The sequence below is a fragment of the Pseudomonas sp. Pse35 genome, assembly GCF_024519715.1.
Classification (GTDB): domain Bacteria; phylum Pseudomonadota; class Gammaproteobacteria; order Pseudomonadales; family Pseudomonadaceae; genus Aquipseudomonas; species Aquipseudomonas paracarnis.
The window spans coordinates 1-54,772 of sequence record NZ_JALJRP010000038.1; the positions used below are offsets into that span (position 1 = coordinate 1).

Annotated in this window: 56 protein-coding genes; 14 read left to right on the forward strand and 42 right to left on the reverse strand. The window is 60.2% G+C overall.

Going from position 1 to position 54,772, the window contains the following annotated elements; genetic code table 11:
* The 4 genes from OC445_RS23470 to OC445_RS23485 all read right to left on the reverse strand — a co-directional run.
* A partial coding sequence (locus OC445_RS23470) for an ATP-binding cassette domain-containing protein (protein WP_262020382.1) occupies nucleotides 1-439 on the reverse strand: 439 nt, incomplete at its 3' end.
* Nucleotides 436-1,416, reverse strand: coding sequence for a substrate-binding domain-containing protein (locus OC445_RS23475; RefSeq protein WP_014719544.1), 981 nt, complete (start codon nucleotides 1,414-1,416; stop codon nucleotides 436-438). The genes OC445_RS23475 and OC445_RS23470, both read right to left, overlap by 4 nt.
* Before the next feature lie 32 nt (nucleotides 1,417-1,448).
* Nucleotides 1,449-2,270: an SDR family oxidoreductase gene (locus tag OC445_RS23480; protein WP_096144588.1), complete on the reverse strand. Its 822-nt coding sequence runs from the start codon at nucleotides 2,268-2,270 to the stop codon at nucleotides 1,449-1,451.
* Between the two features lie 267 nt (nucleotides 2,271-2,537).
* A complete protein-coding gene (locus OC445_RS23485; RefSeq protein WP_262020383.1) occupies nucleotides 2,538-3,017 on the reverse strand; it encodes a GNAT family N-acetyltransferase in 480 nt (159 codons plus the stop codon).
* Nucleotides 3,018-3,205: 188 nt separating this feature from the next.
* Here OC445_RS23485 and OC445_RS23490 point away from each other — a divergent pair, with 188 nt between their 5' ends.
* From OC445_RS23490 to OC445_RS23505, 4 genes are all read left to right on the forward strand, one after another.
* Nucleotides 3,206-4,402 (forward strand): MFS transporter, encoded by a 1,197-nt coding sequence (locus OC445_RS23490; protein WP_072448769.1) that lies wholly within the window; start codon nucleotides 3,206-3,208, stop codon nucleotides 4,400-4,402.
* A gap of 85 nt (nucleotides 4,403-4,487) precedes the next feature.
* Entirely contained in the window at nucleotides 4,488-4,826 is a 339-nt protein-coding gene (locus OC445_RS23495) for a hypothetical protein (RefSeq protein ID WP_034128424.1), read from the forward strand.
* Nucleotides 4,827-4,877: 51 nt separating this feature from the next.
* Nucleotides 4,878-5,144: a hypothetical protein gene (locus OC445_RS23500; protein ID WP_032895690.1), complete on the forward strand. Its 267-nt coding sequence runs from the start codon at nucleotides 4,878-4,880 to the stop codon at nucleotides 5,142-5,144.
* A 48-nt stretch (nucleotides 5,145-5,192) separates the two neighbouring features.
* Entirely contained in the window at nucleotides 5,193-5,573 is a 381-nt protein-coding gene (locus tag OC445_RS23505; protein ID WP_054897938.1) for a hypothetical protein, read from the forward strand.
* A 116-nt stretch (nucleotides 5,574-5,689) separates the two neighbouring features.
* Here OC445_RS23505 and OC445_RS23510 read toward each other — a convergent pair whose 3' ends face one another.
* The 20 genes from OC445_RS23510 to OC445_RS23605 all read right to left on the reverse strand — a co-directional run bounded on the left by OC445_RS23510 (nucleotide 5,690) and on the right by OC445_RS23605 (nucleotide 23,272).
* Nucleotides 5,690-6,601 carry a PfkB family carbohydrate kinase gene (locus OC445_RS23510; RefSeq protein WP_034128426.1) on the reverse strand — a complete coding sequence of 304 codons (912 nt, stop codon included), beginning with the start codon at nucleotides 6,599-6,601 and terminating at the stop codon, nucleotides 5,690-5,692.
* Nucleotides 6,594-8,060, reverse strand: coding sequence for a purine-cytosine permease family protein (locus tag OC445_RS23515; protein WP_198791660.1), 1,467 nt, complete (start codon nucleotides 8,058-8,060; stop codon nucleotides 6,594-6,596). The genes OC445_RS23510 and OC445_RS23515 overlap by 8 nt, the downstream gene beginning before the upstream one ends.
* A 124-nt stretch (nucleotides 8,061-8,184) precedes the next feature.
* Complete coding sequence (locus OC445_RS23520) at nucleotides 8,185-9,186, reverse strand: ADP-ribosylglycohydrolase family protein (RefSeq protein ID WP_198791661.1); 1,002 nt, start codon at nucleotides 9,184-9,186, stop codon at nucleotides 8,185-8,187.
* Entirely contained in the window at nucleotides 9,183-9,896 is a 714-nt protein-coding gene (locus OC445_RS23525; protein ID WP_057976379.1) for a GntR family transcriptional regulator, read from the reverse strand. The genes OC445_RS23520 and OC445_RS23525 overlap by 4 nt, the downstream gene beginning before the upstream one ends.
* Before the next feature lie 70 nt (nucleotides 9,897-9,966).
* Nucleotides 9,967-10,527: a DUF1285 domain-containing protein gene (locus OC445_RS23530; protein ID WP_034128430.1), complete on the reverse strand. Its 561-nt coding sequence runs from the start codon at nucleotides 10,525-10,527 to the stop codon at nucleotides 9,967-9,969.
* Nucleotides 10,528-10,543: 16 nt separating this feature from the next.
* Nucleotides 10,544-11,149 (reverse strand): DUF4823 domain-containing protein, encoded by a 606-nt coding sequence (locus tag OC445_RS23535; RefSeq protein ID WP_034128431.1) that lies wholly within the window; start codon nucleotides 11,147-11,149, stop codon nucleotides 10,544-10,546.
* A 111-nt stretch (nucleotides 11,150-11,260) separates the two neighbouring features.
* A complete protein-coding gene (locus tag OC445_RS23540) occupies nucleotides 11,261-12,229 on the reverse strand; it encodes a GTP 3',8-cyclase MoaA (protein WP_019817203.1) in 969 nt (322 codons plus the stop codon).
* 139 nt (nucleotides 12,230-12,368) lie between these two features.
* Nucleotides 12,369-13,034 (reverse strand): TetR/AcrR family transcriptional regulator, encoded by a 666-nt coding sequence (locus tag OC445_RS23545; protein WP_034128432.1) that lies wholly within the window; start codon nucleotides 13,032-13,034, stop codon nucleotides 12,369-12,371.
* A 445-nt stretch (nucleotides 13,035-13,479) separates the two neighbouring features.
* Nucleotides 13,480-14,265, reverse strand: coding sequence for a TatD family hydrolase (locus tag OC445_RS23550; protein ID WP_198791662.1), 786 nt, complete (start codon nucleotides 14,263-14,265; stop codon nucleotides 13,480-13,482).
* 62 nt (nucleotides 14,266-14,327) lie between these two features.
* The gene (locus OC445_RS23555) at nucleotides 14,328-15,317 is read right to left on the reverse strand and encodes a DNA polymerase III subunit delta' (protein ID WP_034128434.1); all 990 of its coding nucleotides are present in this window, start codon (nucleotides 15,315-15,317) and stop codon (nucleotides 14,328-14,330) included.
* Nucleotides 15,310-15,942: a dTMP kinase gene (tmk, locus tag OC445_RS23560; protein WP_105227934.1), complete on the reverse strand. Its 633-nt coding sequence runs from the start codon at nucleotides 15,940-15,942 to the stop codon at nucleotides 15,310-15,312. Before tmk ends, OC445_RS23555 begins: the two co-directional genes overlap by 8 nt.
* Nucleotides 15,943-15,961: 19 nt before the next feature.
* On the reverse strand, nucleotides 15,962-17,098 hold the full coding sequence (gene mltG / locus OC445_RS23565; RefSeq protein WP_054922136.1) for an endolytic transglycosylase MltG: 1,137 nt from the start codon (nucleotides 17,096-17,098) through the stop codon (nucleotides 15,962-15,964).
* A 1-nt stretch (nucleotide 17,099) separates the two neighbouring features.
* Complete coding sequence (gene pabC, locus OC445_RS23570; RefSeq protein ID WP_106118586.1) at nucleotides 17,100-17,915, reverse strand: aminodeoxychorismate lyase; 816 nt, start codon at nucleotides 17,913-17,915, stop codon at nucleotides 17,100-17,102.
* On the reverse strand, nucleotides 17,915-19,159 hold the full coding sequence (gene fabF / locus OC445_RS23575) for a beta-ketoacyl-ACP synthase II (protein WP_034128438.1): 1,245 nt from the start codon (nucleotides 19,157-19,159) through the stop codon (nucleotides 17,915-17,917). The genes pabC and fabF overlap by 1 nt, the downstream gene beginning before the upstream one ends.
* 110 nt (nucleotides 19,160-19,269) lie before the next feature.
* Nucleotides 19,270-19,506, reverse strand: a complete 237-nt coding sequence (acpP, locus tag OC445_RS23580; protein ID WP_003175607.1) for an acyl carrier protein — start codon at nucleotides 19,504-19,506, stop codon at nucleotides 19,270-19,272.
* A gap of 191 nt (nucleotides 19,507-19,697) precedes the next feature.
* Complete coding sequence (gene fabG / locus OC445_RS23585) at nucleotides 19,698-20,441, reverse strand: 3-oxoacyl-ACP reductase FabG (protein WP_003189275.1); 744 nt, start codon at nucleotides 20,439-20,441, stop codon at nucleotides 19,698-19,700.
* A gap of 24 nt (nucleotides 20,442-20,465) precedes the next feature.
* Nucleotides 20,466-21,404 carry an ACP S-malonyltransferase gene (fabD, locus tag OC445_RS23590; RefSeq protein WP_198791663.1) on the reverse strand — a complete coding sequence of 313 codons (939 nt, stop codon included), beginning with the start codon at nucleotides 21,402-21,404 and terminating at the stop codon, nucleotides 20,466-20,468.
* 126 nt (nucleotides 21,405-21,530) lie between these two features.
* Entirely contained in the window at nucleotides 21,531-22,541 is a 1,011-nt protein-coding gene (gene plsX / locus OC445_RS23595; protein ID WP_082629720.1) for a phosphate acyltransferase PlsX, read from the reverse strand.
* A gap of 4 nt (nucleotides 22,542-22,545) precedes the next feature.
* Entirely contained in the window at nucleotides 22,546-22,728 is a 183-nt protein-coding gene (gene rpmF / locus OC445_RS23600) for a 50S ribosomal protein L32 (protein WP_003179396.1), read from the reverse strand.
* Nucleotides 22,729-22,741: 13 nt separating this feature from the next.
* On the reverse strand, nucleotides 22,742-23,272 hold the full coding sequence (locus tag OC445_RS23605; protein ID WP_005790551.1) for a YceD family protein: 531 nt from the start codon (nucleotides 23,270-23,272) through the stop codon (nucleotides 22,742-22,744).
* Nucleotides 23,273-23,377: 105 nt separating this feature from the next.
* On the opposite strand from OC445_RS23605, the gene OC445_RS23610 reads away from it, so the two are divergent.
* Nucleotides 23,378-23,956, forward strand: coding sequence for a Maf family protein (locus OC445_RS23610; RefSeq protein WP_262020384.1), 579 nt, complete (start codon nucleotides 23,378-23,380; stop codon nucleotides 23,954-23,956).
* A 131-nt stretch (nucleotides 23,957-24,087) separates the two neighbouring features.
* On the opposite strand, the gene OC445_RS23615 is transcribed toward OC445_RS23610, so the two are convergent.
* Genes OC445_RS23615 through rluC form a run of 3 tightly spaced genes read right to left on the reverse strand, consistent with a single transcriptional unit; the run spans nucleotide 24,088 to nucleotide 26,701 of the window.
* Nucleotides 24,088-25,071, reverse strand: coding sequence for a S49 family peptidase (locus OC445_RS23615; protein WP_198791665.1), 984 nt, complete (start codon nucleotides 25,069-25,071; stop codon nucleotides 24,088-24,090).
* A 21-nt stretch (nucleotides 25,072-25,092) separates the two neighbouring features.
* Nucleotides 25,093-25,755, reverse strand: coding sequence for an HAD-IA family hydrolase (locus OC445_RS23620; protein WP_072448782.1), 663 nt, complete (start codon nucleotides 25,753-25,755; stop codon nucleotides 25,093-25,095).
* Entirely contained in the window at nucleotides 25,742-26,701 is a 960-nt protein-coding gene (gene rluC / locus OC445_RS23625) for a 23S rRNA pseudouridine(955/2504/2580) synthase RluC (protein WP_034128444.1), read from the reverse strand. The genes OC445_RS23620 and rluC overlap by 14 nt, the downstream gene beginning before the upstream one ends.
* 757 nt (nucleotides 26,702-27,458) lie before the next feature.
* Here rluC and rne point away from each other — a divergent pair.
* Nucleotides 27,459-30,641, forward strand: a complete 3,183-nt coding sequence (rne, locus tag OC445_RS23630) for a ribonuclease E (RefSeq protein WP_198791666.1) — start codon at nucleotides 27,459-27,461, stop codon at nucleotides 30,639-30,641.
* Between the two features lie 559 nt (nucleotides 30,642-31,200).
* Here rne and OC445_RS23635 read toward each other — a convergent pair.
* The 3 genes from OC445_RS23635 to OC445_RS23645 form a co-directional block, all read right to left on the reverse strand.
* Nucleotides 31,201-31,785 carry an NTP transferase domain-containing protein gene (locus tag OC445_RS23635; RefSeq protein WP_198791667.1) on the reverse strand — a complete coding sequence of 195 codons (585 nt, stop codon included), beginning with the start codon at nucleotides 31,783-31,785 and terminating at the stop codon, nucleotides 31,201-31,203.
* Nucleotides 31,782-32,768: an XdhC family protein gene (locus OC445_RS23640; RefSeq protein ID WP_198791668.1), complete on the reverse strand. Its 987-nt coding sequence runs from the start codon at nucleotides 32,766-32,768 to the stop codon at nucleotides 31,782-31,784. The genes OC445_RS23635 and OC445_RS23640 overlap by 4 nt, the downstream gene beginning before the upstream one ends.
* 133 nt (nucleotides 32,769-32,901) lie before the next feature.
* A complete protein-coding gene (locus OC445_RS23645; RefSeq protein ID WP_003189258.1) occupies nucleotides 32,902-34,233 on the reverse strand; it encodes a dicarboxylate/amino acid:cation symporter in 1,332 nt (443 codons plus the stop codon).
* Nucleotides 34,234-34,571: 338 nt separating this feature from the next.
* Between OC445_RS23645 and OC445_RS23650 the strand changes: the two genes are divergently transcribed.
* Nucleotides 34,572-35,570, forward strand: coding sequence for an AraC family transcriptional regulator (locus OC445_RS23650; RefSeq protein WP_198791669.1), 999 nt, complete (start codon nucleotides 34,572-34,574; stop codon nucleotides 35,568-35,570).
* A gap of 32 nt (nucleotides 35,571-35,602) precedes the next feature.
* Here OC445_RS23650 and OC445_RS23655 read toward each other — a convergent pair whose 3' ends face one another.
* Genes OC445_RS23655 through OC445_RS23665 form a run of 3 tightly spaced genes read right to left on the reverse strand, consistent with a single transcriptional unit; the run spans nucleotide 35,603 to nucleotide 37,950 of the window.
* Nucleotides 35,603-36,949: an ATP-binding protein gene (locus tag OC445_RS23655; protein WP_019817208.1), complete on the reverse strand. Its 1,347-nt coding sequence runs from the start codon at nucleotides 36,947-36,949 to the stop codon at nucleotides 35,603-35,605.
* Nucleotides 36,946-37,623: a response regulator gene (locus tag OC445_RS23660; protein WP_003193559.1), complete on the reverse strand. Its 678-nt coding sequence runs from the start codon at nucleotides 37,621-37,623 to the stop codon at nucleotides 36,946-36,948. The genes OC445_RS23655 and OC445_RS23660 overlap by 4 nt, the downstream gene beginning before the upstream one ends.
* An 18-nt stretch (nucleotides 37,624-37,641) precedes the next feature.
* Entirely contained in the window at nucleotides 37,642-37,950 is a 309-nt protein-coding gene (locus OC445_RS23665; protein ID WP_020301727.1) for a hypothetical protein, read from the reverse strand.
* A gap of 138 nt (nucleotides 37,951-38,088) precedes the next feature.
* Here OC445_RS23665 and OC445_RS23670 point away from each other — a divergent pair, with 138 nt between their 5' ends.
* Nucleotides 38,089-38,808, forward strand: coding sequence for a 4'-phosphopantetheinyl transferase (locus tag OC445_RS23670; RefSeq protein WP_262020385.1), 720 nt, complete (start codon nucleotides 38,089-38,091; stop codon nucleotides 38,806-38,808).
* A 79-nt stretch (nucleotides 38,809-38,887) separates the two neighbouring features.
* Here the strand turns inward: OC445_RS23670 and OC445_RS23675 are convergent, their stop codons facing one another.
* Both OC445_RS23675 and OC445_RS23680 read right to left on the reverse strand, forming a co-directional pair.
* Nucleotides 38,888-40,498 (reverse strand): ATP-binding protein, encoded by a 1,611-nt coding sequence (locus OC445_RS23675; protein ID WP_198791671.1) that lies wholly within the window; start codon nucleotides 40,496-40,498, stop codon nucleotides 38,888-38,890.
* Nucleotides 40,495-41,220: a response regulator gene (locus OC445_RS23680; RefSeq protein ID WP_014719576.1), complete on the reverse strand. Its 726-nt coding sequence runs from the start codon at nucleotides 41,218-41,220 to the stop codon at nucleotides 40,495-40,497. Before OC445_RS23680 ends, OC445_RS23675 begins: the two co-directional genes overlap by 4 nt.
* 861 nt (nucleotides 41,221-42,081) lie before the next feature.
* Between OC445_RS23680 and OC445_RS23685 the strand changes: the two genes are divergently transcribed.
* Entirely contained in the window at nucleotides 42,082-44,976 is a 2,895-nt protein-coding gene (locus OC445_RS23685; RefSeq protein ID WP_032879843.1) for a ribonucleoside-diphosphate reductase subunit alpha, read from the forward strand.
* A 257-nt stretch (nucleotides 44,977-45,233) separates the two neighbouring features.
* Here the strand turns inward: OC445_RS23685 and flgE are convergent, their stop codons facing one another.
* From flgE to OC445_RS23715, 6 genes are all read right to left on the reverse strand, one after another.
* Complete coding sequence (flgE, locus tag OC445_RS23690; protein WP_054922158.1) at nucleotides 45,234-46,550, reverse strand: flagellar hook protein FlgE; 1,317 nt, start codon at nucleotides 46,548-46,550, stop codon at nucleotides 45,234-45,236.
* 30 nt (nucleotides 46,551-46,580) lie between these two features.
* The gene (gene flgD / locus OC445_RS23695) at nucleotides 46,581-47,300 is read right to left on the reverse strand and encodes a flagellar hook assembly protein FlgD (protein ID WP_034128455.1); all 720 of its coding nucleotides are present in this window, start codon (nucleotides 47,298-47,300) and stop codon (nucleotides 46,581-46,583) included.
* 16 nt (nucleotides 47,301-47,316) lie between these two features.
* Entirely contained in the window at nucleotides 47,317-47,760 is a 444-nt protein-coding gene (flgC, locus tag OC445_RS23700; RefSeq protein WP_032895649.1) for a flagellar basal body rod protein FlgC, read from the reverse strand.
* A 3-nt stretch (nucleotides 47,761-47,763) separates the two neighbouring features.
* Entirely contained in the window at nucleotides 47,764-48,171 is a 408-nt protein-coding gene (flgB, locus tag OC445_RS23705; RefSeq protein ID WP_034120825.1) for a flagellar basal body rod protein FlgB, read from the reverse strand.
* A gap of 315 nt (nucleotides 48,172-48,486) precedes the next feature.
* Nucleotides 48,487-49,314, reverse strand: a complete 828-nt coding sequence (cheR, locus tag OC445_RS23710) for a protein-glutamate O-methyltransferase CheR (protein ID WP_014719581.1) — start codon at nucleotides 49,312-49,314, stop codon at nucleotides 48,487-48,489.
* A gap of 42 nt (nucleotides 49,315-49,356) precedes the next feature.
* Complete coding sequence (locus OC445_RS23715) at nucleotides 49,357-50,289, reverse strand: chemotaxis protein CheV (RefSeq protein WP_034128456.1); 933 nt, start codon at nucleotides 50,287-50,289, stop codon at nucleotides 49,357-49,359.
* Nucleotides 50,290-50,363: 74 nt separating this feature from the next.
* Between OC445_RS23715 and flgA the strand changes: the two genes are divergently transcribed.
* The 4 genes from flgA (at nucleotide 50,364) to OC445_RS23735 (ending at nucleotide 52,958) form a co-directional block, all read left to right on the forward strand.
* Complete coding sequence (flgA, locus tag OC445_RS23720) at nucleotides 50,364-51,128, forward strand: flagellar basal body P-ring formation chaperone FlgA (protein ID WP_054922160.1); 765 nt, start codon at nucleotides 50,364-50,366, stop codon at nucleotides 51,126-51,128.
* 141 nt (nucleotides 51,129-51,269) lie between these two features.
* Nucleotides 51,270-51,593, forward strand: a complete 324-nt coding sequence (flgM, locus tag OC445_RS23725) for a flagellar biosynthesis anti-sigma factor FlgM (RefSeq protein WP_054897918.1) — start codon at nucleotides 51,270-51,272, stop codon at nucleotides 51,591-51,593.
* Between the two features lie 48 nt (nucleotides 51,594-51,641).
* Complete coding sequence (locus OC445_RS23730) at nucleotides 51,642-52,112, forward strand: flagella synthesis protein FlgN (protein WP_034128459.1); 471 nt, start codon at nucleotides 51,642-51,644, stop codon at nucleotides 52,110-52,112.
* A gap of 96 nt (nucleotides 52,113-52,208) precedes the next feature.
* Complete coding sequence (locus OC445_RS23735; RefSeq protein WP_198791673.1) at nucleotides 52,209-52,958, forward strand: flagellar brake protein; 750 nt, start codon at nucleotides 52,209-52,211, stop codon at nucleotides 52,956-52,958.
* A gap of 60 nt (nucleotides 52,959-53,018) precedes the next feature.
* Here OC445_RS23735 and OC445_RS23740 read toward each other — a convergent pair whose 3' ends face one another.
* Nucleotides 53,019-54,392, reverse strand: coding sequence for an MFS transporter (locus tag OC445_RS23740; RefSeq protein ID WP_054922167.1), 1,374 nt, complete (start codon nucleotides 54,390-54,392; stop codon nucleotides 53,019-53,021).
* 180 nt (nucleotides 54,393-54,572) lie between these two features.
* Here OC445_RS23740 and OC445_RS23745 point away from each other — a divergent pair.
* The coding region (locus tag OC445_RS23745; RefSeq protein ID WP_262020386.1) for a hypothetical protein at nucleotides 54,573-54,772 on the forward strand (200 nt) is incomplete at its 3' end.

Consider the following 54,772-nt stretch of genomic DNA (forward strand, 5'->3'; position numbering starts at 1 on the left):
GCTGGCCCAGGGACAGGCGCCCGAGTTTCTCGTCGGGGTCGATTTCATCGGCCAGCCCCTTGAGGCAGGCCAGGGCCTGCTTGCGCAGCAGGCGCCGGTTGACCACGCCAAAGCGCGTGGGTAAATGCCCGAGGAACAGGTTCTCGGCCACGCTCATTTCCGGCACCAGGTGCAGCTCCTGGTGAATCACCGCCACACCGCTGGCGATGCTGTCGGCGGCGCATTTGAAGGCCATGGTCTGCGCGCCGATCTGCACCGTACCGCTGGACGGAATGTAGGCGCCGCCGAGGATTTTCAGCAGGGTCGACTTGCCTGCGCCGTTCTCGCCCATCAGCGCGTGCACCGAATGCGGCCGCGCTTCAAAGCTGATCTGCGCCAGGGCTTTCACACCGGGAAACTCCTTGCCGATGCCATTGAAACGCAGGGCTGCACCGCTCATTTCCACAGGCCGATCTTGGTCAGTTCTTCCTGGAAATTGGCGCGGGTGATCAAGGTCACTTCGTCCATGGCGGTGTATTTGGCCGGTTCCTTGCCGGTGGTGACCCACTCGTACATCGCCAGCGCGGTGTTATAGCCCTCGATATGCGGGCTGGGCAGCATGGAGCCGAAGAAACCGCTGTCGGCTTTCTTCAATTCGCCAATGGCGTCGGTGCCATTGATGCCGATGCCGATGACGTTGGCGGCCTTGAAGCCGGCACTTTCGGTGGCGCGCACGCCGCCGAGCACGGTGTTGTCGTTCATGCCGCCGATGATCAGGTTCTTCGCCCCGCTCGGCAGCTTGACCAAGGCCGAGTTGGTGGCGTCCATGCTGCCAGGTACGTCGAGGGTTTTCAGCGCAGCGGTGAGGATGTGGTCCTTGGGAATACCGGCCTCCTCGAGGGATTTGATCGAGCCGTCTGTACGCTTCTTACCGGTGTCGAGTTCGTTGAAGGTATTGATCACCGCATAGGTGTCCTTCCAGTCCCAACCGCGTTTTTTCGCTTCGGCGGCCATGGCGGCGCCCTGCTTCTGGCCCACTTCAAAAGCGGCCATTCCCAGGTATGGCACGTCTTCCATGAAGTTGCCCTTGGCATCGACAAAGCGATCATCCACGGCCATCACTTTCAAACCGTTGACCTTGGCTTTGGCAACGATGGCCGGGCCCAGGGACACGTCCGGCGGGCAGATCACAAAACCCTTGGCGCCATTGGCGGCCAGGCTGTCGATGGCCGACAAGGTTTTTTCGCCATCGGGCACGGCGATCTTGATCACGGTGAAACCATGCTCCTTGCCGGCTTTTTCCGCGAATGCCCACTCCGTTTGAAACCAGGGTTCCTCGGCCTGCTTGACCAGGAAACCGATCTTCACTTCTTCAGCCGATACCCAGCCGCAGAACGCCATTGCCAGTGCCACGGCACCGAGTGTTTGCTTGAACATGGACCACCTCCCTCTTGTTATTGGAAAACGCTTTAGTCGTGGTACATCACAGACCGCCCGCCATCGATCATCAGGCAAGTGGCGTTGATAAAGGGCGCCTCGTCGGTCGCCAGGAACAGTGCTGTCATGGCCACTTCGATGGGCTGGCCAATGCGTTTGGGCGGGTGCAGGTCGAACGCACGCTGGCGTTCGGAGTGGGGGTCTGGGAAACCGTTCCAGTAATCGACGTTGAGCTGGGTTTCGATATAGCCGGGGGCGATGGCATTCACGCGGATGCCCTTGGGCGCGTACTCGATGCCCAGTGCACGGGTGAGGCCGAGCAGGCCGTGCTTGGCCACAGGGTAAGGAAAGCAACCGGGAATGATGTGGCTGGAATGGGTGGACGCGATATTGATGATGTTGCCGATGCCCTGCTCGATCATGTGCGGCAATACCGAACGGCAGCCGTACCAGGCGCCGTCGAGGTCGATGGCGAAACAGCGGCGCCAGTCCTCTTCGCTCATCTCCAGCGGGTCACGGAACACGTTGACCCCGGCACAGTTGACCAGCACATCCACGCGGCCAAAGCGCTCGATGGCCAGGTTGACCAGTGCCTGCCATTGATCCTTGGAAGTAATATCAACCGGTTGGGCGTAAACCTGCGCACCGTGTTCGCGCCAATGAGCGGCGATTTTCTCGACTTTGTCGCCCTGGATATCCGCAATGATCAACCGCGCCTGCTGGGCCTGGAAACAGGCAACGATGGCTTCGCCAATGCCTTGGGCGGCGCCGGTGACGATCACCACCTTGTTCTTCAGCCGCTCGCCATAAGTCGGCTCGGGCACGGCGGGTAGGGACAACGGTTGCGCCTGCATCGCTTCACCTTTTTATTTTTTGTAGTGAGTGCTGATGCTGGCGACTATAAACCCATCGCCTGAAATATCTCAATATATAAATTAAGATCCCATATATTGAGAAAAATAAAAAAATGTTCGAGCGGGTTAGCTGTGGCGAGGGAGCTTGCTCCCGCTGTCTGCGCAGCAGACTCCCGCTTTTGGGGGGCGCTTCGCACCCCAGCGCAAGCAAGCTTGCTCGCCACAGGAAAGCTCACATCTGGTTTTAGTGTTTACATAAATGAGGCGTCAGCCTTGGGCAAAGTCGCGCAGGGCATCGCCTTCCATGCGATAACGCACCCATTCTTCCTGCGGCTGGGCGCCGATGGATTTGTAGAAGGTAATCGCGGGCTCGTTCCAGTCCAGCACGCTCCATTCAAAGCGCCCGCAACCGTTGTCACAGGCGATCTTGGCCAGGTGACGCAACAACTTCTTGCCCGCCCCGCCGCCGCGTTGCTCCGGGTTGATGTACAGGTCTTCCAGGTACAGGCAGTTGCTGCCCAGCCACGTCGAGTAGCTGAAAAAAAACACCGCAAAGCCAATCGGCAAGCCGTCGCGCAAGCAAATCAGGCCATGGGCCGTGGCGCCTTCGCTGAACAGGCTGCGTTCGATATCCACCACGCTGGCGATCACTTCATGCCGGGCTTTCTCGTACTCGGCCAGCTCAGTGATAAAGGTCAGGATCTGCGCAGCATCGCTGGGCACGGCGGGGCGAATCTCGATGGTCATGGGCGAGCCTTGGGCAAATTCAAAGGCCACATACTAAGACGGTTTGATGGCCGTTTGCAGTGCAATTGATGCCAATCAGCACGTTTCACTCCGGCGCGGGGTGAAGCAAGCATCAGCAACAACAGAACAAAGCCTGCGGACGCCCATGGTAAACAATGGGCATAAATCCAACGATCAGAGACCTGCTCATGCACGCCACGCCACCAGTGGGCACGAAGACATTCGCGCTGTTCTGCCTCGCCAGTTTCCTGCTGTCACTGTCTTACGGCTCGACCTTTTTGTTGTCACTGCTGATCCATGCCCGTGGCGGTAATGAACACGACGCGGGCAGTGTCATTGCCACGGCAATGCTCAGCACCTTCGTAGCGGTGGTGCTTTCCGGGCATCTGGCCGATGCGATGGGCGCGGCGCGAGCGATTGCGAGCACCGGCCTATTGTTAGTGGTGGCCTGCCTGGGGTTTGCCCTGACGCCAGGGTTTGGCCAGGGCTTGATGCTGTTTGGATTGTCCCTTGGCTTGGGCTGGGGCGTGTTCTATACCTTGGGTCCGATCATCGTGACGCTGCTGGTGGAACCCCGCCAGCGGGCCAAATATTTCGCCTTGCTCTCGGGCAGTATGTTGAGCGGCATAGGTTCCGGCCCTTTGCTGGGACGCGCCGCCACTGCGCTGGACCTGCCCCTGACAACGGCGTTTTATATTGCCGGGCTCGCCAGCCTCGCCGGGGTGGTGATGTTCTGGCGCATGGGCTCTCGGTTGCGACAGCACGCGAATGTACCGACCTCCAGGATTTCCTGGGCTGCAAGCCGCCGCGTACTGTCTTCCAAGGCGGCGTTCGCCATCCTGATGGTTGGCCTGGGTGGCTGCGTATTCGGGGGGCTATCTTCGTTCCAGACCAGCTATGCCGTTGCCCATAAGCTGGACTATTCGCTGTTCTTCGCGGGTTTCCTGACAGCGGCAATTATCAGTCGCCTGCTGATCGCCGGTTTCGTGGTCAAGCGCGATGCGTACCAGGCTGCCTGCGTATTATCCGGGGTGATGCTCGGCGCGATCACGCTGTTCGCGTTTGGTGTCAGCGGCAACCTCAGTTATGTGCTCGCCGCCGCCACGCTAGGGATCGGGTATGGCCTGACGTATTCAGTGATCAACGGCCTGGTAGCCAACGAAGCGCCCAGCGGCACCACTTCCCAGGCGTTGTTGTTGTTCAGCCTGGCGTACTTTATCGGCGTCTTCGGGTTTCCCTGGCTCGCAGGCAAGATCATCGTTGACTTCGGCCTTGCGACAATGATGTTGAGCGTACTGGTGATCGCGGCCTTCAACTGGGCGATCACGGTGGCACGTGTGATAGCGCGCCGAGTATCGGCACACAAAGTGATACAGGTGAGCTGATACCGTTCGTCGCCCTCCCGGCACGATCGGCAAACGCGGGCAGACCAATACAGGGTAAGGACATTAATCATATGGAGACACCCTGATGAAAAACTCCAAATTTGCTGCCCTCGCCCTCACCGGCCTGTTGTCTGCCGCGTCCTTGAGCGCCTTCGCGGCTAGCTCGACCACTGGCCCCACCGATCCAACGCCGGACGCCACTACCGAGTCGCAAAAATCCATGGGCACGGGCCTGGATACCAACGGTGGCGCGATCATCGACAACAGCGCCGACCCACGCACCAAAGGCAACGACACCCAGCGCCAGGCACCGCCTGCCGTAGGCAACGGCAAGATGGGCCCTGGCACGAGCAACAACGAACCGAAGATCAACAAGGGCGACGACTCGAACATCCCCGGCGCGCAGAAACAACCAGCGCCTTGATGCACCCTTGGTACGACCAACGCCCGACCATTTCCCAGTGAAGAGGTACGCATGAACGTCGATAGAAACCTTGAAAAAGAAGTCCTCACCCGCCTGCTGCACGCCCATCCGCAAGGCTTGGGCAAGGAGGTGCTGGACAATTACCGCGGTGAAAAAGAGGTCGCCAGTGTCTTGGCGTTCCTGCAGGACCGCGGGCTGATCAAGGATGGGCATGTGACCACCGACGACGCCGGCGAATACGCGTTGAACCTGCCGATCAAGCTCACCGCTTCTGGTGTGGATGAGGCGCGCAAGCTCGACGCTCAAAGTACTCAGTAATCCATTTCTGGCCTGGCCCCGCGACTGGGGCCAGAGGGAGTTTTAGCGATGCCTCGTGGAAGCAAAGCCAAATACACCGACGAACAGAAACGCAAGGCCGCTCATATCGAAGACAGTTATGAGCATAAGGGGCTGCCCAAGGACGAAGCCGAAGCCCGCGCCTGGGCGACCGTGAACAAACAGTCCGGCGGCGGTGAAAAAGCCGGCGGATCAGGCCGACGCAAAGCACCGGCCAAGAAAACCCAGGACCGGCAGGAATCCGCCAAGCGTGCCGCTGCCAGCCGTGAAGGCCACCCGCGCAGCAGTGGGGCTTCGCTGGGTACGCAGACCAAGGAAAGTTTGATGAAAGAGGCGAGGGCCAAGGATATTCCTGGGCGCTCAACCATGCGCAAAGATGAGTTGGTTCAAGCGCTGAAAAAAGCAGGTTAAACGCAGAACCCGTTGTGGGAGCGGGCTTGCTCGCGAATGAGGTGTGTCAGTCAGCACATGCTTTAACTGATACACCTCCTTCGCGAGCAAGCCCGCTCCCCTAGGGTTGTGCGTATTTATTCAGCCAGCAATGCGTCGACTTCGGTGACGCCAGGTGAAGTGGCCGGCCCCCAACGCGTCACCGCCAACGCCGCCGCTGCGTTCGCTCGACGCGCCGCCTCAACGGGTTTCAAGCCCTGCGCCAACCCGGCGATAAATACCCCTGCATGCGCATCCCCCGCACCATTGCTGTCTACCGCCTGCACCTTGAAGCCAGGTACATGCTCAGTCTCTACCCCGCGCCCTACCCAGCAACCATTTGGTCCATCACGCACAACCAGCAGTGCCTGCAAGTGCTGATTCAGCATGGGCAGCGCCTGACTCATATCCGCCGCCCCGGTAAACGCGAGGGCTTCAGGGCCATTGCTGGTCCAGATGTCGATACGCGGCAACAAGGCACGCATCAACGCCGAGTCCGGCGCCTTGACCAGCGGGCCCGGGTCGAATACCACCACGATCTCTCGCGGAAGCGCCAGCAGCCAGTCAAGCAACGGCTGCGCCTTACCTTCAAGCAGCAAGCTGTAGCCACTGACGTACACATAATCATCGATACGCGGGACGATCTGAGCCAAGTCGTCGGCACTCAGCTCCCCCTCGGCGCCGAGATGGGAGATGAAGGTGCGTTCGGTGCTCGCTTCAGTCAGCGACACGCACAACCCGGTATCTTTGCCAGCGCTGGCCGCCAAGGCCATTTCAACACCTTCGGCCTGCATCGCGGCACGCGCCAGCTCGCCAAAGCGCCCATCGCCATGGCGGCCCAGATAAACCACCGGCAACCCATTGCGCCGTGCCGCAGCCATTACGTTGAAACCGCCACCGACTTGGAAACTGGCGGAGTTGGCCAGCACGTCACCGCCGCTTGCCGGCAGGGTGTCGAGGCCCATGACCAGGTCGACAATGACCTGGCCGGTGTGCAGCAATCTAGACATTGGCGCTCTCTGCTAAACCCGGACGACGGTCAGACGCTCCGCCCAAGACTGCATATATTCCGCCAGCCACCACGAAGGTCACGATCCAGCCGAGCCCGTTGTGGCCCAGCCAGGAGTCGGACAGCGGCCCGGCAAACCAGATGTTTTCGGCGGTGGTGCCGATGGTGGTGAAGCTGAACCCCAGCGCAATGGCCACGGCCCAGGCGCCAAATGCACGCCACTCCACGCCGCCGCGATACCAGTAGGCACTGTTGGGGCTGACGTCCAGCAGGTCGGTGGGGCTGTAGTAATGACGGTGAATCAGGTCGACCACGAAAATCCCAACCCACGCCGTGATCGGCACCGCCAGCAGCGAAATGAAGGTAATGAACGGGCCATAGAAGCTATCGGCGATCAGCATGAAATAGATGGAGCCGGCAAAAATCGCCACGATATCGACGATCACTGCATGCACGCGCTTGACCTTCAAGCCCAGGGTCAGGGTAGTGAGGCCGGCCGAGTACACCGACAGGTTGTTCGACAGCAACAGGCCGCCGAACGCGGTGATCAGGTACGGCACGGCCATCCAGGTCGGCAGCATGTCGCGGATCGCGATGATGGGGTCGGTGGCCGATGCCAGGTCATTGTTACCCACCGACAACAGGCCACCCAGGGTGATCAGTAGCACTAGCGGGATACCTGCACCAAACGCGGCGGAGGCCACCAGGCGCACGGCCTTGACGCTGCGGTGCTGGTAACGCGACATGTCTGCACCGGCGTTGGCCCAACCGATACCGGTACCGGCAGCCATGGTGCCTACGCCAATGATCATCGCGCTCAACGGCGCCGGGGTGGCGTTGAACACCGCGCTCCAGTCGATGGTGGCACACAGAAAGCCGCCCACCAGAATGTTCAGGCCGCCGAATACGTAGGTGGCCCACTTCTGGATCACCAGCAACGTGGCGTGGCCCAGGCCCGATACGGCCAGGGTCAACAGCACGAAGATGGCAATGAAGATCAGGGTGAGCACCGGCGCGCTCTTGGCCTCCACTGCCGAGCCGAACAGGATGGAGCTCAACGACAACAATACGAAGGCTGCGGTGGTGGTGTTGACGGTTTCCCAACCCAGGCGGGACATCAGCGACACCAATGTCGGGCCGATATTGCCGCGCACACCGAAAATGGCGCGGGACAAGGTCAGGCTGGGCGCACGACCACGGCGACCGGCGATGGAGATGATGCCCACTACGGCAAAGGAGCCCGCGGCGCCAAGAATCGCGACGATGATCGCCTGCCAGATGGCCAGGCCACGAAACGCCACCAGCGTTGCACCAAGGGGCAAACCGAGGATGCTGATATTGGCCGCGAACCACACCCAGAACAGTTGCAGCGGATGACCGTTGCACTCGCCTTCCGGGACCGGCTCGATGCCGCGTGTTTCCAGTTGCCCGGCGGTTTGGCCGGAAGAGGGGCTGCTCATTAAGGGGGGCTCCTGATGCCTGTATTGTTGTTGTGGCAGCGAGTCGAATCTTTATCCGGTCTTCCTGACCCAACGCTTTTGAATGTGGGAGCTGGCTTGCCAGCTCCCACATTTGGTTCCGTGTTTATCGCAAGGCCAATAACCCTTGGGCCAGCGGCTGCAAGTCCAGGCCATTGACCCGCTTGACCTGTTCAACCAACGCCTCAGGCCAGCACTGCATACCCAGGCACGCCCCCAGCATGGCGCCCAGAATCGCGGCAATGGTGTCGGTGTCGCCGCCCAGGCTGGCCGCCAGGCACAGGGCTTCGAAGGCATTCATATCACCCGACGCCACTTGCTGGGCCAAGGCAAACGAGACCACCACCGACTCCTGGGAAGCCACCGAAGTACCAATCAACTCGTAAAGCAGGTCGGCAAACAACGCTTTGTCGCCGCTGCCGACGCTCAGGGTGCGAGCCCAACTGATGCGGGTAGAAATGCGTCCGCCCGCGATCCAGTGACCATGGCTTTCGGCCTGTCGGGCAATCTGGGTCCCAATATTCAGGGCTTCCCCCAGGTCCACGCCATTGATGCCAGCCGAGACCACCGCCGCCACGGCCGCAGCGCTGGAAATACCCAGGTTGGTGTTATGGGTGACCTGGCATGCCTGGATCACCGCCTGGATAAACCGCGCCGGGTCGCTGACATCGACGGCGATGCCCACCGGGGTGATGCGCATGGCCGCACCATTGGTGGTGCCGTAGCGCCCGGATTCCTCCGGAGTATGACCGGCGAGGATCATGTCGATTGCGCGTTTGGTGGACGGCCCGAGCAAGTCCTGGGAACCCTTGGCGCGCATCCCCGCTTCCCAGTCGATCAGGCGCTGGGCAAGCACGGTGGGCTCGATCTTGCCCTGGCCTTGCACCAGTAACTCGGCAACCAGGATGGCTTGTTCGGTGTCATCGGTGATGGAACCGGCAGGCATGTTGGGCGCAATGGGCTGGTCCGCGTCGGCGTCTTCCAAGGCGGTGATGGCACCGAAGCGCTGTTGGACCTGCTCGCGGCTCAAGGATTGGGTGGGCATGCCCAAGGCATCGCCCAGGGCCAGGCCATAAAAGGCGCCAAGTGCGCGGTTTTCTCGGCTCATTTCGACGCTCCAAACTGCAGATGCAGGCGAAAGTGCAACGGGTCAAGCAGGCTTTCGACATGCTCCATGAAACGCTCGCGACGATCATAGGTGGTGCGCGACGCCTTGAGAAATACCGTACCGCTGGGGCGCCCGAGTAATTCGGCGTCTTCATCGCTCAGGGGTTCAGCACCGATCCACTGGTCACCGTCGGCCCCGACGTAGCCGTAGGCGGCCAGAGTGATGGTCAGGGAATTATCGATCAGCCCAATGTGGGGCAGGTTTTCCAGATCGCCAACGGCCGGCATCAACGAGCGTTCCAGCGACACCGCTGTACCGTCAGCCGTGCGCCGGAGGCGGTCAAGGGTAATGAACTGGTCGGTGCCGAAACGGCTGAACAGATCCGGGCGCGTCACGGCTTCGAAACGCAGGACGTCGGTGCTTACTTGGGCGCCCGTATCGGCCAGGGCCTGGGCCCAACCGCTGCGTTGGTCCAACACCATGCCGTCAAAGGTGACAATCGAACCGACGCCGCTCTGGGTGGCGATGTAGTTGCGACGCTTGAGCTCGGCCAGCGCCTCGCGCAGCGTGCCGCGGCTGACCGCAAACTCCTCGGCCAGTTGGTGCTCGCCCGGCAACAGAAAGCCGTCGGCCATGACTCCACCTTCGATACGGCGGATGAGCTCATCGACGACGCGTTTTTTCTTATCAAATCGAACATGTCTAATCATGTACAAATTGATAACCGAAAGCGCGCGTTTACCGCAAGAGGATTATTTCAGGCTGAAGACAAAAACCGCCTCAGGGCTCCAGGCCGATGGGGAAAAACTCCCCGCTGCTCCAGACGCCAAGCCAGTTCTGACCGTTGATCGGACGGCTCACCGCCAGCTCCACCAACTGGTAAAAAACGTTTCTATGCACTAGGGCTTCGAGGTTGGTGCGAACGCGCACATAGGGGGCGGGTTCCTGGGTGATAGGGTCGGTCACCACTCGCAGCGGGTGCTCGAGACCTGCCTCGACCTGTTCGTCGACGTTGGTGGTAAAGCGTAATACCTGGCTTTCGCCCTGCCCTTGCACTTCCAGTGTCACTGCAACAAAGGGTGCGTCATCGACACGGATGCCGACCTTCTCCACGGGCGTCACCAGGAAATAATCATCGCCGTCGCGGCGGATGATGTTGGAGAACAACTTGACCATCGGCTTTCGCCCGATAGGTGTGCCCTGGTAGAACCAGGTGCCATCGCGGGCGATGCGCATGTCGATGTTGCCGCAGAAATCCGGGTTCCACAAATGCACCGGTGCCGGCCCCTTGCCCTTGGGCAGTTGGGCCAATAGATCATTGGCCTTGGCGGAATCGGTCATGGCGGGCTCCTCTGTCTTACTGATCACTCATACCCAGCAAACCGCGGGCATATTGCGCCAGGGGGCGAGCGATCAAATCTTGTGGCGATGTGTCGTGGAACGTCAGTAAACCGCCACGACTGCGAATACGTGCAGTATCAATCAAATACTGGGTGCTGGTCTCGATCAACATGACTTGGATCACCCCGCTGTCCAGGCCAAGGCGGTCCAGGGCTTGCTGGTCGGTCCACTCGTCGGCGTTGCCGATACGGTCATCGGCTGCCGCAAAACGGCAATACAGCAGGTAGTGAGCACCGACGGCACGGGCTTCGGCCATGGCCTGTTCAAGACCTTCGGGCTGGCGGGCGCGACGCACCATGGGGAAATATTCAACGAAGCCATTGAATGCTTCCTCGGCCACCACATTGGGCCGCGGGTAGGCGCTGCCCGGCGGCACGAAGGCACCTTGGGCAATAAATACAAAGGAATCCGGCTGTATGCGCACCGAGGCGGTACGGCGCGTATCGCTGTGATCGAGCAGCCCGGCATCGCTCATCTGATAGCGGGTGCCTTCGGCCATATCACTGACGGTCATGCAACCGCCCAGGGCCAATGACGCCAGCAGCAAAACCAGACTACGCATCCTAATCCTCCAGAGGCCGGTGACAGGAAACCGGCGAATGGGGCGTGGGATGCAGAATCCGCGCCATTCAGCTGCGCTACAAATCAAATGTGTGAACCCGCAATATCTAGCTTAGCCACCAATGATCTTCATGATCGTGGCACCGCCGGAGAACGCCACTTCCTGCTTGTCGGCCAAGGCCTTCATCAACAAGCCCTGCAACGCCGGCAACGCCTGGTGACGCGGTTGATCGAGCAAGTCACCGACATAATGGCGATTGCTGGACGACAGGCACCCATGCAGCCAACCGGTGGAGGACAACCGCAACCGCGAACAGGTACGGCAGAACGGTACGCTCTCGTTGGCGATCACACCGAAGAAGCCTTTGCCCGGCACTTCGTAGCGTACCGCCGTCGCATCGACGGGTGCGTTGGCTTGCAGGTATTCATGTTGCTCGCCGATCAAGCTGAGCAGCTGTTGCAAGCTGACGAACTGTTGCAGGAACGCGTTGGAGTCTTTGGCCAGGTGCCCCATGCGCATCAGTTCGATAAAGCGCAGCTCGTAGCCACGCGCCAGGCAGTAATCGAGCAACGGCATCACCTGGTCCAGGTTCTGGCCGCGCAACGGCACCATGTTGACCTTGATCTTGATTCCGGCAGCACTGGCCTGGTCCATGCCATCGAGCACGGTGGCCAGGTCGCCGCCACGGGCGATACTGCGGAAAGCGTCGGCATCCAGCGTGTCGAGGGAGACATTGATGCGCCGAATACCGGCTGCCACCAGCAACGGCAGTTTACGCGCCAGCAGTTGGCCGTTGGTGGTCAGGCTGATGTCGCTCAGGCCCATCTGCCCTACCGCCCCCATGAAGGCTTCCAACTTGGGGCTGACCAACGGCTCACCGCCGGTAATGCGCAAGCGCTCGATACCCGCCGCTTCGATCAGGTAAGCCACGCCTCGGGCCATGGCCTCGGCCGACAGTTCATCCTGGGCAGCCACCAGCCGCTTGCCGTCAGGCACGCAATAGGTACACGCATAATTGCAGGCTGAAGTCAGGCTGATCCGCAAATTGCGAAAACGCCTGCCTTGACGATCAACGATCATGGATCACTCCGGCAGAGGATAATTCGGGCGCGCTAAAAGCTGACTCATAACTCAGCTTTTAGCAAGGTCCTTGCCTGAGTATATTCCTGGGTTACTGCGCCTGGCAGTAAATCGTTGCGCCATCACTGTGGCGAATGACTTACGTGGCAGGGGTGTCGCCGCTCTTCTCGGCGCCCGGCAGTTCCGGGCTGTGCTTGCGCTTGTTGCCCATGCGCACGCCGATGTCCATCAGGAATTGGAAGAAACCTTCCTGGTCTTCCAGCACATTGCTCCAGAACGGCGAGTGGTACAGCGCCACAGCGCCATGCACCAAGGCCCAGGCGGCGCAGTAGTGGAAATACGGTGGCACGTCTTCAAGCTTGCCTTCGCTGATACGGCCCTTGATCAACAGGGTCAGGCGTTCGAAGTTCGAGGCGCGGATCTTGTGCAGCTCCTCGACCATCTCCGGCACTTGGTGACCTTTGACCACCTTCTCTTCCAGGCGGTCGAACAGGCGGTAGCGCTGTGGGTCACGCATGCGGAACTCGAAGTAAGCGCGGGACAGGGCTTCCTTGTCTTTGTCGACATCCGCCGAATGCAGCAACTCGTTCAAATCACGCTCGTAGTCGAGCATCAGGCGCAGGTAGATTTCGGCCTTGGACTTGAAATGTTTGTAGATCGTGCCTTTGCCGATACCCACGGCATCCGCAATCATCTCGACGGTGACGCTGTCTTCACCTTGTTCGAGGAACAGCTTGAGCGCGGTGTCGAGAATTTCCTGCTCACGGCGGCGAAATTCACGGACCTTACGGGGTTCTTTGTGCATGAGGAAGAGTCTGCAAAGGTCGGAAATAGGGAGGGTTGCGCAGGGCCATGGATACGTGGCGATACGATTTACCCGGTGCGAGGGATTATCCCGACTGAACGGTCGTTGGGCAATGTCTATGTGAACCCGTCAGGCACATAACTTTCAATGCGCCAACGATTTCGCCGTTATCAGTCAGAAATAATACGCAACACCTGAACCTGCCCACCAGCCCACTGAGAACTCAAGCGAAGGCCGCGTATTCCAAATCTGTTTAAAAAACGATCAATCACGACTGGACTGAATAGGATAGTGGTCAATACTTCAACTGTCGGCGCGACATCTCCCCCAAGTGACGCGTCGACCTGGGTACCGACGGACTGCGTGCCCTTGTTTTACTCCTAATGGTCTTAGCCCGGATTCACCCCCCAGAACCCGGGTTTTTTTTGCCTGGAATTCGGCCGCCCTAACCGGCTACGTGGGCCAGCGGGAACAGGCGCTTGAAGTTCTCGGTAGTCTGCTCGGCAAAGCGTTCGTACGATTCGCCGCGCAGCATCGCCAGGTAATCAGCCACGTCACGTACATATTCGGGCAAGTTCGGTTTGCCGCGATGGGGGATGGGCGCCAGGTACGGCGAGTCGGTTTCCACCAGCAGGCGGTCGGCGGGCACCTGGCGGGCCACATCGCGCAGCGCGTCGGCATTGCGGAAGGTGACGATGCCCGACAGGGAAATATAGAACCCCAGGTCCAGGGCCGCCTTGGCCATGTCCCAGTCTTCGGTAAAGCAATGCAACACGCCAGCCTGCGGCAACGCGGCTTCACGCAGCAAGGCCAGGGTATCGGCACGGGCGCCTCGGGTGTGGACGATCACCGGCTTGCCCGTCTGCCGGGCGGCTTGCAGGTGCAGGCGGAACGAGGCCTGCTGCAACTCGGCAGCTTCAGGCTCGTAGTGATAGTCCAGGCCGGTTTCGCCAATGGCCACCACTCGCGGATGGTTGAGTTCGCCCAATAGCCAGTCCAGAGCAGGCGCTTCGCCAGGCTTGAGGTCCAGCGGGTGAATGCCCACCGAGCAATCGACGTCGGCGTAGCGATCAGCCAGGGCTTTGACATCGGCGGCGTTGTCGGCGCTGACGCCAATGCACAGGAAGTGCCCTACCCCACGCTGGCGGGCAGCTTCAAGGGCGGCGTCGAGGGAGCCGCCGTGCTGGGCAAGGTCGAGGCGATCAAGGTGGCAATGGGAATCTACGAGCATAGGAATCTGAGCTTAAGTCACAAAAGAGGTAGGGCCAACGATACACCCGTCAGCCACGGAATTTAACGGCGCCCGAGCAGGCCGACCCACTGCACCAGCAATGCCTCGAGCAACAGCACGCGGTTGAGGTTGGCCTTGCCGAGGACTTTCTGGCGCTGGGCGAGGATCCAGTCCTGGATGTTCAGCACTTTGTCCTGGGCACTTTTTTGCGCCAGGTATTGCACGACCTTGCGCATATCCGCCAGGCCCAGGCCGTTCTCATCCTGGGTGAGCTGGTAGCGCAGAATCAGGCTGGACCAGTCGCAGAACCAGTCGAACAACAGCAACAGCGGAATATCCTTCCAGGCGCTTTCGGCCAGTTGCGTGGCGGACAATTCCTGCTTGAGCAGTTTCTTCACGCCATCCACGACCAGTGCACGCTGTTCGCGCACGCCCTGTGCCTGCAGCTTCACTGCCGCCAAAGGCGAACCGGCCGCCAGGGTCAGCAACTCGCCTCGTTCTTCTGCGCTGCATTCCGGCAACGCCTGCGCCAGCCATTGCAGGCTCATGGCTTCGCTGGGCAACGGGCAAGCCTGCTGCACGCAACGGCTGCGAATGGTCGGCAACAAGCGGCTGGACTGGTGGCTCACCAGCAACAGCACGGTATCGCCGGACGGCTCTTCAAGGCTTTTGAGCAAGGCGTTGGCCGCGTTGATGTTCATCGCCTCGACCGGTTCGATCAGCACCACTTTGCGCCCGCCCATCTGCGCGGTCTGCACCACGAAGCTCACCAGGTCGCGCACTTGGTCGACCTTGATGGCCTTGTCCGCTTCCTCGGGCTCCAGCACATAGTTGTCCGGGTGACTGCCAGCCTTGAGCAACAGGCAGGACTTGCACTCGCCACATGCCTCCAGATTGACCGGGCGTTGGCACAACAGGCTGCCCATCAGGCGCTCGGCGAGGTGGCGTTTACCGATGCCCACCGGCCCATGCAGCAGATAGGCGTGGGCGTGCTGGGCGCGCCCCGCCAGTTGCTGCCAGAGGCCGTCCTGCCACGGGTAGGACTCAGCCACGGCTACGCTCCAACAAAGTGGGCAGCAGCGCGTCGATAGCCTGTTGCACCTGACTCAGCGGCTGGGCGGCGTCCAATAGATAATAACGTGCGGGTTCGGCCTTGGCGCGCTGCAGGAAAGCGCTGCGCACTGCATCAAAGAAGGCTTGGCCTTCCAACTCGAAACGATCCAGACGACCTCGCGCACTGGCGCGGGCCATGCCCACTTCCACCGGCAGGTCGAACAACAGGGTCAGGTCGGGGCGCAGATCGCCTTGCACGAAGGTTTCCAGGGTGGTGATGCGCTCCATGGACAACCCCCGGCCCCCACCCTGGTAGGCGTAGGTGGAATCGGTAAACCGGTCGCAGATCACCACGGCACCCCGCGCCAGGGCCGGGCGAATCACTTCGGCCAGGTGCTGGGCACGGGCGGCAAACACCAGGAGCAACTCGGTGTCCGGATTCATCGGCTCGTCACCCGGGGTCAGCAGGACGTCGCGAATGCGCTCGGCCAACGGCGTACCACCCGGCTCACGGGTCAGCACCACCTCGATGCCCTGCGCACGCAGGCGCTCGGCCAGGTAGTCACGGTTAGTGCTTTTGCCGGCGCCTTCCGGGCCTTCCAGGGTAATAAACAAGCCAGTCACAGGCAGTCCTTAGTCAGAGTCATTGCGGGCTTTGCGGCGCGGTCGTGTCCGGCGCGGGCTCGATCGGAGCGTCGGGGGTAGGCGCATCGCTGGAAGGTGCCGAATCTTCAGGCGGTTTCACCACCGGTGCCGGGCTGGAACGGTAATCGGCACGGCGCTTGAGTTGGAACTCACGCACGGCGGCATTATGCGCATCCAGGTTATCCGAGAATATATGGCTACCATCGCCGCGGGCGACGAAATACAGGCTGCTGCCCGGTACCGGGTTCAGTGCTGCATGGATCGCCTCGCGACCGACCATCGCGATGGGCGTGGGCGGCAGGCCAGCAACCATGTAGGTGTTGTAGGGGTTGGCTTCCTTGAGGTGGGCGCGGGTCAATTTACCGTTGTAGCGCTCACCCAAGCCGTAGATCACGGTGGGGTCGGTCTGCAGCAACATGCCGATCTTCAGGCGACGCACAAACACACCGGCAATCTGCCCGCGCTCCTGAGGCACCCCGGTCTCCTTTTCCACGAGCGACGCCATGATCAGTGCTTGGTAAGGGTCGGTGTAGGGCGCGTCGGCGGCACGCTTGCTCCACTCCTGGGCGAGTACATCGTCCAGGCGGTTGTAAGCTTTTTTCAGGAACTCGACATCAGTCATGCCGCGGACAAAACGGTAGGTGTCGGGGAAGAACCGCCCTTCAGGAAACACACCTGGGTGGCCAAGCTTATCCATCACTTCGCTGTCAGTCAGGCCCGCGAGGGTCTGCACGATCTTTTCATGCTTGGCCAGGGCGGTGCGCACCTGACGGAAATTCCAGCCCTCCACCAAGGTCAGGCTGTACTGCACCACTTCGCCGCGCTGCCACAGGCCGATCAAACCCTCGGCGGTAAGGCCCGGGCTCATGCGGTACTCGCCGCTGTGCAGTGGCTGGCCTTCGAGGTTGAAGCGCCAGTACAGACGCAACCAGAATGCATCGTCGAGCACGCCGTCGGCTTCCAGACGATTGAAGGTGCCCGTCGGCGTAGCGCCAGCAGGTACATCGAGCAACTGCTCCTGAGGCAGCTTCAGGGGCTGCTTGAGGGCAGAGTCGAGTTTCCAGGCAGAAAAGCCCACGAGCAAAGCCGCCGAGATCAGGCTGATCTGCAGCAGTAACACCAGTTTTCGTATCAACTCAAATATCCAATAGCGCGCGAACAATGCCCTGCAGTTTACGGGTGAGCGGCCCAACCGGCCAGCTCATCGCAGCGCAGCCTCGCACCGGCCAAATGCCATAAACGCTGTTGCAGACGAAGACTTCATCGGCCTGTTGCAACTGCTCCAAACTGATGTCGGCCACGGCCACCGGGACGCCCAGCGCTTGTGCCTGGGCCAGCACTTCGGCGCGCATCACGCCCGCAACGCCACAACGGCTCAGATCAGCGGTTAGTAACAAGCCGTTGCTCACCAGGAAAAGATTGCTGAATATGCCTTCGATCACCCGGCCAGACATATCCAGCATCAGACCTTCGGCATGTTCGGTATCTTGCCATTCGGCACGCGCGATCACCTGTTCCAGGCGATTGAGGTGCTTGATACCGGCCAGCAACGGCTGCTGCGCCAAGCGCGTGGCACACGCGAACAGGCGCACGCCTTCGACTTCATGGGTGGGCGGGTAAACAGCGGGCGCGCTGCCCTGCAAGATGCGGCGCACCGGGGCGCCAGGGTTGATGCCGTAACCGCGCAAGCTGTCGCCACGGGTGAGGATCAATTTGAGAATACCGTCGCCAAGGGCGGCGGCGAAGCTCAGCACTTCGTGGCGAATCAACCCGTGATCCACCACCAATGCCAAACGCCTGCAACCCTCTTCCAGGCGTTGCAGGTGACGGTCGAGCAGCAACGGCTGCCCGGCCTTGACGGCGATGGTCTCGAACACCCCATCGCCATAGGCCAGGCCGCGATCTTTCAGGGGCACGCTGTCCGCTGGCTGACCGTCGACCCAGCTGTGCATCACTCGGCGAACCGGCGGAACACCAGGGAACCGTTGGTGCCACCGAAACCGAACGAGTTGGAAATCGCCACGTCGATCGGCATGGGCTGCGCTTCGTGGGGCACGAAGTTCAGGTCGCAGCCTTCGTCCGGCTCATCAAGGTTGATAGTCGGCGGAGCGACCTGATCCCTGATTGCCATCACACTGAAGATCGCCTCGACCGCGCCCGCCGCACCCAACAGGTGGCCGGTCATGGACTTGGTGGAGCTGACCGCCAGCTTATAGGCGTGCTCGCCGAACACCGACTTGATGGCCTCTGCTTCCGCCAGGTCGCCGGTCGGGGTCGAAGTGCCATGGGCGTTGATGTACTGCACCTGGTTGGGGTTGACCTTCGCATCGCGCAGGGCATTGGTGATGCAACGCGCAGCACCCGCACCATCGGACGGCGGCGAGGTCATGTGGTAAGCATCGCCGCTCATGCCAAACCCGATCAATTCGGCGTAGATAGTGGCACCACGCGCCTTGGCGTGCTCCAACTCTTCGAGCACCAGCGCACCGGCACCGTCGGAGAGCACAAAGCCGTCACGGCCCTTGTCCCACGGACGGCTGGCACGGGTCGGCTCGTCGTTGCGGGTCGACAGCGCACGAGACGCGCCGAAGCCGCCCATGCCCAGGCCGCACGCGGCCATTTCGGCGCCGCCGGCGATCATCACGTCGGCTTCGTCGTAGGCAATGTTGCGTGCAGCCATGCCAATGCAGTGGGTACCTGTGGTACACGCCGTGGCGATTGCGTAGTTCGGTCCCTGTGCACCCAGATGAATGGACAGGAAGCCGGAAATCATATTGATGATCGAGCCCGGTACGAAGAACGGTGAAATTCGACGTGGGCCAGTCTCATGCAAGGTGCGGCTGGTTTCTTCGATATTGGTCAGACCGCCAATACCTGAACCCATGGCCACGCCGATGCGGTCACGGTTGGCGTCGGTGACTTCCAGGCCGGCGTTACGCACAGCCTGAAACCCGGCAGCCAGGCCGTACTGAATGAACAGGTCGAGCTTGCGGGATTCTTTGATCGAGAGATATTCCTCGACATTGAAGCCCTTTACCGAGCCGCCAAAACGGGTGGAATAGGCAGAAAGGTCCGTGTGTTCGATCAGACCAATACCACTGCGGCCAGCCAGAATGCCCTGCCAACTGCTCGGCACATCCGTACCCAGTGGCGACAACATACCCATACCGGTGACTACGACGCGTCTACGCGACACAGCACTCTCCTTTTTCTAATGACGACACTTTTCATCGCCGCTAAAGAAAAAACCGCACGCCTTTACAGCAGTGCGGTTTTTCCCTGACAGCAAGCGACGACTACAAACTATTACGCCTGGTGGCTAGTAACGTAGTCGATGGCAGCTTGAACAGTAGTGATTTTTTCAGCTTCTTCGTCCGGGATTTCGGTCTCGAATTCCTCTTCCAGAGCCATCACCAGCTCAACGGTGTCAAGGGAATCGGCACCCAGGTCTTCTACGAAGGAAGCAGTGTTGACCACTTCTTCTTCCTTAACGCCCAGTTGCTCGGCGACGATTTTCTTGACGCGCTCTTCGATGGTGCTCATACCTTGTTTAACTCCTAATGGACAAATTCAGGCAGCTGGCCAGTGGGTAAGTGTATAGAAAGCCATTTCAGCTTTTCAACTGAAAGCTTCACCCTGTACCCGGTCGGCCACCTGCCTATAAATTAAGTTGCAGCTTTATAACGGATTTTAGACAGCTCGTATGACATTTTTTTGAAGCGATCCGTCACAATTTAACTCATGTACATCCCGCCGTTAACCGGGATTGTAGCCCCAGTCACGTATGCCGCACCGTCAGATGCCAGGAAAGTGACCACATTCGCGATCTCTTGGGCCTGGCCCAGACGGCCCAGCGGAATCTGCGTCAGCAAGGCTTCGCGCTGTGCTTCCGGCAGTTCGCGGGTCATATCGGTGTCGATGAACCCAGGGGCCACCGAGTTGACCGTAATCGACCGCGAGCCGACTTCACGCGCCAGTGCGCGGCTGAAACCTTCCAGGCCGGCCTTGGCAGAGGCGTAGTTTACTTGGCCTGCGTTGCCCATGGCACCCACTACGGAGCCAATATTGATAATTCGGCCCCAACGCGCCTTGGTCATGCCGCGCAAAACGCCCTTGGACAGGCGAAACAGACTGTTCAGGTTGGTATCGACCACGTCGTACCACTCGTCGTCTTTCATGCGCATCATCAGGTTGTCACGGGTGATCCCGGCGTTGTTCACCAGGATAGCCGGTGCACCGAACTGAGCAGTGATCTGGGCCAGTACGGCAGCCACGGACTCATCGCTGGTCACATTCAGTTCAAGACCGGTACCTTGCACGCCGTTTTCCTTCAGGGTCGCGGCGATACGCTCGGCGCCCGAGGCGGAGGTGGCGGTGCCGATCACAACGGCGCCCTGACGGCCCAGCTCCAGGGCGATCGCCTGGCCAATGCCACGGCTTGCGCCGGTAACCAGTGCAACTTTACCTTGCAGACTCATGCAGGCTTCTCCTAAGTACGGGATTCAGGCCAGTGCCGCGCGAGCGGCAGCGAAGGCTTCTGGGGTATTGAGGTTGGCGGTCGACACACCGTCGGCGCAGCGCTTGTTCAAGCCGGCCAGGACTTTGCCCGGGCCGCACTCGACCAGTTCGGCGGCACCGTTGGCGGCCAGGGTCTGGACCGATTCAACCCAGCGAACTGGCTTGTACAGTTGCTCCAGCAGGTCGCGCTTGAGGGTGTCGAGGTCGGCGGCCACGGCCGCGCTGACGTTCTGCACCAGCGGGATCTGCGGCGCCTGCCAGTTGATGGCGGCGATGGACTCGGCAAAACGCTCGGCAGCCGGGCGCATCAGCTCGCAGTGGGACGGCACGCTCACCGGCAACGGTAACGCACGCTTGGCACCACGGGCCTTGCAGCCTTCGATGGCACGCTCTACCGCGGCCTTGGCGCCGGCGATCACTACCTGGCCCGGGGAGTTGAAGTTTACCGCGCTGACCACTTCGCCTTGCGCCGCTTCGGCGCAGGCCTCGATGACCACCGCGTCGTCCAGACCCAGGATCGCGGCCATGCCGCCCTGCCCGGCCGGAACGGCTTCTTGCATCAACTGACCACGACGCTCGACCAGCTTGACCGCTTCACCAAGGGTCAGGCTGCCCGCCGCTACCAGGGCGCTGTATTCGCCCAGGCTGTGCCCGGCGACAAAAGCTGGACGCGCCCCGCCTTCTGCCAACCACAAACGCCACAGGGCGATCGAAGCAGTCAGGATGGCAGGCTGGGTTTTATCGGTTTGATTGAGTTGCTCTTCCGGCCCTTGCTGGGTCAGCGCCCACAGGTCGTAACCCAGGGCCTCGGAAGCTTCCTTGAAAGTGTCCAGAATCAGCGGGTATTGCGCGCCCAGCTCGGCCAACATGCCGAGGGACTGCGAACCCTGCCCTGGAAAGACGAATGCGAGGGATGTAGACATGTAACAAGCCCCTAATGATCTGGTCGTCAAAAATGCGCACTCCAATGGTGGGAGCGCACGAAACTGACAGATTGGATGGTCAATTGAACTGGCCGGTCACATTTAAGCACTCCCGGGCCAATTCGCCTAAGGCAACAGATCCTCAAGACGGCCGTGCAAGCGTTGCGGCAGGTTTTCCTGGATCTCGATTAACGCCCGCGCAATCGCACTTTGAAAACCCTGCACACCGGCCGAGCCGTGGCTTTTAACCACAATGCCCTGCAAGCCGAGAAAGCTTGCACCGTTGTGCCGTGCCGGTGCCAGGTCGGCCTGCAAGCGGCGCATCAATGGCAGCGCCAGGGCACCGACCATGCGCGATACCAGGTTGCGCTTGAACAAGGCCTCGATACGCGCGGCAATCATGGTTGCCAAGCCTTCGCTGGACTTGAGCAGGATGTTGCCGACAAACCCGTCACACACCACCACGTCGGCTTCGCCACGGTACAAGCCGTCACCTTCGACAAAACCGATGTAGTTCAAGCCTGGCGCGCCTTGCAACAAGCTGGCGGCCAGCTTGACCTGCTGGTTGCCCTTGATCTCCTCGGTGCCGATATTCAGCAGGGCCACCCTGGGCCGGGCAACGCCCAGCGCTTCGGCGGCCACCGAGCCCATCACGGCAAACTGCAACAGGTGCTCGGCACTGCAATCGACATTGGCGCCCAGGTCCAGCAACTGGCAATAGCCCTTCTGCGTCGGAATTGCCGCCACCATCGCCGGCCGGTCAATACCCGGCAAGGTCTTGAGCACATGCCGCGACAAGGCCATCAACGCCCCCGTATTGCCGGCACTGACACAGGCTTGCACCTTGCCATCACGCAACAGCTCAAGGGCCACTCGCATTGAAGAGTCGGGCTTGCCACGCAAGGCTGCGGCCGGCTTTTCATCCATGCTGATGGTTTCGCTGGCCGGCGTTATGGTCAGGCGCGCGCGATCCACCGCCGGATGGCTGGCAATCAGTTCTTCAAGAAGGGTAGGTTGACCGACGAGGGTCAGGTGCAGCGAGGGCGTAGCAGACAGGCTGGCAATGCAGGCCTGAACAATGCTGCGGGGACCGAAGTCCCCGCCCATTGCGTCAATCGCGATGACTTGGGCAGACAAGTGATTACTCGTCAGCGCCCTTGTCGATCACTTTACGGCCACGGTATACGCCTTCTGGCGATACGTGGTGACGCAGGTGAACTTCACCAGTGGTCTTTTCCACGGACAGGGTGCTAGCCTCGAGAGCGTCGTGCGAACGGCGCATGTCACGGGCGGAGCGGGATTTTTTGTTCTGCTGAACAGCCATAATTGATTAACTCCTAAACGTTTGGGTCACGCTTTAACTGCGCCAATACACTGAACGGGTTGGACCGCGTTACCTCGTCCTCGCTCGGCTCGGCCTCGTCATCGAGACCCTCCGGCTGCTGGCATTCTTCCGGATGATGAGCAGGCACAATGGGCAAGGCGAGCAAAAGCTCCTCCTCGATCAGTGCATGCAGATCCAATGGATCTTCGCCCAGTTCCAGCACGTCATAACCTTTCGGCAACGACTGGGTATTCGCACCCTCTTTCACCACAGCATAACTGCATTCGCTGTGGATCGGCAGGGTGACCAGCTCAAGACAACGCTGGCAAACCATTTTGACTTCGGTGTCGATAAAACTGTGGATTACCACAGACTTACGTTCATCTCGTTCAAAAACGAATTTAGCCTGCACCGTACCGACAGTGTCGGAAAGCGGGTCGCAGAGTCTCTCCAAATCGGCCAGCAGCACTTCACCTTGAAGGGTGGTGCCACGATCAGCCAATTTGCGCGGGTCAACGTGAGGTGGAATCGGGTCATTCAACATAGGCGCAGCATTATAGGGATGCACCCGGCCATGTCAAAGGAAATTCAGCCCTGTGCGTCAGCCGGTCACGTCGATAGAATCGGCGACTGCCTTGAGGAGACGTATATGCTGCCTTTATTACTCGCGTTCAGCTCGGTTTATCGCCGGGAATTACTGAGTCGCCTGCACCTGCCGTTCACCTGCAGCTCGCCGGATATCGACGAAAGCCACCGCCCGGATGAATCCGCCATCGAACTGGTCAAGCGCCTGGCCGAACAAAAGGCCCGCGCCCTCGCCGCCAGCCATCCTGGGCATTTAATCATTGGCTCGGATCAGGTCGCCGCACTGGAAGGCCGGATCATCGGCAAGCCGCACACCTTCGAAAATGCCCGCGAGCAATTACTGGCTGCCAGCGGCAAGCGTGTGAGCTTTCTTACCGGGCTGGCACTGCTCAACAGCGAGACCGGGCGCTGCCAGGTGGACTGCGTGCCGTTTACCGTACACATGCGCGAACTGGATGCAGAGCGTATTGAGCGCTATCTGCGGATCGAGCAGCCTTATGACTGTGCGGGCAGCTTCAAAGCAGAAGGGCTCGGTGTGAGCTTGTTCCGGAGCACCGAGGGACCGGATGCGACCAGCCTGGTTGGGCTGCCACTGATTCGACTGGTGGACATGCTGCTGACCGAAAGCGTACAGATCCCTTGAAACCTTCGTAAAGCAATGTGGGAGCTGGCTTGCCTGCGATAGCGATGTACCAGGCGACACTTATATCGACTGATCCATCGCTATCGCGGGCAAGCCCGCTCCCACAGTTGATCTACACCTAGCTTGGAATTTCAGCGCAGGGACGGCCCCTGGAAGCCCATGTACAGCGCCAACTTCTCCGCCACACTGGCACCGAGTTTCTTGGAGAAGCGATCAAACGGCGATTCCTCGACCGTAAAATCCACCAACTCCTTCTCACCCACTATATCCCGCGCCACCGAGCTGGCGCTGCCCAAGCCGTCAATCAAGCCCAGCGGCAATGCCTGCTCGCCCGACCATACCAGGCCGGAGAACAGCTCCGGATGCTCTTTATCTTTCAAGCGATCCCCACGCCCCTGCTTGACGCTGGCGATGAACTGACGATGGGTAGTGTCGAGCACGCCCTGCCAGAACGCGGTTTCATCCGCCTTCTGCGGCTGGAAAGGATCGAGGAACGACTTGTGCTCACCCGAGGTATAGGTGCGACGCTCGACCCCCAGCTTCTCCATGGCACCGACAAAACCGTAACCGGCCGCCGTCACACCGATAGAACCCACCAGGCTGGCCTTGTCGGCATAGATCTGGTCTGCAGCACTGGCAATGTAATAGGCACCCGAGGCACCCAAGTCGGAGATTACGGCATAGAGCTTGGTATCCGGATGCAAGGCGCGCAGACGACGAATCTCGTCATACACATAACCCGACTGCACTGGGCTGCCACCTGGGCTGTTGATGCGCAGGATAACGCCCTTGACCTTGGCATCCTCAAAAGCCGCGCGCAGGCTGGTGACAATATTGTCGGCACTGGCGGGCTCCTTGTCGGCAATCACGCCGCGCACCTCGATCAAGGCAGTGTAATGACTGCCACGGGCGGCGCTCTTTTCCATGTCCATCAGCGGACTGAACAGCGCCAGCATCCCAAGCAGGTATACAAAGGTCAGCAGCTTGAAGAAAATCCCCCAGCGCCGCGAACGTCGCTGCTCCTGGACGCTGGCCAGGAGGGTCTTCTCCAAAAGCTTCCAGCTTTTATCATCACTGCTCTGTGCCTTTTCAGGCGCCTTCCACTCGTCACTCATGCCATTAACCCCAGCAAAGACTTACAGGGCCCGGCTGAGCCAGGCCTGCAGTTCAGAAAAATGATCAATCGTCAGCCTCGGCTCGTACTGCTGCAACGCCTCGGCAGACTGGGCGCCGTAGCTGACGGCGACACTATCCATGCCTGCATTGCGCGCCATCATCAGGTCGAAAGACGCATCACCCACCATCAATGCCTCGCGTGGCGTAACGCCACAGTGCGCAAGGATCTGCTCCAGCATCAAGGGATGAGGCTTGCTGGCGGTTTCATCCGCAGCGCGGGTGATATCAAAGTAATCTTCCCAGCCGTGAGCCTTGAGCACACGGTCCAGGCCGCGACGAGCCTTGCCGGTGGCGACCGCCAGGTGATAGCCCTCGGCACGAAACGCTTGCAGCGATTGCACCACGCCTTCAAACAGCGGCGAAGGGGTAGCTTCCAGCGCAATGTAGTGGTCGGCGTAGTGCTCGCGAAACGCTACCAACTCGGCGTCGCTGATGTCGGGGTACAGGGTGCGAATGGCTTCAGGCAAACCCAGGCCGATAATGCCCTTGACCGCCAGGTCCGTGCACAACTCAAAGCCCGAGCGGGTCGACGCCATGTGCATGGACTCGACGATGCGGCCAATGGAATTGGCCAGCGTCCCGTCCCAATCGAAGATCAGCAGCTTGTAGTCAAGGTGCGACACTCAAACGCTCCACGGTCTTGGCCCACATTTCATCGACCGGCGCCTGCAATTTCAGCTCGCCGCCATCGGGTAGCGGCACGGTGAGCATGTAGGCGTGCAGGAACAGGCGCTTGCCGCCCAGGTCGCGAATTTCCTTGGAGAAATCTTCGTCGCCGTACTTGGTGTCGCCCGCAATGCAGTGGCCCGCATGCAGGGTATGCACACGAATCTGGTGAGTGCGGCCAGTGACCGGCTTGGCCTCGACCATCGTGGCGAAGTCACCGAAGCGACGCAGCACCTTGAACAGGGTCAGGGCCTCTTTGCCCTCCTCGTCCACTTCGACCATGCGCTCGCCGGAGCGCAGATTGCTCTTCTGCAGCGGCGCACGCACGCTCTTGATCGAGCTGGCCCAGTTGCCGCGCACCAGCGCCATATAGCGTTTGTCCACACCATCACCACGCAAGGCGGTGTGCAAGTGGCGCAACATGCTGCGCTTCTTGGCGATCATCAACAGGCCGGAGGTGTCACGGTCCAGGCGATGCACCAGTTCCAGTTCCTTGGCATCCGGGCGCAACTGACGAAAGGCTTCGATCACGCCGAAGTTCAAGCCACTGCCACCATGAACCGCAATGCCACAGGGCTTGTTGATCACGATCAGCTTGTTGTCTTCAAACACGATCGACGCTTCCAGGCGCTGCAACAACCCCTGGGCCAGCGGTACCGGTTCGTCGCGTTCAGGCACGCGCACTGGCGGCACACGGACGATATCGCCCGCCTGCAGCTTGTACTCAGGCTTGATGCGCCCCTTGTTCACGCGCACTTCGCCTTTACGCAAAATGCGATAAATCAGGGTCTTGGGCACGCCTTTGAGCCTGGCCAAAAGAAAGTTGTCGATGCGTTGGCCGGCATATTCCGGCGAGACCTCAAGCAGCTGGACGCTGGGGGTCGGGGGGGTGGTAGTCGTCATGGCGGCGATGATAACAATTTTTTATGGAATTGAAGCACTTAATCATTACTGCTATAGTCGCGAACGCCGCCAAAAGCGGCCTGGACAGAGGACATGCGGCAAACTGCCGGCCCTGACCATCGCAATTCATCAGGACGCGAGGCCGTCCTACGGGGCTTTCGCCACCCAGGAAGGCTCAAGATTGTAACAAGCGCAGGTGACATGAGGCCTGAAGCGAGTGCAGAAAGCAGAGTGAATACTCGCCTTTTGCGCCGATATTTACGGCCAGTTCACAAAGTGCAGTCAGTTTTGAGCCAGACCATGGCGAATGCTTCGGAAACAACGCCTGTTAAGAGCTGAGTGAGAGCGCAACCGCCCACACCTAGTCTTGTTTAGCCATGAGCGTGGACTCCCCATTGGAGAACACGGTAAATGCCAACCCGCTGCGGATTCTGCGCGCGGCAGCACCCGAATTATCAGGGATACGTGTAGGGTGGAGATGCACAACCGTCGGACTGTGTAGCACTAGGCTTGTTTTAGACGCTTCATCTCGTCCACAGTCGCCGGTTGATTCCTCCTCCTGACCTTAGCTTTTGTTGAAGTGGTGCCTTTGTCACCACCGCTAACGAGCAGGACGCGTCCGTCGCGATACCGGCCCAATTGGCCGATTTTGCTGGACACTGGAGTGGCCAACCACTCTTGACGCACCTGACACCGACCGTGAGAAGTCGTGTGTGCCGAACGCCGTTTCCGGCAGCCCGGAAACCGACGGTACAACATGAAAAGAATGCTGATTAACGCAACTCAACCCGAAGAGTTGCGTGTTGCACTGGTAGATGGCCAACGCCTCTACGACCTGGACATCGAATCCGGTGCACGCGAGCAGAAAAAGGCCAACATCTATAAAGGCCGTATCACTCGCATCGAACCAAGCCTTGAGGCTGCCTTTGTCGATTTCGGCTCCGAGCGCCACGGCTTCCTGCCCCTCAAAGAAATCTCCCGCGAATACTTCAAGAAAGCCCCTGAAGGCCGCGTGAACATCAAGGACGTCCTGAGCGAAGGCCAGGAAGTCATCGTCCAGGTCGAAAAAGAAGAACGTGGCAACAAGGGCGCAGCCCTGACCACCTTCATCAGCCTCGCCGGTCGTTACCTGGTGCTGATGCCGAACAACCCACGTGCCGGCGGTATTTCCCGTCGCATCGAAGGCGAAGAGCGTAACGAACTGCGTGAAGCGCTGAACGGCCTGATCGCACCGGCCGACATGGGCCTGATCGTGCGCACTGCCGGCCTTGGCCGCAGCAGCGAAGAAATGCAGTGGGACCTCGACTACCTGCTGCAACTGTGGACCGCTATCAAAGAAGCGTCCCTGGATCGTTCCGCGCCGTTCCTGATCTACCAGGAAAGCAACGTAATCATCCGCGCCATCCGCGATTACCTGCGCCAGGACATCGGCGAAGTGCTGATCGACAGCGTTGAAGCTCAGGACGAAGCCCTGACCTTCATCCGCCAGGTAATGCCGCAGTACGCCAGCAAGATCAAGCTGTACGAAGACAGCGTTCCGCTGTTCAACCGTTTCCAGATCGAAAGCCAGATCGAGACCGCTTTCCAGCGCGTGGTCGAGCTGCCTTCCGGCGGCTCCATCGTGATCGACCCGACCGAAGCCCTGGTGTCCATCGACATCAACTCGGCACGTGCGACCAAAGGCAGCGACATCGAAGAAACCGCCCTGCAGACCAACCTGGAAGCGGCTGAAGAAATCGCCCGCCAGCTGCGCCTGCGTGACATCGGCGGCCTGATCGTGATCGACTTCATCGACATGACCCCTGCCAAGAACCAGCGAGCCGTGGAAGAGAAAGTCCGCGAGTGCCTGGAAGCTGACCGCGCTCGCGTGCAAGTCGGCCGCATCTCGCGCTTCGGCCTGCTGGAAATGTCGCGTCAGCGCCTGCGTCCATCCCTGGGCGAGAGCAGCGGCATCGTCTGCCCGCGTTGCAACGGCACAGGCATCATCCGTGACGTTGAATCGCTGTCCCTAGCGATCCTGCGCCTGATCGAAGAAGAAGCCCTGAAAGACCGTACCGCCGAAGTTCGCGCCCAAGTGCCGATTCCGGTTGCCGCCTTCCTGCTCAATGAAAAACGCAACTCGATCACCAAGATCGAACTGCGCACCCGTGCCCGTATCGTCATCCTGCCGAACGATCACCTCGAAACGCCGCACTTCGAAGTACAGCGCCTGCGTGACGACAGCCCGGAAGCCCATAGCGGGCAGTCCAGCTATGAAATCGCCGCGGCTGCCGCCGAAGTCGAAGAAGTCCAGCCAGCCGCTGCGACCCGCACCCTGGTTCGCCAGGAAGCCGCGGTGAAGACTGCACCGGCCCGTGCCAACGCACCGGTACCGACCGAAGCTGCCGCCCCGGTTGCCGCGCCGGCCGCGCTGCCTGAGCCAAGCCTGTTCAAGGGCCTGGTGAAGTCGCTGGTCAGCCTGTTCGCCACCAAGGAAGAGCCTGCTGCCCCGGTTGTGGTTGAAAAACCTGCCACCGAGCGCCCGGCGCGCAACGAAGAGCGTCGCAACGGTCGCCAGCAGAGCCGTAACCGCAACGGCCGCCGTGACGAAGAGCGCAAGCCTCGCGAAGAACGTGCCCCGCGTGAAGAACGCGCACCACGTGAAGAACGCGCACCACGTGAAGAGCGTGCGCCTCGCGAAGCCCGCGAAGAAACCCCGACCGTCGCCCGTGAAGAACGTGCACCGCGTGAAGAGCGCGCCCCACGTACCCCACGCGCTCCACGTGAAGACCGCAAGCCACGTGGCGAGCGTGAAGAACGCGTGCGTGAACTGCGCGAGCCTCTGGACGCGGCACCTGCCGTTGCCGCTGCCGCAGCCGTTAGCACCGAAGAACGCCCGGCCCGCCAGCCGCGTGAAGAACGCGCACCACGCGAAGAGCGCCAACCGCGCCCGCCACGTGAAGAGCGTCAACCACGCGCCGAGCAAGCCGCTGCTGCCACCGAAGAAGAAGTACTGACCGGCGAAGAGCAGTTGCAGGAAGACGGCCAGGACAACGCCGAAGGCGATCGTCCACGCCGCCGCTCCCGCGGCCAGCGTCGTCGCAGCAACCGTCGTGAGCGTCAGCGTGATGCCAACGGCAACGTAATCGAAGGTTCGGAAGAAACCGGCGAGAACGCAGAAGCTGCCAACAACGAGCCAACAGGCACCGAACTGGCTGCCGGTTTGGCCGTTACCGCTGCCGTTGCCAGCTCAGTCATCAGCGCACCTGCTGAAGCCCAGGCTCACGAGCAAGCCGAACGTGCTACCGCTGCCATCGAAGACACTGTTGCCGTAGAAGCGCCAGCCGCCGAAACCCCAGCGGTTGAAGCGCCGGTTGTTGAAGCGCCAGTCGTTGAAGCCACGACCCCTGTCGAAGCCCCAGTGGTTCCGGAAGTGGAAGTTGCCCCGGTTCGCGATGCACAGCCAGAAACCGACGTGGTTGCCGTTGAGCCAGCTCCATCGGTTGAGCCTCAGCCAGTAGTCGAAGCGGCTGCGGAAGCTCCGGTGGTCGAAGAAGCTGCCCCGGCTGTGCGTGAAGTTCGCGAAGAACAGACCGCCTTCCAGTGGACTGCCGAACCGGCTGCACCGGCTGAAGCGCCAGCGCCTGCCCCAGTGGTCGAAGAAGCACCGGCACCGGTTGCTGAAGTCGTCGCCGAGCCAGCCCAAGTAGTTGAGCCGACGCCGGTTGCTGAGCCTGCGCCCGTGGTTGAAGTTGAAGCCCCAGTGGTTGCCGAAGTGGCCGCCCCTGTGGTTGAAGCAGCACCTGCAAGCGCCCTCACCGAAAACGGCCGTGCGCCGAACGACCCGCGTGAAGTGCGTCGTCGCCGCAAGGAAGCCGAAGCTGCTGCAGCCGCAGCCGCAGCCAAGGCGGTAGAGCACGAGGCCCAGGAAGCAGAGCACGAGCCTAAACCCCTCGTCTGATTCCATAAGCCACTAAAAAGCCCCGCCTGAGTGATCAGGCGGGGCTTTTTCATGGCTGATTATCTCGACCTGGAATGCGATCACTGTGGGAGCTGGCTTGCCTGCGATAGCGTCGATTCAGCCAGCGTGGCGGTGACTGACACACCGCTATCGCAGCATAGGTATCTACACAACTTTGTGGGCTGTAACGGCAGACGGTAACCACGATGCGAAGCGAGTCGCTCTTGAACTGCTTTTGATCTTAGGCGCCCCGTCAAACCACGCTGGCCGGAATTCGACAGGGATTTGGGGGGGGTAAACCGGCAGGGATGCCGGTTTAGCCGCCGTCAGGGCGGAACCCTAAGTGGCCGTTACCGCAGGAATGGATATGTACACAATCCAACTGTGTTGACTGTCAGGCCGCTATCGCAGGCAAGCCAGCTACCACATTGGACGGTGGTGCGTCAGGTAGATAAGCGCCGGCTATCAGGCCGTTACGGGAGCAAGCTCCCTCGCCACAGGTCCAACGTCGGCTCTAAGTAGATACCTATGGCTATCGCAGGCAAGCCAGCTGCCACACTTAACCTGCAGTAAAACTCAACCGTTGCGGCACATCCACATCCCAAAGCACACCAGGATCATCTACCTGCACCTCTCGCACCTGAGTTTGTGCAAACAACGGCCTGGCCCCACGATCCCCACTCAGAGCCATCAGCGCCGGCCCAAACCTGTGATGGAAAGCCACCGGGTGCCCGTACTGCCCGGCAGATACCGGCACAGTGATGCCCTCCACGCTGGCAATCACCCGTTCGATACTCGATGACTGAATAAACGGCATATCCCCCAACACCACCAGCCACCCATCCGCTGCACCGCTGGCCTTGACCGCCGTCGCAATGCTGTCGCCCATACCGCTCGAATCCAGCAGTACAACCTGACAGCCATAAGCCTCTGCCAGGCGGATAACCTCCCCGCGCTCCGGCGACGTCACCAGCCAGCGCGTTACCACACGCTCAGGCAAGTTGCGCAACACCTGCTCGATGACCGGCCGGCTAACACCATCCAGCCCCGCACACGCGGCGAGCAATTTGTCTTGATCAGCTCCAGCTTCGGCACGAAAACGACTGCCCTGCCCCGCCGCCAGCACAATCGCCGTCACCGTCACTCGGCCACCACTGCCATCGGTTTTTTTTGCATCGATGCCACCCCGTTTTTGATCGCAACAATTTCCGCCATCAGCGATAGCGCAATTTCCGCCGGCGTATGGCTGCCGATGTGCAGGCCGATCGGCCCGTGCAAGCGCGCAATGGCCTCCGCCGACAGGCCCAGCGCGGCCAGGTTCTCCCGACGCTTCTGGGTATTGACCCGCGAACCCAGGGCGCCGATATAGAACGCCGTGGAGTTCAACGCCGTCAGCAACGCCATGTCATCCAGACGTGGATCGTGGGTCAGGCAGACAATAGCCGTGCGTTCATCGGTATGAATATTCAACACCGCCTCGTCGGGCATGCCCGGCACAAAGCGGCCATGCTGGTCTTCCCAGCCGTAGACGAACTCTTCGCGGGGGTCGCAGATCAGCACTTCGAAATCCAGCAGACGTGCCATTTCCGCTACGTAGCGCGACAGCTGCCCGGCGCCGATCAACAGCAGGCGCCAGCGCGGGCCATAGATGGCGCGCAAGCGTTCGCCGTCGAAGCTCACCACGTCGGTCTTGCTGGCGGCGCTCAAGGTCACTTCGCCGGTGGCCAGGTTCAGCTCGCGAGCGACAATCTGATGATCTTCACAACGCGCCAGCAGCGTTTCGACCCAACCCCACTCTTCCACGCGCTCCTCGGTGAGCCGCAGGGTGCCGCCGCAGGGCAGGCCAAAACGCGCCGCCTCGTCGCGAGTGACGCCGTAGGTCACCAACTGCACGGGCGGGCCGTCAGCGGGTAAGCGGCCGTCCTGCAGGCGCGCGATCAAGTCATCCTCGATGCAACCGCCCGACACCGAGCCAATCACCACACCATCACCGCGCAGGGCCAGCATTGCGCCTGGCGGGCGCGGCGCGCTGCCCCAGGTTTGCACCACGCTGTACAACATCACGCGCTGCCCGGCGCGGCGCCATTGCAGCACGCTGCGCAGGACGTTCAGATCCACACTGTCCATCAGGCCTCCGGTAAGTACTGTCGCGCTCACTGTAAACCAAAAATATCGGTTGTATCCCGCCAGAAACGCAAACGCCCCGAACCAGTCGGGGCGTTTACGGATAGCGTTGGCGTCAGTTCACGCCAGCAGCCACTTACTTGACGACAGGCGCCGGGCCTTCAGCCACGCCCAGGTCATCGAGCTCGCGGGTTTCGGAAATACCGGTACCGCCAGACGCCAGCTCGCTTTGCAGCTTGTCGGTGTCCAGTTCCTTGACCCACTTGGCCACAACGATGGTGGCAACTGCGTTACCCACCAGGTTGGTCAGGGCACGGGCTTCGGACATGAAGCGGTCGATACCCAGGATCAGCGCCAGGCCGGCAACCGGCAAGTGGCCGACAGCCGACAGGGTGGCGGCCAGTACGATGAAGCCCGAACCGGTCACGCCAGCCGCGCCTTTGGACGACAGCAGCAACACCAGCAGCAGAGTGATCTGGTGGGTGATGTCCATGTGGGTGTCGGTCGCCTGGGCGATGAACACGGCCGCCATGGTCAGGTAGATCGACGTACCGTCGAGGTTGAAGGAGTAACCGGTTGGAATCACCAGGCCGACCACGGACTTCTTCGCGCCCAGGCGCTCCATCTTGATCAACATACGCGGCAGTGCGGATTCCGACGACGAGGTGCCCAGTACGATCAGCAGTTCTTCACGGATGTAGCGGATCAGCTTCAACACGCTGAAACCGTGAGCGCGGCAGATAGCGCCCAGCACCAGCACCACGAACAGAATGCAGGTGATGTAGAAGCAGATCATCAACTGGCCCAACTGCACCAGGGAACCGACACCGTAGGCGCCGATGGTGAACGCCATGGCACCCAGGGCACCGATTGGCGCGAGCTTCATGATCATGTTGATGATGTTGAACATCACATGGGCGAAGCGATCGATGAAGTCCAGCACGGGCTTGCCGTAGGCACCCAGGCGATGCAGGGCGAAACCGAAGATCACCGAGAACATCAGCACTTGCAGGATGTCGCCGTTGGCGAAGGCGCCGACGATGGTGTTCGGGATGACGTTGAGGATAAAGCCGACGATGCTCTGGTCTTTACCAGCGGTGACGTAGGCCGCCACTTTGGAAGCATCCAGGGTCGCGACGTCGATGTGCATGCCGGCGCCCGGCTGCACCACGTTGACCACGACCAGGCCAATCAGCAGGGCGATGGTGGAAACAATTTCGAAGTACAGCAGCGCGTAGCCGCCGGTCTTGCCCACCGACTTCATGCTTTGCATGCCGGCGATGCCGCTGACCACGGTACAGAAAATGATCGGGGCGATGACCATTTTGATCAGCTTGATAAAGCCGTCACCCAGTGGCTTGAGGGCCACGCCGGTCTGCGGGTAGAAATGGCCGAGCAAGATACCGATAACGATTGCAACGATCACCTGGAAATACAGGGATTTATAGATTGGCTGACGAGTCGTCATTGCAAAGTTCCTCAATCGTCCCGTGTGGCAAATATCCGCCATTGCCCACGGCACTTGAATTGCGAACCCTCCTGCACTGGAGGGATTTGTTGTTTGCGAAGCCTGTAGGAGCAAGCCTGCGCTGTAATCCTTATCGCAAACAGCGTGCCACTTTGCTTAAACGCGCTGAAGGCCTTTAGACATCAGGGCTTGGGGTTCACGGACGACTCCGGAGAATGCAACAGGGTGGCGGATTTCCGCCCACTCATCCTGTCTCGTCCTACAATTTGGCGGATATCCGCCTTGTCGCCCCGCCGGGTGATGGCTACCATCCGCCCCTCCATGGATGAGGCCCTTGCATGCGTGAACGTACCATCGCCAGCCATTACGCCCGAGCGGCCCTCGGCGGTGCGCGCCGGGCCGGTTTTGACTACTCGGGGGTATTGCAGCAGGTGGGCATCACCCCGGAACTGCTGACCGAACCCCGCGCACGCATCGCTCCAGAGCAATTTACCCGCTTGCTGCAAATGCTCTGGCTGGGGTTGGATGACGAATACCTGGGGTTTGCCGAAGGGCCGAGCAAACGTGGCACTTTCGCCATGATGTGCCATGCGCTGATTCATTGCCGCACGCTGGAGAAGGCGCTGGAGCGCGGCTTATTGTTTTATAGCCTGTTCCCCCAAGGCCCACGCTGGCAACTGACCAAAGAAGGCGACATGGCGCGTCTGAGCCTGGACGACTCACAGCTATGGGACCCGGACCACTTCCTCAGTGAATGCCTGCTGGTGATCTGGCATCGCCTGGGCAGTTGGTTGATCGGCCAGCGTATCCGGCTGCAGCAGGCCACCTTCAGTTACCCGGTGCCGGCCCATGCCGTTGAATACGACCTGCTGTTCCCCTGCCCCCAGGTGTTCGGCGCGCCGACCAGCAGCCTGGTGTTTCCCAGCCGCTACCTGAGCCTGCCGCTGTTGCAGGACGAACGCACCCTCAAGCACTTCTTGCAGCGCTCCCCTGCCGACTTGCTGTCGCGGCCGGATGAAGGCGACAGCCTGAGCAGCCAGTTGCGTCGCTTGCTGAGCCGCGACCGCACGCCCTGGCCAGACCTGGAAGCCGTTGCCCAGCACCTGCACATCAGCCCACAGACCCTGCGCCGCCACCTGCGCGAAGAAGGCACGAGTTTTCAGGCATTGAAGGATGAGCTACGCCGGGATATCGCCATTTACCACCTGGGGCGGGCGGATTTGTCTTTGCAGGAGATCGCCGAGCAGTTGGGGTTTTCCGAACCGTCGGCGTTTCATCGGGCGTTCAAGAAGTGGACGGGGGTGACGCCGGGGGCCTACAGAGCGCAGGAGAGTTAGCGGTGTATTGGCTGGGATGAGGCCAGTGCAGATCACAAGGCAGGAAAGTGAATCCTGAACGCCGCCCCACCCAACGCTGAATCCCCCAACGTCAACCGCGCGTGATAGCTTTCGATGATGTCCTTGACCACCGCCAGCCCGATCCCCTGCCCCGGGTGCTGGCGATCTAGCCGTTCGCCGCGCTGCAGGATCCGTGCACGCTGGTCCGGTGGTACGCCGGGGCCGTCGTCTTCGATACACAGCTCAATGCCATCGAGGTTTTCCACCAGGCTGATACGCACTTGCTTGAGGCACAGCCGATAGGCGTTTTCCAGCAGGTTGCCGAGCATTTCGAGCAACGCGCCCTTTTCGATGGGTACCTCGCAGGCCTGCGGCAAATCAAAGGTCACGGTGACCCGCTTGTCGCGATAAACCTTTTCCAATGTATCGCACAGGCTTTGCACCACCGGCTCCAGGCGGACCTGGTGGCGCACCAGGCCACTTTTACGCAGGCTGGCACGCTGCAACTGGTAACCGATCTGCTGGCTCATGCGTTCGATCTGCGATTGCAGCACCCACGCCTGGCTACGTTCTTCGGGGCGCTGGGCCATGTCTTCGCTCACGCCCTGCAACACCGCCAGTGGCGTTTTCAGGCTGTGAGCCAAGTCATCGAGGGAGTCGCGGTAGCGCGCACGCTGTTCGCGCTCGCTGTGCAGCAAGCGGTTCAGGGAGCCGGTCAGGCGCAGCAGTTCGCGGGGGTGTTCTTCGCTGAGGCTTTCGCGGGTGCCGCCTTCGATCTGGTCGAGTTCATGGCTCAGGCGTCGCAGGGCTTGCAGGCCCCAGGTCAGGCCCAGCCACAACAGCGTCAACAACACCAACAAGGCCGCGCCGAACCCGAGGTAGAGGTTCTCGCGCAGGCCTTCGAGGGTCAGTTGGTATTCGCGTACCGGCTGCAGGGCGACAATGCTGAACGCCGCGCTCTTGCCTCCCAGCAGCCGGACCTCGACGTCATACACGAAGAATTCCTGGCCATTGGCCTCGCGAATGCGCGCAAACTCGTTGCCGCGCCCGTCGTAGCGCGGTTTGTAGTTGATGTTTTCTTCCTGGGTCGCCCGCGAGCGCCATACCAGATGGCCTTCACGGTCGTAGATATAGCCCAACAGCCGACTGTCGGTGAGGTTGAAACGCTCATCGGGCAACTGCGCCGGCATCAGCAGGCGGTTATTGTCGACCCGCGCTGCAGATATCAGGGTGGTCACATCCGACGCCAGTCGCTGTTCGATGGAATCCTGCAACGCCAGGCTGAACGCGCCTTGCATGGCCGGCAACAGGCCGAGCATAAACAGCACCGCCAGAGTAGCGGCCGCCAGCATCAGGCGCACACGTAGCGAACGAATCAACGGCAGCGCTCATTGAACAGGTAGCCCAGGCCACGCACGGTGTCGATCGGCTTGAACCCGGCCGGGCCTTCCAGCTTGCGGCGCAGGCGGCCGACCAGCACTTCGATCACGTTTGGATCGCGCTCGTCGTCATCCGGGTACAGTTGCTCCATCAAGCGGTCCTTGGCGACCACTTGCTGATGATGACGCATCAAGTATTCGAGGATCCGATACTCGTAGGCGGTCAGCGCCAGGGGTTGCTCGTCCAGGGAGGCTTGCTTGCGGTTGAGGTCCAGCAGCAGCGGCCCGGCAACAATAGTCGATTGAGTAAAACCGCTGGAGCGGCGCAGCAAGGCGTTCATGCGCGCCTCCAGCTCTTCGAACTGGAACGGCTTGACCACGTAGTCGTCGGCCCCGGCCGCCAAGCCTTCAACCTTGTCCTGCCAGTTGCCGCGGGCGGTGAGGATCAGGATCGGGAAGGTCTTGGTCTGGGTGCGCAACTGGCGAATCAGGTCCAGGCCGCCCATGCCGGGCAGGCCAAGGTCGATGATCGCCAGGTCATGGTTGAATTGGCCGGTCTGGTACAGGGCTTCTTCGGCATTGGCCACGGCTTCGACCACATGCCCGCTGTCGGTCAGGCGGGTAAACAGGTGATGACGCAGCAGCGCCTCATCTTCCACCACCAGCAATTTCATAAGGTTCTCCACTGCAATTCAACTAGCCGACAGGGGGATATCATAGCGGCCCTGCAGCTCTTGGGGGCGCAGTTTTATGCCATTGTAGTGGCCGGTCAGGTGCGCGTAGCCACTGCGATAGTCGGGTTGCGCAGGGGTAGCGCCCAGGGCCTGGCCCCACGGCGCAGCCTGAGTGCCAGCGTCTTCGAAGCTGACACGATGGATCAGGTTGCTGGATTTCTTGGTTTTCTCGCTGCCAAAGGCCGCAAAGGTGCCATCGGACGCCTGCACGCCGGCAGTGGCGCCAAGCATGGTCAAGGCCAACATCAGCTTTTTGATCGCAGTCATGGTGGTTACCTCATACGCGTTTGGGCTGTGGGGTCCAGACTACGCAGGCGCCCCTGAACTCCCCCTGAACAGGCTCTGAACCGCAGTTGAACCGCACCGGGCTATCCACTGGCCCGCCAACTCGGCAAAATACCGCGCATGACGCCCCTACCCGCTTGCTGCACCCCACTCGATGATCATTGGCCGTTGTCGGTTTCTTTGCCGGGCACGGTGTTTTTGAGCACGCGATTCGACCCGGCTTTATTGAGCCCGGGCGATTTCCAGCGCTGCGATGTGCCACCGCCGCCCAGCATCCAGCGCTCCGTCGCCAAGCGCCAGGCGGAATTTCTCGCCGGGCGCCTGTGCGCGCGCGAAGCGCTGCAACGACTCGATCATCTGCGCTGCGTCCCGGCCATCGGCGAAGACCGCGCCCCGGTCTGGCCAGGGCATATCAGTGGCTCCATCACCCACAGCACCGGGCACGCTGCGGCGATTGTCGGGCACAAGGCGCAATGGCGTGGGCTGGGCATGGACCTGGAGCATCTGCTGTCACTGGAGCGGGCCGAACGCCTGGCCGGGGAAATCCTGACGGCCGATGAATTACAGCGCATGGCCACCCTGCCCCGTGAGCAACACGCCTTGCTGGTGACGCTGACGTTTTCGGTCAAGGAAAGCCTGTTCAAGGCGCTCTATCCGATCGTGCACAAGCGCTTTTATTTCGAGCATGCCGAGGTGCTGGAGTGGTCAGCGGCTGGGAGGGTGCGGTTGCGGTTGCTGACCGATCTTTCGCAAGAGTGGGGCCATGGCAAAGAGCTGGAAGGGCAGTTTGTGGTGCAAGGGGAGCAGTTGTTGAGCCTGGTGGCTATCAGCGCCTGGTAGGCCACCATCGCGGGCAAGCCCGGCTCCCACATTGGGAACGCATTCACCTGTGGGAGCTGGCTTGCCTACGATAGCGGTTTCAGGGTTTATTCTGATCCCTGGGCCAGCTCAGGCTGAAACACGCCCCACCCAGGTTATTGCTCTTGCTGATCAACGCCCGCCCGCCGTGCCAATAGATAATCCGCCGCACGATCGACAAACCCAGGCCATGCCCGCCAGAGGCGCGGGTACGGCTGTCATCCAAGCGCAGGAACGGCGTGAAGATCCGCTCCCAGGCGCTTTCCGGCACACCAGGGCCGTCGTCTTCCACATCGATGCGACAGCGCACCTGCCCCACCTGATAACTGATCAACACCTGGCCTCTGGCGTGGCGCATGGCGTTACTCACCAGATTTTGCAGGGCACGGTGCAAGTAGCGCGGTTCAGCGTCGACCCAGGCGTCATCCCAATGTGCCGAGGACAGGCAAATACCCCGGGTGACGGTGACCTGCGGGCGCAATGGCGATAATTCGCCAATCACCTGGTCGAGCAATGCATTAAGGTCCACGCGCTGGAAATTCAGTTCCGGCGCACCCTGTTCCAAGCGGGCATAAGTGAGCATCTCGTCCACCAGGCCATCAAGGTCCTGGATATCGCCATCCATACCCTCCAGGTACTTGCGCCGCGCCTCGGGCGTGGCGGCGTCACCGATCATCTCCAGGCCAAAACGCAGGCGCGCGACCGGAGTGCGCAGCTCGTGGGAGACCGCCCGCACCAGCTCGCGCTGAATCGCCAGCAATTGCTGCAGGTGCTCGGCCATACCATTGAAAGCGGCCGCCAGCCGCCCGACCGAGTCTGCACCGCGAGCGGGTACGCGCACTTCCAGGTTGCCCTTGGCGATACGCGTAGCCGCCGCCTCAAGGCCTTTGAGCCGACGCTCAAGTTGACGCACCAGCAGATAGACGATCAAGCCGATCAGAGTCAGGCCGATCAAGGTGATCAGGATCAGCCATTGCGCCGGGTACGGGTTCATCTGGTACAGCGGGCCGATCTCCAGTACCCACGGGGTGCCGACCATGCCGGCAAACACGCGAATCGAATCGCCGCCCTTGCCCAGCGCCATCACAGTATCGCCCTCCGCCACGCGACGACGCTGGTCGTCGTCCATGTCGGCCTGGTCAAGGGCCATCAGGTGCATTTCAAAACCAAAACCCTTGGCGTGTTTGATGTCGGCCAGGCGCTGGGGCTGTTCGGCCACCGGGAAACGCACCAGTTCGTCGGCCAGCAGGTAAATAGTCGCACGGGCCAATTGCTCGCTGATCTGCTGCACTTCGCCGGTGAGCACCAATTGCTCTTGCTCGCTGACCAACCGCAGCACCCGCGCCGCGTGGGGGCCGGTCTGTTCCACCAGGACCTGGCCGCGTTGCAGGCGGTTGCGCTGGCCCAAGTCCAATTGCGCATCGGTGAACGTGCGCAACTCCAGCGGGATGCCCAGCAAGCGCTCCCACACCGCCAAGGCGCGCTGCCGTTCAATGGTGCTCATGGGTTGCAGGTTATCGCCCATCAACGCAAAGGTGCCGTGGGCCAGGCGCTCACGGTACTGGCCGCTGCGCACGTCATTAAGCAGGTGCAGTGCCAGGGCGCCGAGCAACGCCACCAGGATCAGCGCCGCGCACATGCCGCCGTAGATGCGCAGGAAGATCGAGTTCACAGCGGCATATCGGCAGCAGCTTCGGGGACGAACAGGTAGCCTTTGCTGCGAATTGTCTTGATCAGGCGTGGGTGGATCGGATCGTCGCCGATCTTTGGCCGAATGCGCGAGATACGCACATCAATGGAGCGATCCTGGCCGTCATAACCAATACCGCGCAGAGCTATGAAGATTTCTTCGCGGGACAGAATGCGTCCGGCGTTTGCAACCAGCAGCCACAACAGGTCGAATTCAGCGCTGGTCAGTTCGATGCTGCCCTCATGCAACCAGGCTTCGCGCAAGGCATTGTCCACCACCAACGGACCAAACTGGAGGCGGCGCTGGTTTTCCACTGCAACGGGCAACACCGGTTCGCTGCGGCGCAGCAGCGCCTGGATACGTGCCAGCAACAAACGCGGGCGCACGGGTTTGCACACATAGTCGTCGGCGCCCATGTCCAAGCCCTGCACCTGGTCCATGTCGTCGGTGCGCGCGGTGAGCATCAGGATCACGCCGTCATAGCGCTCGCGCACCTTGCGGCAGATGGTCAGGCCGTCTTCGCCGGGCAGCATCAGGTCGAGGATCACCAGGTCGGGCTGTTCGGCGATGATGCGCGCCGTGGCCTTGGCACCATCGCTTTCCACCGACACACGCAAGCCGTTGCTTTCCAGGTACTCACGGGTCAACTCGGCGAGTCGCTCGTCGTCCTCGACGATCAGTATCTGCCAGGCTTCTTGCTCCATGCATTGTCCTCGTTTTTATAAGAAGTTCTTCTGGCCGACACAATCGAATGTGAAATACGGTCGGTGTGGGAGCTGGCTTGCCTGCGATGACGGTGGGTCAGCGCGCCTGTTGGCGGCTGATCCAACGCCATCGCAGGCAAGCCAGCTCCCACCTATTGATCTTCCGCAGGCATAGCCTGTTTGTCATGTTTTGAAGGCATAACAAAGGCCGATTGTAGCCATGCAACGGCCCTTGAACACAAGCCGCGAAATCCATTCGGTCATGGCGATTTTTTGTGGTAGGGTTCGCGCCCTCAAAATTCCCGCCGGCAGTTTCTAGCCGGGAATATTCGGTGACAAACGGTGTAATCCAGTAGTAATGCGGCCTACACGGGTGTTCCATGATTCATACACATTTTACCCACAGCGTTATCCACAGGTAGTGCGTTGCTAAGCCCCCGAAAACGCATTATCTTGTACCTCGGCGCTAAAAAAACCCTACATGTAGGGTTTTCAGCGAAAAGACCAAACACAGATCAGACAAGAAACTCAAGCGCTTTCTTGCTCGTGCTTGGTTGAACCAAAGCATTTTTTGAAAGCCCAAACCGCGCACGCGGATGGCAATCGTTTTCCAGCCCGATTGGCAGAAAACGGTACGGGTGTTGCAGGGCTTGAATGGGGCCACTGTCACCCACCAGGAATACGGCTAAGGGCTCCCCGGCCCCGAACCAAAGACTTCGGCATGGAAGCGGCGCGATGAGCTCCCTTCCTCCTGTCCCGAAGTTGTTATGCCAGGCCCAGGCCTGCTGTAAGTGCTTCAGGACGGAACGGTGGGCACCGTGATGGTGCCCAAATAAATATAGAATGTGGAGACACCCCCTCATGCAAACCGACACAACTCGCGAGAACCCGCAGGGCTCCGTGCCGCAGGCCGCTGATTCGAATCTGGATCTGTCCGCCACTGCACCTGGCCAACTGCGTGTGATCAAGCGTAACGGCACTGTCGTTCCTTATACCGATGACAAAATCACCGTCGCCATCACCAAAGCGTTTCTTGCAGTTGAAGGCGGCACCGCTGCCGCTTCGTCGCGCATCCACGACACCGTTGCCCGTCTGACCGAACAGGTCACCGCGACCTTCAAGCGTCGCATGCCATCGGGCGGCACTATCCACATCGAAGAAATCCAGGACCAGGTCGAACTGGCCCTGATGCGTGCCGGCGAGCAGAAAGTGGCCCGCGACTACGTGATCTACCGTGATTCGCGCGCCAAGGAACGTGCCGTACGTTCCCCGGCCGAAGAAGCCGCCGTACAAGCGCACCCGTCGATCCGCATCACCCTGGCCGACGGCAGCTTCGCACCGCTGGACCTGGGCCGCCTGAACACCATCATCACCGAGGCCTGCGAAGGCCTGGAAGAAGTCGACGGTGACCTGATCCAGCGCGAAACCCTGAAGAACCTGTACGACGGCGTGGCCCTGACCGACGTCAACACCGCCCTGGTGATGACCGCCCGTACCCTGGTCGAGCGTGAGCCGAACTACTCGTTCGTGACCGCCCGCCTGCTGATGGACACCCTGCGTGCCGAAGGCCTGGGCTTCCTGAAAGTCGCCGACAGCGCCACTCACCACGAGATGGCCGACCTGTACGCCAAGGCCCTGCCGGCCTATATCGCCAAAGGTATCGAATTCGAATTGCTGAACCCGATCCTGGCCACCTTCGACCTGGAAAAACTCGGCAAGGCAATCAACCACGAGCGCGATCAGCAGTTCACCTACCTGGGCCTGCAAACCCTGTACGACCGTTACTTCATCCACAAGGACGGCATCCGCTTCGAACTGCCGCAAGTGTTCTTCATGCGCGTGGCCATGGGCCTGGCGATCGAAGAGAAGAACAAGGAAGACCGCGCGATCGAGTTCTACAACCTGCTGTCGTCCTTCGACTACATGTCGTCGACTCCGACCCTGTTCAACGCCGGTACCCTGCGTCCCCAGCTGTCGAGCTGCTACCTGACCACCGTGCCGGATGACCTGTCGGGCATCTACCACGCGATCCACGACAACGCCATGTTGTCCAAATTCGCCGGTGGCCTGGGCAACGACTGGACACCGGTGCGCGCACTGGGTTCGTACATCAAGGGCACCAACGGCAAGTCCCAGGGCGTCGTACCGTTCCTGAAAGTGGTGAACGACACCGCCGTTGCCGTGAACCAGGGTGGCAAGCGCAAAGGCGCTGTATGTGCCTACCTGGAAACCTGGCACATGGACATTGAAGAGTTCATCGAGCTGCGCAAGAACACCGGTGATGACCGTCGTCGTACCCACGACATGAACACCGCCAACTGGATCCCTGACCTGTTCATGAAGCGCGTCTTCGATGACGGCAAGTGGACCCTGTTCTCGCCATCCGAAGTGCCGGACCTGCACGACCTGACCGGCAAGGCCTTCGAAGAGCGCTACGAGTACTACGAAGCCCTCACCGAGTACCCAGGCAAGGTCAAGCTGTTCAAGACCATCCAGGCCAAAGACCTGTGGCGCAAAATGCTGTCCATGCTGTTCGAAACCGGCCACCCATGGTTGACCTTCAAGGACCCATGCAACCTGCGCAGCCCGCAGCAGCACGTGGGCGTGGTCCACAGCTCGAACCTGTGCACCGAGATCACCTTGAACACCAACAAGGACGAGATCGCCGTTTGCAACCTGGGCTCGATCAACCTGCCGAACCACATCGTCAACGGCAAGCTGGACACCGCCAAGCTGGAGCGTACCGTCAACACCGCCGTACGCATGCTCGATAACGTCATCGACATCAACTACTACTCGGTGCCACAGGCGCAGAACTCCAACTTCAAGCACCGTCCGGTTGGCCTGGGGATCATGGGCTTCCAGGACGCGTTGTACCTGCAGCACATCCCTTACGGTTCCGATGCAGCGGTCGAGTTCGCCGACAAGTCCATGGAAGCGGTCAGCTACTACGCGATCCAGGCTTCCTGCGACCTGGCCGACGAGCGCGGCGCCTACGAGACGTTCCAGGGTTCGCTGTGGTCCAAGGGCATTCTGCCGCTGGATTCGCAACAGATCCTGATCGAAGCCCGTGGCCAGAAGTACATCGACGTCGACCTGAACGAAACCCTGGACTGGGCCCCGGTACGTGCCCGTGTGCAGAAGGGTATTCGTAACTCCAACATCATGGCCATCGCACCGACCGCCACCATCGCGAACATCACTGGCGTGTCGCAGTCGATCGAACCGACCTACCAGAACCTGTATGTGAAATCGAACCTGTCGGGCGAATTCACCGTGATCAACCCGTACCTGGTTCGCGATCTGAAGGCCCGTGGCCTGTGGGACTCGGTCATGATCAACGACCTGAAGTACTACGACGGTTCCGTGCAGCAGATCGAGCGCATCCCGCAAGAACTCAAAGAGCTCTACGCGACCGCCTTCGAAGTGGACACCAAGTGGATCGTTGACGCCGCCAGCCGTCGTCAGAAGTGGATCGACCAGGCCCAGTCCCTGAACCTGTACATCGCCGGCGCTTCGGGCAAGAAGCTGGACGTGACCTACCGCATGGCGTGGTACCGTGGCCTGAAAACCACTTACTACCTCCGTGCCCTGGCCGCCACCAGCACCGAGAAGTCGACCATCAACACCGGCAAGCTGAACGCAGTGTCCAGCGGCAACCACGGTGATGACTCGGTACTCGCAGCGCCAGCCGGCCCGGCACCTGTGCCAAAGGCCTGCGCGATTGACGAGCCGGATTGCGAAGCTTGCCAATAAGCTGAACCTGCCCTGGGTTTAACCACCCGAGGCAGAAAAGCCCCCGATACACCTAGGGTGTATCGGGGGCTTTTTCTTGGGCGGGCATAAAGCCCTTGTTGCTGTATTGCTGTTCGGTCAATACCTGGATGGACAGCGTGAAGCAGATGCAAATGTGGGAGGGGGCTTGCTCCCGATAGGGTGTCAGTCAATGGATACTTGGCTGATACACCGCTATCGGGGGCAAGCCCCCTCCCACATTTTAAAGCGCTAACCTATCAGGTCATCTGAATGATGGTCTGCATGATGGTGCTTTGGGTGGAGATGGTCTTGGCGTTCGCCTGGTAGTTGCTCTGGGCCTTGATCAGGTCCACCAGCTCGTTGGTCAAGTTGACGTTGGAGTTCTCCAGGGAGCTGGCCTTGATCGACCCCAGAGTGCCAGATTCCGGTGCGTCGTAGCCCGGCTGGCCCGACGCGAAGGTCTCTTTCCAGGTCGTACCGCCGGCGGGCTGCAGGCCCTGCTCGTTGTTGAAGCTGGCCAGGGAAATCTGGCCGATGGCCTTGCTCTGCTGGTTACTGAAGGTGGCGAAGAGCACGCCGCTGCCATCGATCTTCAGGCCGGTGATCTGGCCGGTGGCGTAACCATCTGTGACCGGCGGGTTACGGTAGCTGGCCGAGTTGTACTGGGTGACGGTGCCCATGTTGATGGCGATGCCATCCTTGTTAGCCGTCGCATCGTTAGCTTTCCATACGCCATCGGTCACCGTGCCAGGTACCCAATCCTTGATGGTCAAGGTGTTACCGGCAACACCGCCGGTCACGATGCTCTTGAGGTTACCAGCACCATCGAAGCTCAACGTCGACGGCACAGGCGCCTTCACGTCAGCACCGGTACCGGTAGGAGCCGAACCATCAGGATTGCGGCCATCGATCAAGGTGTAGGCCTGCCACTGGTTGGCATCGGTTTTGACCAAGTACTGCACCATCGGGTGCGCATTGCCCTGGGAGTCGTACAAGGTGGTGCTGTATTGCGTGGTGAAGCTTTCGGACTTGGTTGGATCAAACGGGTTCTTGGACTGATCGATCACCGGCGACGAGGAGTTCAGGTTGCTGGAAGAGTCCACCTTGGTAGACGCCTTCGGCGGCAGGTTCGCCAGGTTCAGCTGCAGGTCAACCAGGCCGCCTTTGGTGATTTTGCCATTCTCGTCCGCGGCATAGCCTTGCAGGCGCGAGGTGCCGGTATTGTTGGTGATATAGCCGTCTTTGTCCGCACGGAAAGCACCGCTACGGGTGTATTCCAGCGAACCGTCGCTGCCCTTCTGCACGAAGAAGCCACCACCCTGGATCGCCATGTCGAGGATGCCGCCACTCCCGTTGACGTCGCCCTGGGTGAACTGCTGTGACACCGCCGCCAGGTTCACACCGTTGCCGATGCTGTTCTGGCCGGTGCCCAGCTTGGAGGCCGCGTAGATATCCGCGAATTCCGCACGGGATGACTTGAAGCCAGTGGTCGCGACGTTGGCGATGTTGTTGCCGGTCACGTCCAGTTGTTTGTTGGCCGCATAGAGGCCGCTAAGGCCGATGTTAAAAGACATGTTTCTCTCCTCTGCCGTATTTAGCCGGCTCTATGTACCGATAGTCTGAATTTGCGACAGCTTGACGCTGCCCATGCCGCCTGCAAGGTTGAGCAGCATTTCGCCGCCGGTCTTGCTCAGGGTCACGCTGGTGACCGTGGCTGGTAGCGAGGTGGTCAGGGCCACCGCGTCACCTTTGTCGTTCTTGGTGGAGGCATTGAAGGTGTAGGTGCCGGCTGGGGCGACCTCACCCTTGTCGTTCTTGCCGTCCCAGATAAAGCTCTGGCTGCCGGCACTCTGCGCGCCCATATCCACGGTGCGTACGACGTTGCCGTCCTTGTCGGTGATCTTGACGGACACGTTGCCCACCGCCGATGGCACCGCCACTGAACCGTTCATGCTCTTGCTGGTATCCACCATGGCTTTGTCGGTCTGGATAATGATCGACCGCCCCACCAGCGACGAAGCCTGCAGCGCTTGAGAAGAGCTGAAGTTGCTGGAGATGTTGTTCACCGAGTCGTTCAGGGTGTTGATGCCTTCCAGGCTGCTGAACTGGGCAAGCTGGGCCACGAACGCGCCGTTGTCCTGGGGCGACAGCGGGTTCTGGTTTTTCAGCTGGGTCACCAGCAACTGCAGGAATGCGTCCTTGCCCAGCGCCTGGTTACCCGTGGCCGCTTTGGAAACATTCGAGACATTGTTCGACGCGTCCTTGACCTTGGAGTTGAACAGGTCCTGGACAGCCGTGTTGTTTGACGTATCAACGATGGCCATTATTTGGCGCCCCTTATCACTGACCCAGGGTCAGGACCTTCTGCATCATGGTTTTGGCGGTGTTCATCATTTCCGCGTTGGTCTGGAACGAACGGCTGGCGGAAATCATGTCAGCCATTTCCTCGACCACGTTGACGTTGGGGTAGTAGACGTAACCCTTTTCGTTCGCGGCAGGATGGTTGGGCTCGTAACGGGCCTCCAGGTTGCTCTGGTCTTCGACCACGCCCAACACCTGCACACCGGAGCCGGCTGCGTCCTGATTCTGGAACAGCGACTCGCTGCCGCCTGCCTGGCCACCCTGGAACATGGTGGCGAATACCGGATGGCGGGCGCGATAGGTCTGGTCAATGCTCGAGGAGACGGTCTCGGCGTTGGCGATGTTACTGGCGACGGTGTTCAAACGCGTGGTCTGCGCGCTCATGCCACTGCCGGCAATATTGAAAACACTGGACAGGGACATGGCTTACTCTCCGCGCAGGGCTGACATCAGCCCTTTGAATTTGCTGTTGAGCAGGGTGAAGCTGGCTTGGAAGTTCACCGAGTTTTCGGCGTAGTTCGATTGCTCCAGCTGGGCGTCAACGGTGTTCTGGTCGATCGACGGCTGCATCGGCGTGCGATACAGCAGCGACTCGTCACCATTGCCCAGGCCTTGCGCTTCGATATGACGGCTATTGGTCATGTTCAAGGCGAAGGTGCCGTTCTTGGTCTTGTCCTGTTGTGCGGCGAGCACGGCGGAGAAGTCCAGGTCCCGAGCTTTGTAGTTCGGGGTGTCGGCGTTGGCGATGTTGTTGGCCAGGACTTCGGCACGCTGGGCGCGGAAGCCCAGGGCTTGTTCGTGGATACCGAGCGCTTTATCGAAGCTGATGCTCATGGCGGAAACCTTTAGGCTGACCTGCTGTTCGTTAGCAGGGTTATAGCAAGGTGTATGCCAAACTTGCGAGAGCCCCGTATATCAAGGGTTTCGAAGGGAGTTGCCGGCGACTATGCCAGAAAAGCGGCAAGCGATTTCCGCGTAGTGCCAGTAAAGCGGCAATGGGCAGTTGCCGCTTTACGCCAGCTTGCCGAGAAAACAAATGTGGGAGCTGGCTTGCCTGCGATGGCGGAGTGCCTGCCGACCTATTCGTCGACTGACAAAACGCTATCGCGGGCAAGCCCGGCTCCCACAGTTTTATTGCCTATACCCGGCCTACTTGGCCTGATAGATGATTCCCGGGCTGCACTGCACCATCTGGAAGTGATCCGGCAGGCCGTTCAATGCCTCGGAGGCACCGAGGAACAGATAACCTCCACGCTTGAGCGTGCCATGGATACGCAACAGGATGTCTTTCTTCACTTCAGCGGAGAAATAGATCAGCACGTTGCGGCAAAACACCATGTCGAACTTGCCCAGGCTGGCATAGCTGTCGAGCAGGTTGAACGAGCGGAATTCGACGCGGTTCTTGATCGGCGCCTTGATCGCCCAACGCCCCGCCCCTTTGGGATCGAAGTAACGTTGAAGGCGCTCCTGGGACAAGCCTCGGCCCAACGCCAGGCTGTCGTACTCACCGGTCTTGCAGTTGGTGAGCATAGTGCCGGACAAGTCCGTGGCCACAATTTGCGCGCCGGCTTTCAACTGGCCCATGTTGGTCCGCTCGAACTCGTCGATGGACATCGAGATCGAGTACGGCTCCTGCCCCGAGGAACAGGCCGCCGACCAGATACGCAGGCGCTGGCCCGGGCTGGCCTTGATGGCTTCCGGCAAGACTTTGTTCTTGAGCACTTCAAAGGGATAGGTATCGCGAAACCACAAGGTTTCGTTGGTAGTCATGGCATCGACCACCATTTCCTTGAGCCCACTGCGCGGCTGCCCCTGGATCCGCTGGACCAACTCACCCAGGGACTTGATGCCCTGCTGTTCCATCAGCTTGTTGAGACGGCTGGATACCAGGTACTGCTTGTTTTCACCGAGCAATATGCCACAGGCTTTTTCCAGGAAGACCCGGAACTGTTCGAAATCCAAATTACCCGTAGACAATGATGCCGCCTCTTAAATCGTGTGACCGCCAGGGGAAATCCCCTAGCCGTGATCTGCTGCCTTGATCCGGTCGACTACCCGGGATGCGAGGTCATCAGGACGGAACTTGGCCAGAAAGTCATCCGCACCGACCTTCTTGACCATTGCCTGATTGAATACCCCCGACAACGAAGTATGCAGGATGATATGCAACTTTTGCATGCGTGGATCGTTACGTATTTCGGCCGTGAGCGTGTAGCCATCCATTTCCGGCATCTCGATGTCAGAGATCATCATCAAGAATTCTTCTTCAGGCCTCTTGCCTTCGTCTGCCAGCTTGCGCAGGTAATCCAAGGCCTGGCGGCCATCATTGAGGGCTACCACCTCAACCCCGACCGTTTGCAGGCAACGCGTGACCTGCTTGCGCGCCACAGAAGAGTCGTCCACGGTCAACACCCGCAGCGAAACCGCCTTGTGTGCCGTTTCGGCATCCACCACCCCGACGGAAATGGTTTCCGAGGTGGGGGCCACTTCGGCGAGGATCTTCTCCACGTCGATGATTTCCACCAACTGGTTATCGACCCGCGTCACCGCCGTCAGGTAGTGATCGCGCCCCGTGCCCTTGGGCGGCGGATGGATCTCTTCCCAGTTCATATTGACGATGCGCTCCACCGAGCGCACCAGGAAACCCTGGGTCTTGGTGTTGTATTCGGTGATGATCACGAAGGGGTTCTGGCGGTCTTGCAAACCCGCGGCCCCCGTGGCCATGGCCAGGTCAAGAATCGGAATGGTCGCGCCACGGATGTTGGCCACGCCGCACACCACTGGACTGGACTTGGGCATGATCGTCAACTTGGGACATTGCAGCACTTCACGCACTTTAAACACGTTGATGCCATACAACTGTTTGCCATCCAGGCGGAAAAGCAACAACTCCAGGCGATTCTGCCCTACCAGCTGTGTGCGCTGGTTTACTGAATCCATTACACCTGCCATGCCCAGACTCCTAAATCCTAGGGGTACGACGCGTACCCAACACTAAACGGCACGAGCTTTGCTATTTACTGAGTATGGATATTAAAACGACAGTTTCCCGACACCCTGGCCGCTCACGCTACCGTAGACTGCTCTGCGCCGCGATGGCACTGCTTGTCTCGGGCCTGGGCGTCACGGCCCGTGCCGACAACGTCACCCTGCCTGATCTACTTATCGGCGTCACCCAAGGCTTTCTTGAGTTCACTGTAGAAGATTATCTGGCGACTACCCAGACGCCGGGGCGTTATGAAATTCAGGTCAACCAGTTGGACCCTCGCTTGCGCATGCCAATGTGCGACAAGGAATTGACAGCCACTCTGGAAAGCCCCGCCCAGCCCATCGGCCGTGTGACCGTAAAGGTACGCTGTGAGGGTGCCTCGCCCTGGACGGTTTTCGTACCAGCTCAGGTCAAGCTGTATCGCGATGTGGTGGTAGTGGCGCGACCGTTGAAGCGCACGGGCATCATCGGCTACGACGACGTGGCGTTGCGCGAGCGGGATATCAGCTTGATCAACCAGGGCTACCTGACGTCGCTGGACCAGGCCGTCGGGCAGAAACTCACGCGGCCGGTGGTCACCGACCAAGTCCTCACGCTGGTTCATCTGGAACAGGCCGAGGTGATTCGCAAAGGTGACCAGGTGGTAATTTCCGCCAGCAGCGGCGGCCTGAACGTCAGGATGCCGGGCGAGGCGCTGTCAAATGGCGGCATGAGCGAACAGATCCGCGTCAAGAACCTCAACTCCAATCGCGTGATCAAGGCGCGGGTCACGGCACCAGGCCAGGTCGAGGTGGCGCTATAGATGACTGGAATCAAATGCCAGCTTTTCCTACACTGTGTGCTGGATATTGAGCCGTACAGGTTTATTGTCAATCGAGCCTAAAGTTTGCCTGGGTATGGCCGAAAACATGGCAAGCGTCCAAATACCCAGAGGTTTTTCAACATGGTCATTGATTTCAGTCGTTTGAATAACACCCCGGCCTTGCCCGGCAATACGCGCACCGCCGGTGCCAAGGACAGCGTAGAGGCCAAGCCGCAGCCCTTGCCTGCCAAAGCAGAACAGGCCGCCGCCAGCCAGAGTGGGGAATCGGTACACCTGAGCAATGAGGCTCAACAGTTGCAGAAGGTCACTGACTCGCTGCGCGATCAACCCGTCGTCAATAAAGCCCGCGTGGCCGAGTTGAAACAGGCTATCGCCGATGGCAGCTATAAAGTCGACAGCAACCGTGTAGCCAGCAAGCTGCTCAACTTCGAAGCCGAGCGCTAGGCAAACGCCTGCGCTGGGCTTTTGGACGCTTAAAACCAAAGGCCAGCCATGCACCACGACGAACATTTGCTCCAACTGATCATTGATGATCTGGCGCCGACGCAACAATTGCTCGAGCTGCTCAAGGAAGAATCACTGGCCTTGTACGGCCGGGATATGCCCTTGCTGGAAGAAATCCTGGCGCGCAAACAGTCCCTGATTGTCTTGCTCGAACAGCACGGCAAAAAACGCAGCGAGATTCTGATCAGCCTGGGCCTGCCCGCCGATCATGATGGCCTGGCACAACTGGCCAGCCACTCCTCAGTCGGCGATCAACTGCTGGCACAAAGCAAAGAACTCAATCATTTGCTCGCCCAGTGCCAGGAAGCCAACCTGCTCAACGGCCAGTCGATCCAGCTTCAGCAAGCCACCACCGCCAATCAGTTGCGCATACTGCACGGCGGAGAGCCTCCGGCCCTGTATAACGCCCAAGGCTCCACCTCACGCCTGATCAAACCAAGCACCCGCAGCCAAGCCTGACGCCGGTTTACAGCGCGACCTATCCAAGGCGCGCTACATACTGGCAAAATGCCGGTTCTTGCGTGTAGTCGTATTTTGTCTGGAGATGGAAGAACCGTGTTCAACGCCCTTAATGCGGAAGATGCACCGCAGCCACCCAAGGTGCTCACCACGCCTCTGGAAATCGCCAGCACGTTGCGGATGCTGCAAGAAAGCCATGACCCGCTGATCATCACTTTCCACGAACGTAGCCAGCGCTTCCAGAGCTACCTAGTGGACATCGACCGGGACAGCAAGACGCTGGTACTGGACGAAATGATTCCCCGCGACGGTGAACGCTATCTTGAGAATGGCGAAGCCTTCCGTATCGAAGGCTTCCATGAGGGCGTCCGGGTTGCCTGGGAAAGCAACGGCACCTTGACCATCAGCGAGAAAGGCGGCCACCGCATCTACAGCGGCAGCCTGCCCGGCGAAGTGGTTTACCATCAAAGACGCAATGCCTTCCGCGCCGCACTGAAACTCGCGCAATTGGTGGATATTCAGTTGGGTGGCGAGAAGCTCAAGGCCCCTGTCAGCGGTAAGCTGTTGGATATCTCGGCAACCGGCTGCAAATTGCGCTTTGAAAGCGACATCTCTGAGCGTCTGCAGTTGGGCCAGGTCTATGATCGCTTTATCGCTGCCCTGCCCTTCGGCAGCATGACCACCTCTGTGGAACTGCGCTATCTGCACTTCGAAGACAAGATCAACACCACCTTTGCCGGCGTGCGCTTTCATAACATGAGTGGCTTGGTGCAGCGACAAGTGGAACGCTTTGTCTACCAATTACAGCGTGAAGCTCGGCGCTTCGATAAAGACGACGATCTCTAAGCGTTAGACGCTGAGATAAAAAAACGGGCAGATCCTGATGGGATCTGCCCGTTTTTTCGTTCAGGGGCGCGCCCTGCTTAAGTCATGGGGATGTTCGTCCGGGTCTGGTGGCTCGTGCGGCTCTTCGCTCGTCGGCTCATCGGTTTCAGGGGCAGGCTCTGGATCGGGCACAGTGACTTGCATCTGATCCTGTACCACCTGCTCATCCACCCGCGGGTCAAGGGCAGCCACCAAAGGCGAACTGGACATGCTGTCGGGCATCGCCACGTGATGCAGCGGCGCGTCATCGACCTGATGCAGGTTGGTCACCGCCTTGGGGCGAATGCGCCACACCAGGATCAATGCACACAGGCTGAAAAACGCATAGAGCATCTGGCTGCCGAATAGCTTCATTACCACACCGGCCAACAGCGGCCCCACGCTGGCGCCGATCCCGTAGGTCACCAGCAACATGGCCGTCAGCGATACCCGACGATCGCCTTCCACATGGTCGTTGGAAAAGGCCACTGCCAAAGGGTAAAGGCAGAACTGCACCAGCGAACAGAAGAAGCCCGCCACGAACAACACTTCCAGCGGAACCTGCGTCATGATTGCCAACGGCAAGGCCGTCACCGCCAGGCACAAGGCGAAGCAGCGAATCAGCAGCGCGCGGTCATAGCGGTCCGACAACCAGCCCAGTGGCCACTGCACGACCAATCCAGCAAAAATGCAGCTCCCCATGAACAGGCCGACTTGCTCGGTCGTCAGGCCCTGCTGAGAGGCGTACAGCGGTGCCAAGCCGTAGAACGAACCGACGATCAACCCAGCGCCCAACACGGTGCTGAGCGACTGCGGCACGCGCTTGATAAAGAAGCGCGGCTCCATCGGGGCCGGGTGCAGTGGGGCCGGGTGAATGCGTCGAGTCATTGCCACCGGGACCAGGCACAGCGCAAAGCACAACGCCACGAGCATCAACAGCTCAAGCCCAAGATGGGGATGCATGACCAGGATCAGTTGGCCCAGCACCAACCCAAGGTAGGACGCAATCATGTAGCCGCTGAACACTACACCGCGCTGCTTGGCATCCGCCTGCTCGTTGAGCCAACTCTCGATGACCATGTACTGGCACATCATCCCCAGGCCCACGATCATCCGCAGCACGATCCAGGCTGGCAGCCAATCAATCAAACCGTGCCCCAGCACCGCTGCACCGACGATGCCCGCGCAGGTGGCGTAGGCGCGAATATGCCCGACCCGGGCGATGAGGCGGTGTCCGAGCTTGCCGCCCAGCACCAAGCCAAAATAGTTGGCGGCCATCAGCGCACCGACCCACAGGCTGTCGACATTGTCTGCTGCCAGACGCAAAGCCAGATAAGTACTAAGTAGGCCGGAGCCGATCAGCATCATCAAAGAGGCGAAATAAAGGGCTCGAAAAGATTTCCAGATCTGGCGCATCGGCGTTCCGAGCGGCTCCTTGCGGTGAGGGGTAGGGCTATCAGCATGATAGTCCGGGGCGGTTGGATCCGGACAGGCAGCAGGGCCTGTTCCCGGCGATTATTTTGTTTCACAGCTCAGACGCTACGTGGGTGTCTGCGAGGTACATAACCGTGGAGATAAATACATGGCGCACCACCTGTGAACCTTGATAACACGCAAGGTTCGACTGGTATTCGGGTATCTGTACAAAAGGTTTCAATGGAACGCTATGCAGGCTTTGGAAGTTGGCGTGCTTTTCGAGCGCCCAAAACAAAACCCCAACTGCTTTCGCAATTGGGGTTTCGGAATTTAATCTTGACGATGACCTACTCTCACATGGGGAAACCCCACACTACCAT

Coding starts and splice junctions, on each gene's coding strand:
- OC445_RS23680 (WP_014719576.1), bottom strand. CDS start 41,220: ATGGAGCAAGAAGCCTGGCAGATACTGATCGTCGAGGACGACGAGCGA.
- OC445_RS23615 (WP_198791665.1), bottom strand. CDS start 25,071: ATGAGTGACGAGTGGAAGGCGCCTGAAAAGGCACAGAGCAGTGATGAT.
- rluC (WP_034128444.1), bottom strand. CDS start 26,701: ATGACGACTACCACCCCCCCGACCCCCAGCGTCCAGCTGCTTGAGGTC.
- OC445_RS23665 (WP_020301727.1), bottom strand. CDS start 37,950: ATGACTGCGATCAAAAAGCTGATGTTGGCCTTGACCATGCTTGGCGCC.
- flgD (WP_034128455.1), bottom strand. CDS start 47,300: ATGGCCATCGTTGATACGTCAAACAACACGGCTGTCCAGGACCTGTTC.
- rpmF (WP_003179396.1), bottom strand. CDS start 22,728: ATGGCTGTTCAGCAGAACAAAAAATCCCGCTCCGCCCGTGACATGCGC.
- OC445_RS23515 (WP_198791660.1), bottom strand. CDS start 8,060: ATGAGCAGCCCCTCTTCCGGCCAAACCGCCGGGCAACTGGAAACACGC.
- OC445_RS23475 (WP_014719544.1), bottom strand. CDS start 1,416: ATGTTCAAGCAAACACTCGGTGCCGTGGCACTGGCAATGGCGTTCTGC.
- OC445_RS23490 (WP_072448769.1), top strand. CDS start 3,206: ATGCACGCCACGCCACCAGTGGGCACGAAGACATTCGCGCTGTTCTGC.
- OC445_RS23715 (WP_034128456.1), bottom strand. CDS start 50,289: ATGGCAGGTGTAATGGATTCAGTAAACCAGCGCACACAGCTGGTAGGG.
- OC445_RS23545 (WP_034128432.1), bottom strand. CDS start 13,034: ATGCACAAAGAACCCCGTAAGGTCCGTGAATTTCGCCGCCGTGAGCAG.
- OC445_RS23500 (WP_032895690.1), top strand. CDS start 4,878: ATGAACGTCGATAGAAACCTTGAAAAAGAAGTCCTCACCCGCCTGCTG.
- rne (WP_198791666.1), top strand. CDS start 27,459: ATGAAAAGAATGCTGATTAACGCAACTCAACCCGAAGAGTTGCGTGTT.
- flgE (WP_054922158.1), bottom strand. CDS start 46,550: ATGTCTTTTAACATCGGCCTTAGCGGCCTCTATGCGGCCAACAAACAA.
- fabD (WP_198791663.1), bottom strand. CDS start 21,404: ATGTCTACATCCCTCGCATTCGTCTTTCCAGGGCAGGGTTCGCAGTCC.
- OC445_RS23510 (WP_034128426.1), bottom strand. CDS start 6,601: ATGTCTAGATTGCTGCACACCGGCCAGGTCATTGTCGACCTGGTCATG.
- OC445_RS23640 (WP_198791668.1), bottom strand. CDS start 32,768: ATGGACAGTGTGGATCTGAACGTCCTGCGCAGCGTGCTGCAATGGCGC.
- OC445_RS23685 (WP_032879843.1), top strand. CDS start 42,082: ATGCAAACCGACACAACTCGCGAGAACCCGCAGGGCTCCGTGCCGCAG.
- OC445_RS23535 (WP_034128431.1), bottom strand. CDS start 11,149: ATGCGTAGTCTGGTTTTGCTGCTGGCGTCATTGGCCCTGGGCGGTTGC.
- fabG (WP_003189275.1), bottom strand. CDS start 20,441: ATGAGTCTGCAAGGTAAAGTTGCACTGGTTACCGGCGCAAGCCGTGGC.
- OC445_RS23485 (WP_262020383.1), bottom strand. CDS start 3,017: ATGACCATCGAGATTCGCCCCGCCGTGCCCAGCGATGCTGCGCAGATC.
- flgM (WP_054897918.1), top strand. CDS start 51,270: ATGGTCATTGATTTCAGTCGTTTGAATAACACCCCGGCCTTGCCCGGC.
- OC445_RS23740 (WP_054922167.1), bottom strand. CDS start 54,392: ATGCGCCAGATCTGGAAATCTTTTCGAGCCCTTTATTTCGCCTCTTTG.
- flgA (WP_054922160.1), top strand. CDS start 50,364: ATGGATATTAAAACGACAGTTTCCCGACACCCTGGCCGCTCACGCTAC.
- OC445_RS23550 (WP_198791662.1), bottom strand. CDS start 14,265: ATGCTCGTAGATTCCCATTGCCACCTTGATCGCCTCGACCTTGCCCAG.
- OC445_RS23650 (WP_198791669.1), top strand. CDS start 34,572: ATGCGTGAACGTACCATCGCCAGCCATTACGCCCGAGCGGCCCTCGGC.
- OC445_RS23670 (WP_262020385.1), top strand. CDS start 38,089: ATGACGCCCCTACCCGCTTGCTGCACCCCACTCGATGATCATTGGCCG.
- OC445_RS23645 (WP_003189258.1), bottom strand. CDS start 34,233: ATGACGACTCGTCAGCCAATCTATAAATCCCTGTATTTCCAGGTGATC.
- flgB (WP_034120825.1), bottom strand. CDS start 48,171: ATGAGCATCAGCTTCGATAAAGCGCTCGGTATCCACGAACAAGCCCTG.
- OC445_RS23480 (WP_096144588.1), bottom strand. CDS start 2,270: ATGCAGGCGCAACCGTTGTCCCTACCCGCCGTGCCCGAGCCGACTTAT.
- OC445_RS23610 (WP_262020384.1), top strand. CDS start 23,378: ATGCTGCCTTTATTACTCGCGTTCAGCTCGGTTTATCGCCGGGAATTA.
- OC445_RS23530 (WP_034128430.1), bottom strand. CDS start 10,527: ATGACCGATTCCGCCAAGGCCAATGATCTATTGGCCCAACTGCCCAAG.
- OC445_RS23540 (WP_019817203.1), bottom strand. CDS start 12,229: ATGATCGTTGATCGTCAAGGCAGGCGTTTTCGCAATTTGCGGATCAGC.
- pabC (WP_106118586.1), bottom strand. CDS start 17,915: ATGCACAGCTGGGTCGACGGTCAGCCAGCGGACAGCGTGCCCCTGAAA.
- acpP (WP_003175607.1), bottom strand. CDS start 19,506: ATGAGCACCATCGAAGAGCGCGTCAAGAAAATCGTCGCCGAGCAACTG.
- OC445_RS23525 (WP_057976379.1), bottom strand. CDS start 9,896: ATGATTAGACATGTTCGATTTGATAAGAAAAAACGCGTCGTCGATGAG.
- flgC (WP_032895649.1), bottom strand. CDS start 47,760: ATGTCCCTGTCCAGTGTTTTCAATATTGCCGGCAGTGGCATGAGCGCG.
- OC445_RS23605 (WP_005790551.1), bottom strand. CDS start 23,272: ATGTTGAATGACCCGATTCCACCTCACGTTGACCCGCGCAAATTGGCT.
- OC445_RS23520 (WP_198791661.1), bottom strand. CDS start 9,186: ATGAGCCGAGAAAACCGCGCACTTGGCGCCTTTTATGGCCTGGCCCTG.
- OC445_RS23495 (WP_034128424.1), top strand. CDS start 4,488: ATGAAAAACTCCAAATTTGCTGCCCTCGCCCTCACCGGCCTGTTGTCT.
- OC445_RS23505 (WP_054897938.1), top strand. CDS start 5,193: ATGCCTCGTGGAAGCAAAGCCAAATACACCGACGAACAGAAACGCAAG.
- OC445_RS23730 (WP_034128459.1), top strand. CDS start 51,642: ATGCACCACGACGAACATTTGCTCCAACTGATCATTGATGATCTGGCG.
- OC445_RS23660 (WP_003193559.1), bottom strand. CDS start 37,623: ATGAAATTGCTGGTGGTGGAAGATGAGGCGCTGCTGCGTCATCACCTG.